35 protein-coding genes and 5 pseudogenes are annotated in these 44261 nt (G+C 60.0%); 28 read left to right on the top strand and 12 right to left on the bottom strand.

Going from position 1 to position 44261, the window contains the following annotated elements:
• Positions 1 to 1384, top strand: a pseudogene (locus FMZ75_RS16645) (hypothetical protein); the annotation flags it as partial.
• Between the two features lie 135 nt (positions 1385 to 1519).
• Here FMZ75_RS16645 and FMZ75_RS16640 read toward each other — a convergent pair.
• Genes FMZ75_RS16640 through FMZ75_RS16630 form a run of 3 tightly spaced genes read right to left on the bottom strand, consistent with a single transcriptional unit; the run spans position 1520 to position 3686 of the window.
• A complete protein-coding gene (locus FMZ75_RS16640) occupies positions 1520 to 1852 on the bottom strand; it encodes a DUF3325 domain-containing protein (RefSeq protein WP_142864283.1) in 333 nt (110 codons plus the stop codon).
• Positions 1849 to 3387: a PepSY domain-containing protein gene (locus tag FMZ75_RS16635; protein ID WP_166144330.1), complete on the bottom strand. Its 1539-nt coding sequence runs from the start codon at positions 3385 to 3387 to the stop codon at positions 1849 to 1851. The genes FMZ75_RS16640 and FMZ75_RS16635 overlap by 4 nt, the downstream gene beginning before the upstream one ends.
• Entirely contained in the window at positions 3384 to 3686 is a 303-nt protein-coding gene (locus tag FMZ75_RS16630; RefSeq protein WP_246729026.1) for a DUF3649 domain-containing protein, read from the bottom strand. Before FMZ75_RS16630 ends, FMZ75_RS16635 begins: the two co-directional genes overlap by 4 nt.
• Positions 3687 to 4010: 324 nt before the next feature.
• Here FMZ75_RS16630 and FMZ75_RS16625 point away from each other — a divergent pair, with 324 nt between their 5' ends.
• Complete coding sequence (locus tag FMZ75_RS16625) at positions 4011 to 6248, top strand: TonB-dependent siderophore receptor (RefSeq protein WP_166144324.1); 2238 nt, start codon at positions 4011 to 4013, stop codon at positions 6246 to 6248.
• A gap of 119 nt (positions 6249 to 6367) precedes the next feature.
• Here the strand turns inward: FMZ75_RS16625 and FMZ75_RS16620 are convergent, their stop codons facing one another.
• The 4 genes from FMZ75_RS16620 to FMZ75_RS16605 form a co-directional block, all read right to left on the bottom strand.
• Positions 6368 to 6862, bottom strand: coding sequence for a sensor histidine kinase (locus tag FMZ75_RS16620; RefSeq protein WP_370464734.1), 495 nt, complete (start codon positions 6860 to 6862; stop codon positions 6368 to 6370).
• A 90-nt stretch (positions 6863 to 6952) separates the two neighbouring features.
• Positions 6953 to 7057: a transposase gene (locus FMZ75_RS16615; protein ID WP_166144318.1), complete on the bottom strand. Its 105-nt coding sequence runs from the start codon at positions 7055 to 7057 to the stop codon at positions 6953 to 6955.
• 244 nt (positions 7058 to 7301) lie between these two features.
• Entirely contained in the window at positions 7302 to 8486 is a 1185-nt protein-coding gene (locus FMZ75_RS16610) for a glycosyltransferase (protein WP_166144316.1), read from the bottom strand.
• Positions 8487 to 9263, bottom strand: coding sequence for a PAS domain-containing protein (locus FMZ75_RS16605; protein WP_166144314.1), 777 nt, complete (start codon positions 9261 to 9263; stop codon positions 8487 to 8489). It abuts the gene before it with no gap.
• Positions 9264 to 9895: 632 nt separating this feature from the next.
• Here FMZ75_RS16605 and FMZ75_RS22225 point away from each other — a divergent pair.
• Both FMZ75_RS22225 and FMZ75_RS16600 read left to right on the top strand, forming a co-directional pair.
• Positions 9896 to 10012 (top strand): annotated as a pseudogene (locus FMZ75_RS22225) (hypothetical protein); the annotation flags it as partial.
• 148 nt (positions 10013 to 10160) lie between these two features.
• Positions 10161 to 10607, top strand: a pseudogene (locus tag FMZ75_RS16600) (IS630 family transposase); the annotation flags it as partial.
• 245 nt (positions 10608 to 10852) lie between these two features.
• On the opposite strand, the gene FMZ75_RS16595 reads toward FMZ75_RS16600, so the two are convergent.
• Entirely contained in the window at positions 10853 to 12481 is a 1629-nt protein-coding gene (locus tag FMZ75_RS16595; RefSeq protein WP_166144312.1) for an exopolysaccharide biosynthesis polyprenyl glycosylphosphotransferase, read from the bottom strand.
• Positions 12482 to 12702: 221 nt separating this feature from the next.
• Here FMZ75_RS16595 and FMZ75_RS16590 point away from each other — a divergent pair, with 221 nt between their 5' ends.
• Positions 12703 to 13080 carry a winged helix DNA-binding protein gene (locus FMZ75_RS16590; RefSeq protein WP_142864294.1) on the top strand — a complete coding sequence of 126 codons (378 nt, stop codon included), beginning with the start codon at positions 12703 to 12705 and terminating at the stop codon, positions 13078 to 13080.
• Between the two features lie 698 nt (positions 13081 to 13778).
• Here the strand turns inward: FMZ75_RS16590 and FMZ75_RS16585 are convergent.
• Complete coding sequence (locus tag FMZ75_RS16585; RefSeq protein WP_142864262.1) at positions 13779 to 14738, bottom strand: GDP-L-fucose synthase; 960 nt, start codon at positions 14736 to 14738, stop codon at positions 13779 to 13781.
• 460 nt (positions 14739 to 15198) lie between these two features.
• On the opposite strand from FMZ75_RS16585, the gene FMZ75_RS16580 reads away from it, so the two are divergent.
• The 22 genes from FMZ75_RS16580 to FMZ75_RS16475 all read left to right on the top strand — a co-directional run bounded on the left by FMZ75_RS16580 (position 15199) and on the right by FMZ75_RS16475 (position 40652).
• Positions 15199 to 16527, top strand: a complete 1329-nt coding sequence (locus tag FMZ75_RS16580; protein WP_166144300.1) for an outer membrane beta-barrel protein — start codon at positions 15199 to 15201, stop codon at positions 16525 to 16527.
• A 19-nt stretch (positions 16528 to 16546) separates the two neighbouring features.
• The gene (locus tag FMZ75_RS16575; protein WP_142864260.1) at positions 16547 to 17071 is read left to right on the top strand and encodes a hypothetical protein; all 525 of its coding nucleotides are present in this window, start codon (positions 16547 to 16549) and stop codon (positions 17069 to 17071) included.
• A 40-nt stretch (positions 17072 to 17111) separates the two neighbouring features.
• Complete coding sequence (locus tag FMZ75_RS16570; RefSeq protein ID WP_166144298.1) at positions 17112 to 18590, top strand: O-antigen ligase; 1479 nt, start codon at positions 17112 to 17114, stop codon at positions 18588 to 18590.
• Positions 18591 to 18698: 108 nt separating this feature from the next.
• Positions 18699 to 20924, top strand: a complete 2226-nt coding sequence (locus FMZ75_RS16565) for a polysaccharide biosynthesis tyrosine autokinase (RefSeq protein ID WP_166144296.1) — start codon at positions 18699 to 18701, stop codon at positions 20922 to 20924.
• Positions 20925 to 21043: 119 nt separating this feature from the next.
• Complete coding sequence (locus FMZ75_RS16560; RefSeq protein ID WP_166144295.1) at positions 21044 to 21613, top strand: hypothetical protein; 570 nt, start codon at positions 21044 to 21046, stop codon at positions 21611 to 21613.
• Between the two features lie 322 nt (positions 21614 to 21935).
• Positions 21936 to 22493, top strand: a complete 558-nt coding sequence (locus tag FMZ75_RS16555) for a transcription termination/antitermination protein NusG (protein WP_142864453.1) — start codon at positions 21936 to 21938, stop codon at positions 22491 to 22493.
• A 237-nt stretch (positions 22494 to 22730) separates the two neighbouring features.
• Entirely contained in the window at positions 22731 to 24038 is a 1308-nt protein-coding gene (locus tag FMZ75_RS16550; RefSeq protein ID WP_166144294.1) for a WcaI family glycosyltransferase, read from the top strand.
• Between the two features lie 86 nt (positions 24039 to 24124).
• The gene (locus tag FMZ75_RS16545) at positions 24125 to 24706 is read left to right on the top strand and encodes an SIS domain-containing protein (RefSeq protein ID WP_142864451.1); all 582 of its coding nucleotides are present in this window, start codon (positions 24125 to 24127) and stop codon (positions 24704 to 24706) included.
• 22 nt (positions 24707 to 24728) lie between these two features.
• Positions 24729 to 25277, top strand: coding sequence for an HAD-IIIA family hydrolase (locus FMZ75_RS16540; RefSeq protein WP_166144293.1), 549 nt, complete (start codon positions 24729 to 24731; stop codon positions 25275 to 25277).
• Positions 25278 to 25370: 93 nt separating this feature from the next.
• Entirely contained in the window at positions 25371 to 26858 is a 1488-nt protein-coding gene (gene rfaE1, locus FMZ75_RS16535; RefSeq protein ID WP_166144292.1) for a D-glycero-beta-D-manno-heptose-7-phosphate kinase, read from the top strand.
• Between the two features lie 143 nt (positions 26859 to 27001).
• Positions 27002 to 27937: a glycosyltransferase gene (locus tag FMZ75_RS22220; RefSeq protein WP_166144291.1), complete on the top strand. Its 936-nt coding sequence runs from the start codon at positions 27002 to 27004 to the stop codon at positions 27935 to 27937.
• A gap of 213 nt (positions 27938 to 28150) precedes the next feature.
• A complete protein-coding gene (locus FMZ75_RS16525; RefSeq protein ID WP_166144290.1) occupies positions 28151 to 28876 on the top strand; it encodes a class I SAM-dependent methyltransferase in 726 nt (241 codons plus the stop codon).
• A gap of 46 nt (positions 28877 to 28922) precedes the next feature.
• Positions 28923 to 29981 carry a glycosyltransferase family 9 protein gene (locus tag FMZ75_RS16520; protein WP_142864446.1) on the top strand — a complete coding sequence of 353 codons (1059 nt, stop codon included), beginning with the start codon at positions 28923 to 28925 and terminating at the stop codon, positions 29979 to 29981.
• Positions 29978 to 31507, top strand: a complete 1530-nt coding sequence (locus FMZ75_RS16515) for a hypothetical protein (RefSeq protein WP_166144289.1) — start codon at positions 29978 to 29980, stop codon at positions 31505 to 31507. Before FMZ75_RS16520 ends, FMZ75_RS16515 begins: the two co-directional genes overlap by 4 nt.
• A 79-nt stretch (positions 31508 to 31586) precedes the next feature.
• Positions 31587 to 32357 (top strand): bifunctional 2-polyprenyl-6-hydroxyphenol methylase/3-demethylubiquinol 3-O-methyltransferase UbiG, encoded by a 771-nt coding sequence (locus FMZ75_RS16510; protein ID WP_166144288.1) that lies wholly within the window; start codon positions 31587 to 31589, stop codon positions 32355 to 32357.
• Positions 32358 to 32610: 253 nt separating this feature from the next.
• Positions 32611 to 33294, top strand: coding sequence for an FkbM family methyltransferase (locus FMZ75_RS16505; protein WP_166144287.1), 684 nt, complete (start codon positions 32611 to 32613; stop codon positions 33292 to 33294).
• 82 nt (positions 33295 to 33376) lie between these two features.
• Entirely contained in the window at positions 33377 to 34801 is a 1425-nt protein-coding gene (locus FMZ75_RS16500) for a lipopolysaccharide biosynthesis protein (protein ID WP_166144286.1), read from the top strand.
• Positions 34802 to 34851: 50 nt separating this feature from the next.
• Complete coding sequence (locus tag FMZ75_RS16495; RefSeq protein ID WP_166144285.1) at positions 34852 to 35697, top strand: bifunctional 2-polyprenyl-6-hydroxyphenol methylase/3-demethylubiquinol 3-O-methyltransferase UbiG; 846 nt, start codon at positions 34852 to 34854, stop codon at positions 35695 to 35697.
• 1 nt (position 35698) lies between these two features.
• Entirely contained in the window at positions 35699 to 36298 is a 600-nt protein-coding gene (locus tag FMZ75_RS22215) for a putative colanic acid biosynthesis acetyltransferase (protein ID WP_166144284.1), read from the top strand.
• Complete coding sequence (locus tag FMZ75_RS16485; RefSeq protein ID WP_166144283.1) at positions 36299 to 37432, top strand: glycosyltransferase family 4 protein; 1134 nt, start codon at positions 36299 to 36301, stop codon at positions 37430 to 37432.
• Entirely contained in the window at positions 37429 to 38376 is a 948-nt protein-coding gene (locus tag FMZ75_RS16480; protein ID WP_370464733.1) for a glycosyltransferase family 2 protein, read from the top strand. The genes FMZ75_RS16485 and FMZ75_RS16480 overlap by 4 nt, the downstream gene beginning before the upstream one ends.
• Positions 38377 to 38975: 599 nt before the next feature.
• Positions 38976 to 40652, top strand: a complete 1677-nt coding sequence (locus tag FMZ75_RS16475; protein ID WP_207783480.1) for a glycosyl hydrolase family 28-related protein — start codon at positions 38976 to 38978, stop codon at positions 40650 to 40652.
• 93 nt (positions 40653 to 40745) lie between these two features.
• Here the strand turns inward: FMZ75_RS16475 and FMZ75_RS16470 are convergent.
• The 3 genes and pseudogenes from FMZ75_RS16470 to FMZ75_RS16460 all read right to left on the bottom strand — a co-directional run bounded on the left by FMZ75_RS16470 (position 40746) and on the right by FMZ75_RS16460 (position 43626).
• Positions 40746 to 41932 (bottom strand): IS3 family transposase gene (locus FMZ75_RS16470; protein WP_166144279.1). Its coding sequence is split into 2 segments (ribosomal slippage): positions 40746 to 41680 and positions 41680 to 41932, totalling 1188 coding nucleotides; the frame shifts between segments, so codons are not numbered across the junction.
• Positions 41933 to 42224: 292 nt separating this feature from the next.
• A pseudogene (locus FMZ75_RS22210) lies at positions 42225 to 42889 on the bottom strand (transposase).
• Between the two features lie 161 nt (positions 42890 to 43050).
• Positions 43051 to 43626, bottom strand: a complete 576-nt coding sequence (locus tag FMZ75_RS16460; RefSeq protein WP_166144277.1) for a polysaccharide biosynthesis/export family protein — start codon at positions 43624 to 43626, stop codon at positions 43051 to 43053.
• Between the two features lie 392 nt (positions 43627 to 44018).
• Here FMZ75_RS16460 and FMZ75_RS16455 point away from each other — a divergent pair.
• Positions 44019 to 44261 (top strand): annotated as a pseudogene (locus FMZ75_RS16455) (IS701 family transposase); the annotation flags it as partial.

Below are 44261 nucleotides of genomic sequence, written 5' to 3'. Positions count from 1 at the left end.
CGCGCTCGCCCAGGAGACGGTCTACCGGGCCTTCGCCGAGGCGAATTTTCAGTCGGAGCGCCGCCATGACGGCGTGCGAGTCGAGATCGAGAAGACCATCGCCGACATTCTGAAGGATCACGCCAAGGCGCCCCGCGACTCGGTCGATCACGCCGAGTCGAGGCTCGTCGTTGCGCCCCTCGCCTCATCCCCGATTGTCGTCCATCGAGAAGCGGCCGCGGAGACGGCCGAAGGTGCCCGAACCGAACATGCGGCGCCGTTGGCCGCCTCTGCGCCGCCGCCACCTGCCGACCCCGCGCCCGTGCCCACGCCGACGCCGAGTCCCGCCAAGGCGGCGAGAACGAAGCCGTTGACGCTCGACGAGCATCCATTCGTCGTGCTCGCCGAGGGGGTCATCAAGAAGAATACGGACGCCAAGGCTTGGGACACGAAAACCCAGCGTCAGGTGCGTCAGATTTCACGACTTTTCGGGAGGCTCCTCCTCGAGCAGGGCGTCGTCGAGTTCGAAGACATCCACCAGAAGCACCTGGGCGATCTCGACGACCTCTTCGGCGCCGTCGCCAAGAGCTACGGCCGCAGCCCGCGGGACAATTTCCGGACGCTCGACCAGCTTCGCGCGATCGGCGCGGCCAAGCCGCCATCGGAGCGCGGTCTGGTCGCCGGAACCGTCAATCGGCATTTTTCATTTCTGGGCCAGGTCCTCGCCCATATTCGAAGCCGCGGCCACAAGCTCGACCGAGACATCGACATGACGCTGATGCGTCGCAAGTCCACGGAACGCGGGCGCACGAAGCGTGGACTCCTGACCGAAGCCGACGCCGACGCCATCTTCCGCCTCGCCTTCTTTACCGGCTGCGCCGGTTGGAAAGACGACGAGCTCTTGATCTCAGGCCCGCACGTCTTCCACCGCGCGCTGTATTTCGCGACGCTCATGCTCCACTACACCGGAGCGCGGCGCGAGGAGATCTGCGGCCTCTCCGTCCGCGACGTGGCCTACGTCGACACGGTGATCGACGGCAAGTTACAACGCCTCCACTATATAAAGATCAGAACGAGCGAAATTCGGCGCATCAAAAATCTGTATTCCGAGCGCTCGGTCGTCCTGCACCCGGAGCTCATCCGCCTCGGCTTTCTCGACTATGTCGCGGCCATGAGAGCGCTCGGCTATGAGATGGTCTTCCCCGATCTCAAATCGCCGACATCCTCGTCACCTCTGGGCGATCGGCTCTATGACGAGCTGATCGACGGGCTGCACCAAGCCATTCCCGACGCCGAGGAGCGCAAGAAGGTCGGGGCGACATCATGGGGCATTCGGGCGCTAGGCCGAGCGAGGAAATCTACTGCGACGCGATCGCGCTCGCCAAAATGCTGCCGAGCATCATGAAGATTCCGATCGTGACGACGCATCTACAGCCTCACCCGATCCGCCTCCTGCCATGGGTGCAGGACAGGTTCGAGTAGGTAGGCGACCACGTCTGCGGTAGGGAAATCATCGTCGCACTCGACGATTGCATCGACCTCACGCTGTGTCGAAGATCATCTCGAGAATTGCGATCGGACCCGCCAACGAGGCGACGGCCGCCGCAAATCGGGGAGCGGAGGCGAGCAGAACGGCCGTCAGCAGCGCTCCGAGGGAGGCTGCGATGACGAATGCGACGACGCCGATCGAGGCGCTCCGCGACAATGTCGCCAAGGCGAAAGCACAGACGAAAAGCGCGCCGCTCACGCATCGCGCTGCCACCTTTTCTCTCGTGCAGGGCCGATGTCCGAAGACCTGCTGGTGGTGACGATCCATCGCCAGCGCCGCGGCGAAAGAGCCGCAATAGCCGAGAACGAAAACAATCGGAGTCATGGGACGAGTTCTCTCTCGGACGTCTGATCGATGATTTTCTCGTTCGTGCGTTCTTCACGCAGTTTTCTCGCTGTCGCCGCGAATGCGCATCCGATTGCCGCCATGGCGACGTCGAATCCCAGAAACACTCGATCATAGGATGCGATCTCGCCGTTGCGATAGGCCGCCGCATCGGCGAGCGGCAAAGCGGCGAAGGCTCCGGCGGCGACGAGCAGCGTCGGCGCCCAGGGCGGGCGGCGCCAAGGGAGAAGGGAGACGAGGAACACGGCGAGCCAGGTCGAGAAAAACATCATAGGCTCACCCAGCAGGCGACCGGGGGAGGCGGAAGGAAACAGCCTGTTCGCCCAGAAATACGCCGCCACTGCAATCGGCAATCCGACGATCACGCCGAGATTCAGCCTTTCGACCAGAAACATTCCGATGCGCGACGTGTCGCGTCGGCGCGCGCTGACCGACCACAGCACGAGACCTGTTCCGATCATCGCTGTCGCTGTCGACCCGCAAACGAACAGGCCCGCCCGCAGAGCCGCATCGGCGAAGCGACCGACATGCAGACCATACATCGTCATATGGGCAGCGACGACCGACGAAGGCGGCGACTGCGGAATCGATCTCCCATCCGGTCCGATGAAGCGCAGCTTGTCATAGCGATAGGCCAATGTTTCCGACGCGTCGCGTGTCAGCTCGATGAGCGTTCCGATCTCGCCCGGCCGATAGATATCGATCACTCCGGCGCGACCGTCCGCCCAACGCCGCCGCGCTTCCGCGAGCAGCGGCGCGACGGGCGCGAGAGGCGCAGGGTCCGAAACCGCCGGCGTCGGAGCGACGAGACCGGCTTCGGCGAGCAACGCCTGCGCGCGTCCCTGATAAGCGACATGGATTCCCCAGGGCATATAGAGGAACATCAAGGTGACCAATCCCGTATAGGTGATGACGAGATGGAAGGGCAAGGCCAGCACGCCGGCGATATTGTGGCCGTCCAGCCATGCCCGCTGACGCGTCGCGTCGGGCCGAAAGGTGAAGAAGTCGGCGAATATTCGCTTATGCGCGACGACGCCACTGACGAGCGCGACCAGCATCACGATCGCCGCGAAGCCGACGAGCAATCGTCCCCAGATCGACGGCATCTGAAGATCGAAGTGGAAATAATAGAGAAAGTCGCCGCCGAGCGTCGCGCGCGCCGGCGAGGGCGCGCCGCTCGCCGGATCGAGCCATTCGTGAACGAAGCTCGGCTCCTTTCCGGATTTGCGCCAGAGATGAATCTCCGTCGCCGGCTCGCGCGCATTCGGCAAGGTCACGCGCCATCGCTCGGCGTCGCCGCCGATCGCTCCAAGGCGGCGCAAGGCCGCGTCGGCGATTTGCGCATCATCCTTTGTATCGGCGGAAAATCCGAGCTCCGGCCGCATCCAATGCGAAATCTCGGAGCGGAAGTAGGTCGCGCTACCGGTGAGAAAAATCGCATAGAGAAGCCAGCCCGCCAGCAGGCCGGCCCAGCCGTGCAGCCACAGCATCGAACGAAAGAACGATCCGTTCAACACACGCTCCGCGACGCCGAGAGCGCCGCCGCGGCGAACGGAAGCGCGCAGAGCAGAAGCCCGAGCCATGCGCGAAGCGCGCTCGACGCCGCAAAACACCAGAGGAACGCGCCGACATAGACGGCGAAGCTCGTCATCATGCCTGTGAGCACGGCGTCGGCGCGGGCGTCTCGGAAGGAAATGGAGACAGCGACGACGAACAGCGAGGCGAACGCATAGCCGCCGACGATCGCCGCAACAGTTCGAGAAAAAATCTCGAACCGGCGCTTTGCCGCCACGCGATGAAGCAATCTCGACAAGACGCACTCACTCCTTCGATTCGTGCTTCGCCTTCTCGTGAACGAAGGCGACACGTTTTCGATAGTCGGGCGAAACACGAAGCGCGCGCTTGTGCGCTTCGCCATGATCGTGAGCCTAGCGCAGAAATCCAACGATTGCGCCACCGATGATCGCGCGAAGCAGCTTGTTTGGAAGAGTTCCGTAATAGGCCTTTCGATTCATAGCTTGGAAGCATTCCTCGATCGTGATCGTCATCGCTCGTGATAGAGCGTGATCTCCGCCATATCGGCGCCGTTCGCGCCTTCGCCTTCGACGCGCACGCAATCTCGGGGGAGTATTGCGCTATGTTCCTCATCAAAACGCCACGCCTCCGCGCAATCGGACGTCGACGCCGTCTCGGATCCATCGCGGTCAATTGTCTGCCGATCGGTCTTCTCTCCGTTACGCCGGTCCTTGCGGAGGAGCAGCCGATCGATCTGGGCTCGATCGATATCGGCGCCGCGCGAACGACGGGTGAGAAGCGCAAGACCGATGATAATTCCGCCGTTGTCGCAAGAGGCGGTTCCGCCGCCACCAAGACGAGCGCGCCGCTGCTCGAGACGCCGCAATCGGTGACGGTCGTCACGCGCCAGCAACTCGATCTTCAGGGCTCGCCGACGATCTACGACGCCTTGCGCTACACGACCGGAGTCGGCGGCGAGCGCGGCGTCAATCTCACCGACGATTCCTTCAATCTGCGCGGCTTCGCCGCCGGTCTCGCGAGCGCGCCTATGGCGATCTATCGCGACGGACTCAAGCAGCTCGGCGGCACTTACGCGGAGCCCTCCGAACCTTACGGATTGGAGCGCGTCGAGGTGATTCGTGGCCCGGCCTCGGTGCTCTATGGCCAGATCGCGCCCGGCGGGCTCATCAATCTCGTGACCAAGCGTCCGTCGACGGAGCCGCTCCGCGAGTTGGAAGTGCAGCTCGGCAGCTTCGATCGCAAGCAGATATCCGGCGACTTTCGCGGCGCGATCGACCCCGCAGGCGTCTGGTCTTATCGTCTGACCGGCCTCTTCCGCGACAGCGACACGATGGTGAGCCATGTTCCGGACGATCGCCGCTACATCGCGCCGGCTCTGCGATTCGAGCCCTCGTCCGACACGTCACTGACGCTTCTCGCGCGCTATCAGGACAGTCGCACCGCGTTCAATTGGGGCCTGCCGGCGGCCGGAAGCGTCGCGTACAACCTCAACGGCGTCTTGCCGCGGCACGGCTTCACGGGAGAGCCCAATTTCGACAAATACACGACCGAGGTCTATGCGGTCGGATATCAGTTCGAGCACCGCTTCAGCGACATGTTCACGGTACGACAGAACTTCAATCGTTGGGGATCGGCGCTCGAATGGGATTCGGCCTATGGCAGTTCGCTACAGGCGAACGGGCGCTATCTCAACCGCTTCGGCTACAGCCGCCGCGATACCTACGGCAGCTGGACCGTCGACAATCAGATCGAGGCGCGCTTCGACACGGGCCCGCTCGAGCACAAGGCGCTCGTCGGACTGGATTATCAAAACTATCGATGGAATTACAAGACCTGGCGCGGAACGGTCGCGGCGCTCGATCTGTTCAACCCCGTCTATGGCTCGCCGGTCGTCCTCAACTCGACGCCGAACATCGACAGTCTGATTCTGAATGATCAGCTCGGCGTCTATTTCCAGGATCAGATCAAGCTCGACGGGCATTGGCTCATCACCGGAGGCGGTCGTCAGGATTGGACGACGCAGACCACTTACGCCTATCGCGCCGGCACGGTCACGCCGAGCAATCAGGACGCCTTCACCGGTCGCGCAGCGCTCATGTATCTCTTCGACGAAGGCGTTTCGCCCTATGCGAGCTACTCCAGCTCTTTCGAGCCGCAGACGGCGATGGACTACACAGGCGCGCTGCTGAAGGCGAAGACGGGCGAGCAATATGAGCTCGGCTTCAAGCTCCAGCCGCCGGGCTCCGACTATATGCTGAGCTTCGCCGCCTATCAGCTGACGCAGCAGAATGTCCCGAGCGCCGACCCCGACGCTTCCCATCGTCTGATCAATCCGTCGGCGCAGATATCGATCGGCGAGGTGCGCTCGCGCGGCTTCGAGCTCGAAGGCAAGGCGACGGTCGATCGAAATCTCGATCTCATCGGCTCCTACACTTTCACCGAGAACAAGATCATGCAGAGCGCCACCGGCACGCAGGGGCAGTCCATGCCGGGCGTCGCCCGCAACGCTTTCGCGGTCTGGTTCAATTATCGGCCGGACTTCGCCGCGCTCGGCGCGCGAGAAGCCGAGCTGCTGCAAGGGCTGAGCCTCGGCGCCGGCTTGCGCTACAACGGCCCGAGCTTCTCGCCGCCACTCGCCGCCCCCGGCGTTGTCTACCGGGTCCCGGATTATGCGGTGCTCGACGCGATGATCGGATATGAGCGCGACAATTGGCGTCTCGCATTGAATGTCTCCAACCTTCTCGACAACGCTTATGTCGCCGCCTGCTATTACAGCGCGCCGGAGTGCTTCTATGGCGAGCGACGCAAGCTCGTCGCGACGTTGCGCTATCGCTGGTGAAGAGCCTGTGCGATATTTTTCACAATCCATCTTATTCTCGGCGCGCAGACCGTCTTCGGCCTGCTCTCGGCGCTGGTCGACGTCGCCGACAAAGCGCCCAGCTCAACGAACGAAATGGCCTATTTCAGGTCCGCCGCCGGAAAGGACAATTTGAATGTCGCGCCGCCGCCGGGCGTCGCCTCGAGGATGACGCGGCCGTCATGCGCCTCCATCAGTTCCTTGACGATCGCGAGACCGAGCCCGGCGCCGGGCTTGGCGTCGGTCTTGCGCCAGAACGGCTCGAAGATCAGCTCGCGATCGTCCGCGGCCACGCCTTCTCCATGATCGATCACGGTTACTGTAGCGTCGCAGTCGACGCGCACGAGCACTGTGCCTCCTTCCGGCTCGGCGCGCAGCGCATTGTCGATGAGATTGCAGATGATGCTTTCCAGCGCCTGCCGATCTCCGGCGACGACGACCGACGCCGGCGTCGTCTCCAATGCGAGATGGCGCCCGTTCTTGAGCGCCAGCAGCGCATAATCGTCGACGGCCGCCTGCGCGACTTCGGCGAGATCGACCGAGATCGCCGCCTCGGGTCGGCCCTGCAAGCGCGCAGAGGCTAGAAGCTGTTCCACTATCGAGCGGATCCGCCTTGCATCGCGTTTCATGTCGCCGATGAAGCCGGCCTCTTCGGGATGGTTCAGCCGTTCGCCGAACCGCCGACGTCAGGTGAAGAGCTGGTTGGTGTTGAGGTCGCGCCGCCGCGCGACCTCGGCGATCGAAGCTCCCTCCTCGAGGCTCTCATCGACGATCCGGCGCTTCTCATCCATAGCCCATGATCAACGCTTGCGCTCAAGCGCCGGGGGACCATCATCGTTGCGCGACATAGGCGATAGTGTCCGCTTGTAACTGAAGTGGACACGATCATCGCGCCACCCGTCAGGCAGCTATCTCAAAAACCGAGGTCACCGCCAGGCGGCCGCCCCCGAAGGGATACGATTCAACTTGTCCTCGGACCGACACTAAGACGAGAGGTTCGGATCGAAACGCGAGATTGGAATACGGCTGCGTGGTTCATGATCGGGACGTCATCCCGATCAGAAAATCGAGAAGATCCATTGCGTTGCGCTCCAGATCATAGCGCTTCTCGAAACTCGCGCGGGCTTTCGACGACATTTCGCCGCGCTCCTTTCGCGACATTGCGCACATTTTTTGCCAGCCGGCGCTTACTGCTTCGATGTCGTCACAGACCACCAATCCGGCGCCGTCGGCCTCGATCTCCCGCCAAATATTGACCTTGTTCGTGATGAGAACAGGAACTCCGAGCGCGAGCGCCTCAGCGACGACTATGCCGAAATTTTCTTGATGAGACGGTAGAATAAAGAACTCCGACGACCTGAACGCTCCCCATTTGGCGTCGCCGGAGAGCATTCCCGGCCAATGGATGCGGTCGGCGACCCCGAGTTCGGCAGCCAATTTTTGGAGGCTGCTCTTCCAGCCCGTTTGATCAGGTCCCGCGATCACGAGATCGATATCACAAAACTGAAGGGCGTGCCGCGCGAAGGCACGGATGAGTAGATCGACGCCTTTCTTGGGATGAATGCGGCTCAAAAACAGGATGAGCTTCCGGTCTTTGACGTCGGGAACCTTCGCCATGAAGGCGGCGCGCTGCTCTGCGGGATCGCCATCGACGTCACATGCGCCATAGCCGACGACGAATGGATTCGCCGAATAGGGCGAGAACGATCGCGGCGCAAGCTCACGCTCCTCTTCGGATGTGAAGAGAACGCCACGTGCGTCACGGAGGACTTTATGTTCGAACATCCTCCAGAAAATCGACTTGAAAAATGTCTTTATAGGATATGTCTTGTTGAACCACGGATCGAGCATGCCGTGCGTGAATACGAAGTAGGGTATCCCTGAGTCGCGTAGGGCCCTCCAGCTTCCAAATGACGAATAGTTCCACAGGCCATTGACGATCACGGCGTCATAGTTCCCGGCGTAAATCCTCAACCAGCGGCCGAGATTGGGCGTATAGCCATAGCGAAGCCACGGCAAAATCCGCCGTAGAGGACTGCCGCTGCCAACGGCAAATGTAGGTATCGGCGCCTCATGAGCACAAGATGCGCCTATTGGATCGAGACAGAGAATATGGCGCTCGTGCCCATACTTTGACCAAATGGCGGAACTGGAGAAGACTCCCTCGATCGGTCCTCCGCCTCGCCGGTCTACCGACGCAATGACATGCAGGACTTTCATTCATCGATCCTTGTTTCCCCCAGCGAACGGAGTCGCAAAAAGCGTATCGATTCCGACATCCGATGGAACGAACAGGCTCGACTTCGAGGCTGGCGTCTGGCTTCGATAATGCTTGCTCCGATCGAGTCGCACGAGGCTTTGGAGATCGGCGTCGCGGTCTTCTGGTGTCCTTGTAGCCTCTGCGATACGGCCCTCTCCTCCGCGATAGACGGTGAGGCATGGGCGTCGCGCCGACAGTTTTGTCGGAGAAGATCGACCTTGGAGTGGAAACGCGATGGTTCGCTCTTCATTGAGAATACGCAAAGATGACAATCTCAGCAGGCCGAGCGGCGCCTGACCAGGCCAGAACGCCCTATCGATCGGCGCGAGGGAGCCGAGCACGCGTGAATGCGTCTTGCCGAGATGTCTCAGCGGCAAGAGCAGGAGCTCAAAATCCGATGTTTCGTAACCGCTAGCGGTGGAGCCCCGGGCGCCAGCCACGACCGGAACTACACCGTCCATCAATGTCTGAAAAATCGCCTGGATGTCGATTCGTTCTGCCTGATCCCAGAGTTCAAGAAACGAGCGGCCTTTTTGGTCGGCAGACCAAAGGGCATTCACACGCGCTCCACAGAGTCTGATGGGAAAGCGCGATTGCTTATCAGCCTCGATAATGAAGGCGTCGGCGAGCACATGTCTAATTTGCGCGGGGTCTATCTCGGAGCGATCCGGCGCCGACCGTCCCCCTTTGATTTCCCTCCAGTAATTGTAGAGTTCCCGGCTGATGAATTGCTTCATTTCTTGCCCAGCCTCTCTCGGCGCGGCAGCCGCAGTTGATTTTCAGCCCGAGCAGACGAGAGCATTTCCATGCACATTTTTCGATTATCCCTTGTCGCTTTTTTTATCGACCTGATTTGAACAGAAGCGGATCGAGGATCTATTCGTCATTTCAGTCAGCTGCGAAGCCATGCCAGGAGCGTGTCGAAGGTTCATGAAATCGGCTCGCCTGAACGCTTTCGGCAATATGGACGGCGCCTCGCCCGAGGCGAAGCGCCGAGAGGACGCGCATCTTTCCGTGCGACCTTGAATTGGGGAGACCGTGTCGGCAACGAAATATATTTGCGATAAACTGTATTCTCTGTTTCTCTCAGAGTCTGTCCGTGAACTTCATGGTTTATTACAAAATCTTCTGAGCATGAGGCGGATGGAGGCGATGTCAGGGCTGTTCAACGCTCTGTGCTTCGGGCTGCACGAGGGCACAATTTTTCGCTTTTAAGTTTCAGACGTGTCTGAATCTATGGGGAGCAACCCGAATCGGAGGTTGACGACGATCGATCTTGCATCCTGCCTTGCCGCCATCCCCGATCGGCGGCGCGCCGAAGGAAAGATTTTACAACCAAGTCGGCGTCATCCTGTTCTCGATCCTCGCCATGCTGAGTGGCGCTCGGTCGTATCGGCAAATTCACGCTCTGATCCGCGCCAGGCTTTCCTTGCTCAACGCGGCGTGTCCGGACGCGGCGCTGCGTCGGGCGCCGGCCTACACCTCTGTGCACGGCATCCTGCGGCAGCTCGACCCGGACGAGCTCGAGAAGGCGTTCCGTCGTCATGCGGAAAGCCTCGACAGCTCCTGCGCGGGCGCGCCGTCCCGCTTCATCGCCTTCGACGGAAAGTCCCTGCGGCAGAGATTGACGCTTTCGCCGATCGAGACCGAGCGCGCCGCACGATCAGCGCACTGTCTCGACCTACATCTTCGGCGCCGTCTGTCCAAAGGACGGCAAGGGCGCGGCGCTGGTTCTACCAGCCTGCAACACCTATGCGATGAACCTGCTCCTCGCCGAAATCGCGAAAAATGTCGCGCCGGACGCCCACGCGGCTCTTATCGTCGACCGCGCCGGCTGGCACATGACCGACAAGCTGGTCGTTCCGCCCAACATCACGCTCGTTCCCTTGCCGGCGAAATGTCCAGAGCTGAACCCGGCCGAAAACGTTTGGCAGTTTCTGCGCGAAAACTGGCTCTCTAACCGCGTCTTCAAATCCTACGACGATATCGTCGATCACTGTTGCGCCGCTTGGAACAAGCTCATCGACCAGCCGTGGCGTATCATGTCCATCGGGTTGCGCGATTGGGCCCATGGGTTTTGATAAGTGAGGATTGGTATTACGCGTTGAGCCGCCCGAGGATGATAGAAGCGATTCCGACATGCGGCGATCACGATCGCTGGCGTCGAACTCATGCATCGCATAAAGAAGGGTCAATTCGCGCTGACCAGATTTAGAGCCGCCGGGACAACTGCGCCCGAAATCTGAAGTGCTGTGCTCGCTGTCTGATCCTAACGAACGGCTGGCTCCCATCGCGTAGCTATCGACAAAAATTGCACCGCAACCGTTCAGTAAGCATGGGGGTCGCGGACCACGAGCAGAGCCGTCCTGCAGATGATTTCAAAATCGAGCCAAATTGACCAGCGATCTATATATTCGATGTCGTAATCGACGCGCCGCCGCAATTTATCGACGCTATCGAGTTCACCACGCAGACCATGAACTTGGGCCCAGCCCGTTAGGCCGGGCTTCATGCGATGGCGGACGGCGTAATAATCCACCAGCTCTTCGAGGCTTTGGCCATGAGTCCTCGTCTGTAGAGCATGAGGCCTCGGTCCGACGACCGACATCTCGCCCTGCAGCACGTTGAAAAATTGCGGGAGCTCGTCGAGACTCGTGCGCCGAATGAAACGACCGACGCGAGTGACGCGGGGGTCCTGCTTCCGAGTCTGAATGGTCGCGTGATGGTCGGTCATGTCTCCATACATCGAACGAAACTTCCACAATTCGAAAACTCGGCCGTTGAAACCCGTTCGTCTTTGGCGAAAGAAAACCGGGCCGGGACTCTCGATGCGGATCGCCAATGCGATGAGCAGCATGATTGGCAAAGACGCCAAAATAATCGCTGACGCGATTAGTATGTCTTCCATTCGTTTGAGCCAGAGATTCCATCCATCGATCGGCTTTTCGACAGCGCGGATCGATAGGCTTTGTCCAAAGAGCGTGACATTCAACATGCTCGATCGAAGCCCATCGCAATAAGGAAGGACAAAAATCTGCGCGGAAATATGGCGCAGCAAATGGAGATTGCGCAATACGATGGGCGCATCTTCCCAATTCGTGGCGATGTAGACGATATCGATCTCGTCGCGAGCGATATGATCGGAAATTGTCGCGAGGTCGCTCAAGTCTCGTAGACGCAACGATTTCAAGGTGCGGGCCTCATAGGCGCTGTATTGGGCAATTTCCTCGGCGCAGAGCGGATCGTGAAAGACCCCGACCGACAAAGCGGTATAGACACAGCCGCCGCGATTCAGCGCCCGACGCAACTGTCCGACGACGAACCATCTTATCAACGAAACAGCCATGCATGCGGTAATTGCCCATGAAAAGAACCAAAGACGTGAATATGTTTCTGCTGTCTTGGTGGCGACCGCGATGACGACGAGTGTTGTGAACGTCGCTATGAAACAAATCACAAATCTGCGGGTAGCGAATAGCCGATCGAGAATCCCGCGTGTGGAGTAGAGCGCGAACGCGTAGGATAACAAGAGATAAAAGCCTGCGGCAAATATGCTGGCCGCAATTTGCCGGTCGGCAAGATAGTCGAGTCGGCTTTCGAAGCCCCCGAAAAGCCACTCGAAGAACACCCCGAATCCGATGATTGCCGAGACGTCGAGCAATAGCAATATTGCTGTATAATTTTCCAAGGAAATTCGGCGTCCATCGAATTCAGTCGAGACGACGTCGACCTCGCTATCTACGACCTGCGTGGCTCGCATGTGACGATCGACTCTCTCGAAGTACTCGCGTCTCGTTTGCCGCGGCGAATGAGAAGCGGGGTGTAACGGAAACGAAGGAACTTCGGCGAAGAAGCCTCGGGCCGCTTCGAAGTGCGGATGGTGTTCCGCCGCCTTGTCCGAAATCCCCGTTTGTCCGAGTTTACGAAGAACCTCAGGCTGATCGGGCGACACCATCAATCATCTCGATGAGGTCTTCGAGCATAGAACGGGCGACTACAATCACATATTTTAGCGAAAAATGTTTATAAATAAAAATATATCGATATTATTATGCACGCTCATTCGATATTATCGATATATTTTTGCGTTATAATTTGAGGTTAGGTCTATGCATTTTTCGATGTTTAATATTATAGTGCCAATTTAGTAGCAACAACCAATAAGTGTATAGCGCCATGATCACAGCCAGCGTCGCTCCAAATTTGGTTGACCTTGCGTTATTGCGGCTAACGCTGTCCCATATCGAGAGCAAACACTTTAAAGTCGCTCCACAAATTCCTCTCGAAGTGTTGCTCGTTCTTTCGGCAAATCAGGGCTCGTTACGTTTATCGGAGCTCTACAGGCGCGTTCGCGCGACTCAGGCCGCGGTTCGGCTTCATTTGCGTTCGCTCGAAATGTTGGAGTTGGTCGACGAAGGCATCGATCCCTCAGATCGCCGCGCCAGACGCATTTTTCTAACTCCAAAAGGCGTGGCCAATGTTCGGCGTTACGCCGAAGATTCCATGCGGGTGATGGCGCAACTCGGACCAGAAAAGGCCATGCATGACGCATAGCCGCCGGCAGAGATGATACAAAATTGCGGAGCACAAGTCTCGAATGCAAAGTAAGCCGTTAATGCCGGGCGAAATCGATCAGCGCTCGATTATACCGAGACGTCCTGACGATGCAGTTCCGGGATCATGACAATCTCCCCGAGTTCGATCACCGCGCCCTCCCTCCCGCCGAGGGGAGCGGCATCGGCGAATTACCGCGCCGCCGGGCTTTCCAGGCCATGCCTCGGAAAGCCCGGCGTCACGAAAACTGGGGGTACATTTCGGGAGTTTACGACCGGCGCTCACGCATCTCGCACGCGCTGCCGTGGTCTGTGTACGACAGTCGACCGCTTACCAAAGTGACCAACAATCGTGAGAGCCAGCGGCGCCGATACGCTTTGGTCGAGAGAGTGCGGAGTCTGGGATGGGACGACGTTCAGCTCACGTCGGCGCCGAAGATGTCGTCGATCGATTGCCGCGCGAGATTGAAGCGAAGACGGTCCAACGGACTATATCCCAAGTGATGCAAGACTGCCGGATTGTCTGCGATTGGGCGGACGCCCGTCGCGGCATCCCTAGCCCTAGTCGTCATGGTGAACCGGAGATCGTCGAGAAGGAGACCGAAATCGTTCGGCCTATCTTCTCCCCTCGTGAGCCCCAACGGCCGTCGTGCAAATTCGATCGTAGAACCGTCGCAACGCTGCGTGTTCGCTCTTGAACTAAGCGACATCGACGCCCAGCCTGCATGACAGCTCCGCGAGCTTGCTTTCCAAATACCAGCGATAAGACTCGGCAATGCCCTCTTCTAGCGAAATTTCCGGCTTCCAGCCCAACGCCGCGATACGGCTAGAATCCATCAATTTGCGCGGGGTTCCATCGGGCTTGGACTTGTCGAAGACGATCTTCCCGGAAAAAGCGACGGCGTCCGCGACGATCTCCGCAAGGCGGCGAATGGAAATCTCATAGCCGGCGCCACAATTGACGTGCTCATATTCGTCGTAATTGTCCAGGCAGAACACGACGCCTCTCGCCAGATCGTCGACATGCAGAAATTCCCGCAACGGCGAACCGGTTCCCCACACGACGACCTCTTGGCGCCCGGCCACTTTCGCTTCATGAAACTTACGAATGAGTGCCGGCAGCACATGACTGGTCGTCAGGTCGAAGTTGTCGTTCGGTCCATAAAGATTGCACGGCATCACGGAAATATAATGCCGACCATACTGCTTACGGTACGCCTGACACAGTTTGATGCCGGCGATCTTGGCGATCGCATACCATTCGTTGGTCGCCTCCAACGGCCCGGTGAGCAGAGCCTCCTCCTTGATCGGTTGAGGCGCGAATTTGGGATAGATGCAGGAGGAGCCAAGGAACACCAAGCGATCGACACCTGCCGCATGAGCGGAGTGAATGATGTTGGTTTCGATCGCCAGATTGTCGTAGATGAAGTCTGCGGGAAACGTGTCGTTGGCGTAGATCCCGCCGACTTTCGCGGCGGCGAACACGATGGCGTCGGGGCAGTTCTGTTTCAGCCAGACTTCGACGGCGATCTGATTGCGCAGATCGACGACGGAGCGGTCGGCTTTGACGACTTGATCGCCACGCTTCTCCAGGTGTCGGGCGATCGCAGACCCCACCATACCCTTGTGGCCCGCGACCCAAATACGTCTTCGGCCCATTTGAAAGTCTCCATACGAAACGATGGCGGGATAGAAGTGTCGCGCCCGGATGTCTACACAAAGACCTTCAGATCGTCGCCTCGTATCCGAGCGGAATATTATACTCAACAATATAGTTGAAACAAAATAACCTATAGGTGCAACTTTTATCGATAAATAATGTCATTGCGTAACCGCGCTCTTCGCGCCTTTTAGAAAAGGCGTAGCTTACGAGTTAGGACCCTTCGCGTAGATCGGGAAGCATCGTTTGATGACGAAAACGTACTTGAACGATCTTCCCGATTGCCGTCGGCTAATCGGTCGGCGCGTGAACAAGGCGAGCCAGCCCTATATCGCCGATGCTCTCCTGAGCCTCTTTCGCGTCCCCATGAGCGCCGCGACGTACGAACCGCATTTTGCGATCTGTGACGTATGGCGTCGGACGCACGATACGAAACGACGCGGCTGTAGAGCGAGCGCGATGGAAGTCGCGTTCTGGCTCGGAGTCGCGGGCGTCGGGCCGGCGTGTTGGGCCGAACTCGCCGAGGCGCAGGTCGTCGGCGCCCCCTCGAGCCGAGGCTATTTGGACGACGCGCCGAGCCTGCTGTCGCCCAAGCCGATGTCGCAGAGAAGCCTGCGGTCGAAGCCCTTGCGCGACTACACCGGCCTGCCTTTCGCGGATTGGTTGATCTATCCGAGCCTTTTCGTCGGCGCGGCGTTCGACGACAACGTCTTTCAAGCGACCAATTATCGAACGTCGGAACCCGGCGTGCGTCTGCGGCCGAATATCGTGGCGATGCGCGACGCCGGAATACACAAGACGACGGCGTTCGCTCATGGCGACATCCGCCTCTATCCCGCTCTCTCCACGGCCAACGCCGTCGATGCGCGGGTCGGATTTGCTCATCGATGGGAGGCGCGGCGCGATCTCTCGTTCCGCTTTCAGGGAGAATATGACCGCCGCACCGATATGTACAACAACGGCTATGTGACGACCTCGAATGGAGCGGCGACGGCCGCCATCGGCGCGAAAATCGCCAGTCCGCAACGTTACAATCAATTCGTCGGCTCGATCGCTGCACTGAAGTCGTTCGATCGCTTTTTTGTCGGGCTCGGCGGCAGCATCGTCGGAACCGATTATGACGCGCTCGACACGACAGCCGGGTCGATCTCGCAGTCTTATCGGAACAACGTCGTTTACGCGGCGACCGGGCGGCTCGGCTATTCGGCGACGCCGCTGCTCTATGCCTTCACCGAAGCGACCGGAAACTTCCGTAACTTCGACAACGCCATTTACAATTCCGACGGCTATCGGCTGGTCGGCGGCCTCGGCACGGATCGCATCAGCCTGTTTCGCGGCGAGGTCTACGCCGGTTATCAACGGCAGCTCTACGACAGCCCTTTGTTCGTTTCGCCATCCAGTCCCGTCATCGGCGGCAAGGTCTTCTGGTATCCGACGCGCGCGTGGACGGTGACGGCGTCCGCAGACGAGACCTTCCAAGACTCCGGGCTGACGGCCGTCGGCAATCCGACCGGCAGCGCCGCGCGCGTGACGTCGGCGTTGGGGACCGTCCATTACGCTCTGTCGAGATCATGGTCCGCTTCGGTTCGCGGCGGTCATGATGATCTCTTCTATATCAACGGCGGACGCCATGACCGCCGCTGGACCGCCGGCGGGCAGTTGCATTACGAACTCCTGCGCAATCTCAACGCAACGTTCGACTATTCTTTCGTCACGGTCGCGTCCACCGCCCTCGGAGCGAGTTTCAGCCGAAACATTTTCTCGATCGGCGCCACATACAAATACTGAACCGACAAAGGAGGGTCCGATGTTCAAGCAGATCATATTGGCGACGAGCGTCGCGCTGATGGCGGCGTCGACGACACCGGCGGCTGCGCGTTCCGGGCAGGCCGGCGCGCATTCGAGTCGCCCTTCCGAGACGCTGGTGGACGCGCGGGTCGCGTCGCTTTTCTCGCAATATCCGAATGGCGGCCCCGATCTCGTCGCGGCGCTCGAGGGTTTGCTGGAACAAAGCCCGGCGCTCGCCGCCGATGTGGCGGCGGCGGCCCGCCTCGGAAATCTCGATCAGGAGAACGCCGCCGGCCTGGCCCTCGCCGACGCCCAGGCCGCGTTGGCGGCGGCGGGAGACATCAAAGGCGCGGACGCGTTGCGCGAGGCGGCCGCGCGAGCAGATCCGCGGACGGCGGCGGCGTATCACGCCGCCTCGGGCGAAGTCGCGTTCGGAGAAAGCCGCGGCCCCGGCGGCCAATGGTATTTCGGCGGCGTCGGCTCTTTCGGCGGGGGCGGCGGCGGCTCGGTCGGCGCGCTCGGAAGCAGGGTCAGTCCCAATTGATCGCGTGGCGGCGCTTGCTTCCTGAACGTGGGAATGAAGGATGAGGCTTTCGGCGCAGCGCCTCGTCGTCGAACACGCCCGTGGCCCAGAGCCGCATGCCGCGCCGCGCGGCGATGAGCGCAGCTCGTCTGTCCTTTCGGCATATGCGGACGATCTTTCGTTTTACGCATTGCTGGCGGGGCTCGCCTGGGCGCCGTTTTGGTTCGGTTCCAATCGCGACGTCGCTTGGGGTGTCAACGCCGTCTATTTCGGCGCCCTGGCCATTCTGTTCGAAGCGTCGCGCCTCGTCTCGGGCCGGCGCCACGCGATCGGCATTCGATGGATATGGTTCCCCGCCCTCGCCTTCGCCTTCGTCGCCGCCTGGTCGCTCGTTCAGTCGAGCTCCTGGGTTCCGACCAGCTACCATCATCCGATTTGGCAAATGGCCGGAGAGACGCTCGGCCGGACGGCGCCCGGCTCGATCAGCGTCGATCGCGACAAGACCCTCCTCGCGCGCACGCGTCTGACGACCGCCGCCGCCGTATTTTGGATCGCATTGCAGACTTGTCGGTCGAGCAAGAGAGCGCGGCGTCTTGTCGGGGCGATCGCGTTCATCGGAGCGCTCTACGCCGTCTATGGACTCGTGGCGTTCTTTGTCTGGCCAGACAGGCTTCTATGGTTCGACAAGGTCCACTACAAAGATTCGTTGACGTCGACGTTCGTCAATCGAAACTCCTACGCGACCTATGCGGCTCTCGGCTTGATCAATGCGCTCGCGATCGCGTTCTCGCACTATCTCCGCAGCGCCGCGCCGCGGACGGCGTCTTTCGCACGCCGGCTGGCGGAGTTCGTCGCCTCCACCACGGGTCGAGGCGGCGGCTGGATCGCTTGCGCCTTCATAATCGGAATCGCATTGGCGTTGACGGGATCACGCGGCGGAGCGGCGGCTGCAGTCGCGGGCCTGTCGGCCTTCCTGTTTCTCGTCGGCTTTCGCGGCCGGCGGAACGCCGGCCCGACCGGATCGGCGATATTGCTCGCCGGCATGGCGGTCGCCGCGGCGTTCTTCGCGTACGGCGACTTTCTCGCCGACCGTCTGTTGCAAGGCTTCGCCTCGAATGATCGATTGTCAGTCTATGGCCTCACATGGCTGTCCATTGCCGATATGCCCCTGCTCGGCTTTGGCGACGGGACTTTCGAGGAAGCATTTCGCATGTATCGCGACGGCAGCGTCGGTCCGTTCGGAGCCTGGGACAAGGCGCACAACACCTATCTCGAAATGTTTCAAGGACTGGGCGCTCCGGCGGCGGCGCTTCTTCTTCTGGGTCTCGCCTTTCTTGGCGGTCGATGCGTTTACGCCGCATTGACCAGAAGCCGCGACGCTGTCGCACCGCTGGCGGCGAGCGCCGCCACGATCGTCGTCGCCCTCCATGCGCTCGTCGACTTCAGCGTGCAAATGCAGGCGGTCGCTCTCACCTGGGCGGCGCTGCTCGGGGCAGGCGTCGCTCAATCCTGGAGCGCCACGATCGCAACAGAGGAATAGAGGGGCCCGGCGCCCAGACGATTGGACCCAAGCCGCGAACGACGTCCACCACATGGTCTGAACGCGTCGAACGCACGATGAAAAGACATGAGCCGTAGAGGTTTTGACATGCACGGGAAATTTTCGCTGCCTTTGACCCAGCAGATGGAAGGCGCCCCGGAGCAGGATGGAATCGATCTTCGCCAATTGCAGGATTTCTTTTGGCGACGCTGGAAAACGATCGTCGCGACGGCGATCACCGTCATGGTTCTCGTCTTCTTCGTCTTGCTGACTGTGGCTCCGCGCTATACCGGCACGGCGCAGGTGCTGTTGGAGCCGCGCAAGGAGAAAATTTTCGGCGCCGACAACATTTTGCCCGAACTCAATCTCGAGACCTCCAATGTCGACAGTCAGGTGTCGGTCATTCAATCGATCAATCTGCTGCGCCGGGTGGTCGAAAAGGAAAAGCTCACGGGAGACATCGAGTTCGGCCAGCCGCCGCGCGCCGGATTGCTGAACTTCATCCTCGGATCGTTCAGATCCGACGACGCCGATCGAAAGGCCGTTGAGAAGACCGCCGACGGGACGATCCCACCAGATGTTCTGCGCTCGATCGGACGTCTGCGCAACGCGCTCGAGGTCCAGCGCATCAACCGGACCTATGTGCTGTCGATCTCCGTCACCTCGGAAGATCCTGTCAAGGCCGCGCGCCTCGCCAACGCGGTCGCCGACATGTTCGTCGTCGACCAATTGGATGCGCGTTACGACGCCGCCAAGCGGGCGTCGATCTGGCTCGCCGAACGAATGGAGGGCCTGCGCGAGCAGGTGCGCCAGTCGGAAGAAGCGGTGGCCCAGTTCCGCCGAGAGCATAATCTCGTGGCGACCAGCAGCGAAGCCAAGGTGACGATCTCGGAGCAGCAGCTCTCGGAATTGAACGGGAAGCTGATCGCGGCGCGCGCCGATTTGGCCGAAAAGCGCGCCAAATATGAACAGGTCGCGCAAATCGGCGGGCAAGGTGGCAATCTTCAGGCGATTCCCGACGTCGTGCGCTCGTCCGTGATCTCGTCCTTGCGCTCGCAGCAGGCGGAGGTCGCGCGCAAGGAAGCCGATCTGCTCGCACGATACAGCGAGCAGCATCCGCAGGTCGTCAATGCGCGGGCCGAACGCCGCGACATCGAACGCTCGATCGCTGCCGAGGTTCAACGCATTCTGACTAATCTCAAGAACGACTACGATGTGGCGAGGGCGCGAGAAGAGTCGCTGCAGGCGAGTCTCGCCAAGATCAGCGGCGAAACTGGCCTCGACAACAGCGTCGGCGTGCGCCTGCGCGAACTCGAGCGGCTCAATGTCGGCAATAAGACCTTGTTCGACAATTTTCTGTCACGCGCCAAAATCACCCAGGAGCAATCGACGTTCGAGGAGCGCGAGGCGCGCGTCATTTCTCCGGCGACTAGACCCGGCGCGCCATCTTTTCCCAAGACCGGTCTCATCGAGGCGCTGGCGGGCGCGCTCGGTCTCTTGCTCGGCGTCGGCGGCGCCGTGGCGCTCGATATGCTCAACGCCGGCTTCCTGACCCCACGTGAGATCGAGATGAAATTGGGTCTTCCGGTTCTCGCGACGGTTCCGATTCTGTTAGAAGGCGATCGAAAGGTCGATGGCAAGGTCGTGGATCCGCCGCGTTATCTCGCCTCGAAACCCTTGTCACGCTATGCCGAAGCGGTGCGCGCCCTTCGCGTCGGCGTGCAGATGGCCGACGTCGACAATCCAGCGAAAATCGTTCTCGTGACATCGGCGATTCCCAATGAAGGCAAGTCGACGCTGGCGGTGAGCTTGGCTCTTTCGGCGGAAATGGCCGGGCAACGGGTGTTGCTCGTCGACGGCGACCTGCGTCATCCGACCATGTCGAAATATTTCGATTTGCATTCGGCGGACGGCCTCGTCGATTTCCTGACCGGCAAAGTTTCGCTCGAGGCCGCGCTCATCGAGCGAGGCGGACTGACGATTTTACCGGTGGGAGCGAAATCGCAAAATCCACCGGATATGCTCGGGTCGGAGCGAATGAAGTTTCTCATCGACAGCTTGCGTCGGGAGTTCGACTACATCGTCATCGATTCTCCGCCGCTCGGACCTGTCATCGACGCCAAGGTCCTGACCGCTCTCATCGACAAGGTGGTGTTTGTCGTACGCTGGCGTACCACCACCCGGGAAACCGTTGCGCAACATCTGGAATCGTTCGCGCAGAATCGTAAGATCGCAGGAATTGCGTTCAATATGGTCGACGAGACCAAGACCCCTCGATACGGGCCCTACTCTCATTACTCCGGCTATTACTACAAAAAATATTATCAGAATTGATCGGCGCGGCGAAGATGAGGCCGGCCTCTGTTGTGACGTCGCTTCTGGTGATCGTCGGCGCGACAGCGCTCGTCGGCGCCGGCGTCGCTCTGCTGTATTTTGTAAATCTCGAGGCGACAGTGATCGATCTGCTCGAGCGGCGCCTTCCCGCCGAGCCGGCGGCACGTCACGAACACGCATGTCGCGTGCATGCGACCGGGGGCCTTTTCCAGCCGCTGCGAGCGGCGATCGGCGTCGCCGGCCGAACGCCGAGGCTCGAGCACGCGCTCGCGGCGGCATGCGGCGATCCTGCCGCGATCGAGGCGAGCATCGAAAATATGCTGGCGACGACACCCACTTCGGGGCGCGGCTGGCTCGCCTTGGCGAGGATGCGTTGGCGGCGAGGCGCTTCCATCGCGCAAGTCGTCGATGTTGTCCAAATGTCGAACCTGACCGCGCCGCGTGAAGCCGAGATCATGATTCTCCGTGCTCGGTTCCTGGTCGCGATTTGGGAACTGCTGCCCGAGGCCGAGCAGAAGAGGGCGCTGGGCCAACTCGCCGAAGTGGGCCCGGCTCTCGACCCCAGTCAGATCGCCGAATTCAAGGCCATCTTTGCGGCCAAACCGGCGGAAACGCGCGACGTCATCAAAGGCAGCCTCGAAGGCCGCGCTGCAATGGATTCGGTATGGCTGCGGGCGATGGGGCTATAGCGGCCCGACGTCATCGACGGCTCCTTCACTGTTGCCGGAGAGATGCATTACGGCTCGCCATTTGATGGAAGAGCCGTCTCGACAGATGGACGCGTTCTCAATTCCTCGGGAATGATCCGCGCACGACTTATAGAGACGAATATTAGCGATAAAACATTGCGTTGTGAAAAGCCTTCCGACGCTTCATTTAAACAAAACGCACCATGGATCGCCCGAGAATTCGGAAAGACCACAACAAGATGAGCAGCATGGACGATCAATTCTCCGAACGCTATCGCCATTGTGGCTCGCTGCGGTTCTCGGCAATGATCGGGGCGACCGCATGACGAGCGACGCCGGATATCCTGCCATCGGGCAGGCGTGCGATCTAACGCTGCAAGGCGACGAGCGTTGGTACGTCGCGCACACTTTGCCGCGGCGAGAAATAAGTGCGCAACTGCATCTCGGCGCGCAAGGTTTTCGTCATTTTCTGCCGACGCGGCTGACGACGGTTCGTCACGCCCGCAAATTACGCGCAGTCTATGCCCCGCTCTTTCCCCGCTATTTGTTCATCATCCTCGATCTCGGGCGCGATCGCTGGCGCAGCATCAATGGCACGAGCGGCGTCGCGGGACTGGTGATGGCGCAGGACCGGCCGCTCGCCGCGCCCTGCGGATTGGTCGAAGCGCTCACCTCGTTCTCGGACGCGGCGAGCGCTTCGTCTTCACTCGAGGATCTGCGGCCCGGACAGAAGGTTCGGCTAATCGCCGGGCCATTCGCGGACGCGCTCGGCGTGCTCGATAGATTGGATGACGCGGGCCGGGTCGGCGTGTTGCTGGACATCATGGGTGGCGGCATTCGCGTCAAGCTCGCCCGAACGTGGATTGAACCAGCGGCGTGACGCCGCTGCATCGCGAGGACGGCTCGAACGGGCGGCTCGGAGAGGAGTCACCCGAATGGCGGTAGCGTGGTCGAGCTCTATGCGCCGCAAAATCCTTCTCGTCGAAACGAGCCCTCCGCTTCCCGAGGATTCTCGCGGCGCCATCGCTTCAATCGCGATCGAACATTCGGACTCCTCGCCATGGCGTTTTCATTTCTCCCAGCCACATCTGTCGCTTCTCCCCGGGACGAGACGCTCTTGCTCGAGCCGACCGCCAGCGCCTATCGTCCCGCGAGAATTCTGATCCATGCGATCAATTTCGCGCCAGAACTCATCGGCTGCGGAAAATATACGACCGAACTCGCCGAATTTCTCGCGCGCCGCGGCCATCGCGTCGACGTCGTCACGGCGCCGCCGCACTATCCCGGCTGGCGTGTGCGCGCGCCTTATCGCGCCTTCGCCTATGTCGACGAGAAGCGCGGCGCCATCACGGTCACGCGGTGCCCGATGCTGATGAAGGCCAATGGCGGCGGTGTGTGGCGATTGTTGGCGCCACTGAGCTTTGCTCTCACAGCCGCGCCGATGGTGATCTGGCGTATCTTATGGTTTCGGCCCGATGTCGTCATGTGCGTCGAACCGACCTTGTTCTCCGCGCCGGCGGCGCTCCTTGCGGCCAAACTCGTCGGGGCGCGATCGATCCTGCATGTCCAGGACCTGGAGGTCGACGCAGCCTTTGCCGTCGGTCATCTTGCCGGGACAGGCGTGCGCCAATTCGCCAATGCGTTGGAGCGCTCCCTGCTCGGCGCCTTCGATCGGGTGGTGACCATTTCTCGAAAAATGCGCGCCGCTCTGATCGCCAAGGGAGTGACGGCGTCGCAGGTCGAGGTCTTGCGCAATTGGGTCGATCTCGAAGCGATCAAGCCTCAAGGCAGGTGCGACGTCAACGCCTTTCGCGCGGAGCTCGGCATACCGGACGATCGCTTCGTGGTGCTCTATGCCGGCCATGTCGGCGTCAAGCAGGCGCTTCCCGTCCTGCTCGACGCGGCGCGGCGGCTCGACGGCGATTCCCGGATATATTTCGTCATCGCCGGCGACGGCCCCAAGAAGGCGGAGTTGCAACAAAGATACGCCGGCCTCGCCAACGTCCTCTATCTGCCGCTGCAGCCGGCAGAACGACTCGCCGATCTTTTGAACATGGCCGACCTGCATGTGCTGCCGCAGCACAAAGGCGCAGCCGATCTGGTCATGCCGTCCAAGCTCGGCGGCATGTTGGCGAGCGGGCGCGCGGTGGTCGCGGCGGCGGAGCCGGGAACGGAACTGTTCGACATCTTGCAGGACGTCGCCTTGCTCGTTCCAACAGGCGACGACGCGGCGATGGCGGACGCGATCTCACGGGCGGCAGTTCGTGAAGACCCGATTCGGATCGAAAACGGCTTGAGGCTCGCGGCCTCGTTGAGCTCCAGACGCCTGCTCCCGCGCTTCGAAGCTCTGTTGCTCGACGACCGCTTCTCCGCGAAGGATGTCTTCGACGCGCGAGCATGTGATCCGCTCGATGAGCGCGCCTGACGCCAAGTCCATTTTCCGTCCTTCACGCGACTTCGGCGTAGCATGCGTCCGATCGTCGTCGGACCGAATATATCAAGGAGTCATCTGTGAGACCGAGGGACATTCTCGAAACGGCGATCGCCGAACATGCCGCGCTGATCGAAGCCTCGTTCGAGGCGCTGGCCCAGCCGTTCGAACGCGTCGTCGAACTGTCCAGAGGGGCGATCGAGGCAGGCGGAAAATTGATCTTTTTCGGAAACGGAGGAAGCGCGGCGGACGCGCAGCATATCGCCGCGGAGTTGGCGGTGAGATTTTTGGGCGATAGACCGCCCATTCCCGCCCTCGCGCTGACCACCGACACGTCGGTGCTGACCGCTTGCGGGAACGACCTCGGCTTCGAATATATTTTTTCTCGACAAATCGAAGCGATCGCGCGCGATGTCGATATCGTCTTCGGCATCAGCACATCCGGCCGCAGCCGAAATGTTCTTCTCGGCGTCGAGGCCGCTCGGCGAATTGGCGCGAGCGCGGTCGGGCTGACCGGCGCCGACGGCGGCAGTTTCGCACAGATCTGTGACGCGACTTTAGAGGTTCCCTCGAGGACAGTGGCGAGGATTCAAGAAATCCACATCCTCATCGGCCATAGCCTATGCGCCGCGCTCGAGGCCGAACTGGGCTTTGCGTCCTGACATGGCGCAAGACACGAAAATCATGAAGCGAGCGGTATTTCTCGATCGCGACGGCACTCTCATCCGGGAGCGCCATTATTTGTACGACCCTGCGCTCGTCGAGCTGGAAGACCGCGTCACGGAAGCCCTGGCTTTCTTCCAGAGCCACGGGCTCCTGCTGTTCGGCGTGACGAACCAATCCGGCGTGGCGAAGGGCTTATTTCCGATCGAAGCGGTTCATGAGGTCAATCGACGCGTCGAATTTCTCCTCGCAGAAGGTCGAGCATCTATATCGGGCTGGCTCGTGTGTCCGCATGATCCGACGGATCGTTGCGACTGCAGAAAGCCGGCGCCGCGCCTCGTCAGAGAGGCCGCCAGAACGTTCGACATCGACTGTTCTCACTCGTTCGTCATCGGCGACAAGCGCTCGGACGTCGAGCTGGCCTGCGCGATCGGCGCCGTAGGGATTCTTGTTCTCAGCGGTCACGGCAGAGAATATCTCGATTGGGCGCGCACGCACGGGCGGCTGATCGCGGAGAATATGGCCGACGCCGCGCAAATCGTCAGAAACCTGCTCGTCGCGCAGGGCTGAGCAGTCGACACGACTGTCGCGAAGCAAAATGTTTTTTGTAACGCAGTTCGACACGTCGGCGGTCACGAGACATAAGAGTGGGATCGAACGGCAATGACTATAGATCGTTCCGAAGACGTCGTTTCGAATTTCGGCTCTCGACGCATCATGTGCGTGGGGGACCTGATGGTCGACCGTTTCATCTCCGGCTCGATTGAGCGCATTTCCCCTGAAGGACCAGTTCCGGTCCTAGCGAAGAGCTCGGTGGAGTCGTTCGCCGGCGGGGCTGCGAACGTCGCTCGGAACATTGCTCGGCTCGGAGGGCGCTGCAGTCTCGTCGGCGTTGTCGGAGTGGATCCGGCCGGCGTCGAGCTGAAGGACATCCTTCTCTCGGAGCGCATCGTCAACGCCTGTTGCATCGGCGATCCAGAACGACCGACGACCCAGAAAAATCGTTTCATCTCCGGCGGCCAGCAGGTGCTCAGAGTCGACGAGGAGCTGGTCACTCCGGTTTCCGATCGCATATTCGAGGCGCTGTTGAAAGAATGCCGCAAATGGATATCGGAATGCGAGGCCATCGTGATCTCCGACTACGCCAAAGGTTGCGTTTCCTCGGCGCTGGTGAGCGAGATCTGCGATCTGGCTCGACCGAGGAACATTCCCATCATCGTCGATCCGAAGTCAGATTGCTTTGCGAAATATCATGGGGCGACCTTCATCACTCCGAACCTCAAGGAAACTTTCGCTGCGACAGGCGTCGCCGTCGCAGACGATAGAGCGGCGGAATGCGCGGGGCGCGCCATTCTCGCCATGTCGTCGTTCGAAGGCGTGCTGATCACCCGAGAGAGTCGCGGAATGTCGTTTGTTCCCCGCGACGGCGAAGCCTTTCATTCGCGCGCCACCGCGCGCGAGGTGTTCGATGTGGTGGGCGCCGGCGATACCGCTGTCGCGACATTCGCTCTCAGCCTCGCCGCGGGGGCCAAAGTCAATTCGGCAGTGACATTCGCCAATCGCGCGGCGGGCATCGTCGTCGGCAAACGCGGAACGGCGACGGTCACGAAGCAGGAGCTGCTCGCTGAAATGTCTTGTGGGGACGATTATCGGATAGATGGCAGCCTGCAAAAAATCCGGTCGTTCGAATCGGCGGTCACGCGAGCAGAAGGATGGCGCAGAGCCAATCTACGGATTGGATTCACAAACGGCTGTTACGACATTATTCACGCCGGTCACATTCGTTCGTTGCAATATGCACGCGCAAATTGCGATCGGCTGATCGTCGGACTAAACAGCGACGCGTCGGTCGCGCGGCTCAAGGGAATTGGACGGCCGATCAACAAGCAATACGACCGCGCCGCGATCCTGGCCGCGCTCGACGCCGTCGACATGGTGGTGGTCTTCGACGGGGATACGCCTTTGCGCCTCATCGAGATCGTCGCGCCCGATCTTCTGGTGAAGGGCGCCGACTATGACGCGAGCGCCGTGGTCGGCGCGGATTATGTCCTTTCCCGCGGCGGACGCGTTTTGACACATTCGCTTCTCGACGGAAGAAGCACGACCAATATCCTCCAGAAGATGAGCGCGGACTCGACGAGGGCAATTTGAGCGATAGCCAAAATCTCCGAAGCGCAGACCTCGTTCGCATGAAAGATAAGAATTCGCCTGATAGCTTGCGTGTTCTGTTCGTTGGACCGACAGCCGGCACATCGGGGCATCGACTAGCCGCTTTTCGCCGCCTCGGCCACCTCGTGACAGCAGTTAATCCCTATGAAGCATTCAGGGGCAATTCGGTATTGCACGCCTGGGCGTTCAAGACCGGCGCATTAGGCTTCTCCGGGCTGGTCGCGCGGCTGGTCGGCGCCGCGATCGCGAGCGAGCGCTTCGACCTCGCCTGGGTTGAATCCGGCGATATTATCTCCGCCGCTTGCGTGGAAACAATGCGTCGCTCCTGCGGAGTCGTCATCCTCTACCACATCGATAATTGCTTCGCGCCACGGGACGGAAGGCGCTGGCGTCTGCTGTTCGCCGCTTTGACGCATTACGATTTGTTCGTCGCTCCCCGCGATCGATGCGTGGACGAGGCTTTGCGCTCAGGCGCCCGCCGGGCGTTGCGGGTCAACATGAGCGCCGATGAGGTAGTTCATCGGCGTCCCGAGCTGTCGGACGAGGATTTGCGCATCTACGGCTCGGAGGTAGCCTTCGTCGGCACCTGGATGCCCGAACGCGGTCCGTTTCTTCTCGAGCTTGTCCGGCGGGGCGTGCCGTTGAAAATATTCGGTCCGCGTTGGCGGCGCGCCCAAGAATTCGAGGCTCTGGGCGATCGTGTCGTCGAAGAGCGGCTCGCCGACGCGGAATATGTGAAGGCGATCAGCGCCACAAAAGTCGGTCTCGTTCTTCTGTCGAAGGGAAACCTCGACCTCCATACGACGCGGTCGTTCGAAATCCCGGCGGTCGGAACGCTGCTCTGCGCCGAGCGCAGCATCGATCATGAGCGACTGTACCGCGAAAATGAGGAGGCGGTGTTCTGGTCAAATGCGCTAGAATGCGCTGATCTGTGCTTCGCGTTGCTCGCGGACGAAAGACGTCGGTCGCGTGTCGCGGAGGCGGGCCGACGTCGCGTCGTCGCCAATCGTTCCTTCAACGAGGCGAGCATCTTCTATGTGCTTTCCTATCTCGGCTTCTAGCGGTCTCTGATCTACTGCGCAGCTCGTATTGACGCGAAGCTCGGCGACCCTTGCCGAGACTGACAGGAAGCGAGTCAGGCTCGCCGCGAAGTGAGCGAAACGATCTGCCGTCGTGGGCAGTCGACAATGAGCAGCCGGCAGCTACTGCCGGCTGCCATTGAACGAAACGGCGCATCTATAATTCGCGGCTTCGCCACAAGGAGAATGAGCGGCGTGTCCAAGCGACAAAATGCCTATCTTTCGACTTACGCCTCCACCCATCCGGTCTATTCGCATCGGGGCGCCGATGAATCGCCTGGCCGAAAGGCGCAGATTCGACACCTGCTATCCCGCCATCTGACGATCGGCAGGCGTCTACGCCTTCTCGATCTTGGATGCGGCGACGGCGCATTGCTGCGCGTCGCGCGAGACCTCGGCGTCGAAAATCTCGAAGGCGTCGATCTGTCGCCAGAAATGGTCGCAAAAGCCAGAGCAGTCGGGTTTTCCGTTGAGCTCGAGGACGCATTGACGTTCCTCGCCGCGCAGCCGGACGACAGTTTCGACGTCGTCTGCGCTTTCGATGTGCTCGAGCATCTCGATCATGAGAAGCTTTGGGACGTGTGCGAGAATGTTCTGCGCATCCTGAAGAGCGGCGGGAAATTCTTGATCCACGTCCCCAACGGCGCGTCGCCATATGCCGGAAGGATGCGCTATGGCGACATCACGCATGAACGCGCCTTTACGCGCGAGTCGATGCGACAGGTGTTGGGGACGATCGGCTTCGATAACGTCGAAGCGGAAGAGGACGAACCCGTGGCGCGCGGAATCGTCAGCTTCATGCGCCTCCGCCTGTGGCGCATGATACGACTCGCGGCTATGTTTCGGCTGGCCGTCGAAACCGGCGCGCTAGGCGGCTATCTGCTGACTCTCAACATATTCGTCATCGCCCACAAGAGCTAGACGAACGCCTTCGGTCGCCGGGCGGCGACGACGCCAAAGCAGAAACATGTCTAAGACATTGCTGATTTATCGGTTGGGCAGCATCGGCGACACGGTGGTCGCTCTGCCGTGCTTTCACGCGATTGCGCGCGCCTTTCCGCGGGATCGTCGGATCGCGTTGACGAATATTCCAGTGTCGGGCGCGACGAGCTCTCTCGCCGAGGTCCTGGGCGGGTCCGGTCTCATTCACGGAGAACTCGCCTATCCGGTCGGCACGCGCTCTCCGATGGCGTTGCTACGTCTGCGCCGCGAGATTCTCGCGACCGGCGCCGACCGGATGGTTTATCTGATGCCCGAGCGCTCGCCGTTGGCGTTGCGTCGCGATCTGCTGTTCCTCAAAACCTGCGGCATCGACGATGCGATCGGCGTCTCCCAGGAGACGCTGCGTCTGCGGCGATTGAACGAGCGCACGGGCGAAGTCGAACGAGAATGTGCGCGTCTCGCACGCTCTTTGACGAAGCTCGGCCCAATCGATCTCGGCGCTCCCGCAAGCTGGGACTTGATGCTCACGCCGAACGAACGGGAGATCGCCCGAAAGCATTTGCCGGAGGGCCCTTTCCTGGCGATCAACATGGGCGGAAAGCTCGCTAGCAACGATTGGGGTGCGGACAAATGGACAGCGTTGCTTCAGATGCTGTCGCGGCGTCATCCAGCCCTCGGCCTCGTTATTGTCGGTGGAGCGGACGATCGCGAGAGAGCCGAATGCGCTCGACTCGCCTGGAGCGGGTCAACGCTGAATCTGTGCGGCAAACTGTCGGTGCGTGCAACCGCCGCGTCGCTCGAACGCGCCGCCTTGTTTATCGGTCACGATAGCGGCCCGATGCATTTGGCGGCGGCAGTCCGGGTGCCGCTCGTCGCGCTTTTCGGCGATAATAATCCGCCAAAAAAATGGCACCCCATCGGCGCACGCCAAATTTGCCTGCACGACATGTGCGGCGTACGCCGAATCGCGATCGACGAGGTTCTCGCCTCTGTCGAGAAACTTCTGCTCGAGACGGTAGGGTCTCATTGCCGAGTTTCGCGTGAGCTTTGCGACTTGGCCGCGGAAAGAAGCGAACATCGATGAGCAATCTGCTGCAAATGAGCGCGCTAACGCCATCTATATCGCTCGGAGGGCGGGCGCCCCGGAATTTCGAATGCGACGCCTCTCTCGCAGCTCGGTTCGATAGGCGCCTCTCGAAATTCTTCGCGCTTCTCCTCTGCGGCTATGCGATTCTTCTGGTCGTTTACGCGCCTCTCGCGGAACTGACCTTTACCATCATTCACGCTTTCATGTTCTTGATCACAGTTTGCCTATTCGTGGCGATCAAGGACCGCTTCTTGTTTTTTCTCGTCTCTAACACTGCGTGGTTCTGGTCGTTTTCGACCTATCTATACGCCGCGACGCATCTAAAGCCGATCGAAGACGGCCTTTTTTCACCGATTCACGCTTCGTCCCTCGGATTGCTGTTGCTGATCGCCTCCGCTCTGGCCGCGGGCTTCGTTCATTTTTTCAGGATTGGATCGCCCGCCGCGTTCCTGCGCTCGGAAGCGGCTATGAGAGTGCTGTCGCGGTTCAGAGGTCTAATCGTGGCGGTGGGACTTGTCTCCTTGTCCGTCACTGCGATCTTTCCTAATCCGACCGTATCGTCGGTCGCCGGCGCCATCAGCTTCATGACATGGCTCGGGCTGGCGCTGGAGTTGAGAGCTGTCCGCGGCCGCTTCACGGAAAGCGGCCTGTTGTGGATTTCCTTTGGCTTCGCCGCGGTTGTCGCTCTCGCGCTCAACGGACGAAGTGTTCTCTTTTCATTCGGCCTATTCCTCATATTCGCCTATCTGATTTTTGCGCCCCGTGTCTGGAATGCAGGGATATTGATTGTCGCCTATGTCGCATTCGGTGCCTTCACAGCATTCTCCGATGCGCAAATCAATGTCCGCAGCACCGGCATTCTGGGAACCGGACGAAGCGCCTTATGGCCGACAGTCGAAAAATTCGCGTCTATCGATACGTTGCAGACGATTCTATTTCCGTTCGGTGAATCGGCGATAAGGCAGGAAACAACCGACAGACTCCGGCTTTCCTTGCTCGAAGGATCGTTCGGCACTCGCTATTTCGGCCTCGACTCCGGATTCATAACTAGATTGGTCAATCTGCCATACGCCGATTCCGTATGCGGACTTTCGGGCGCCATCGACCGCATTCGATGGGATCGATTGGCAGACATCCTCGTCAATGCGATGCCCTATGTCGGCATAGAAAAAACGGAAGGCTACGCGGATATCATAACTTGGGACATGGGACTGCGCGACGTCGGCAATATCGGGTTTCCCATGATCACCTCGGTCTGTGAACTCTACACGATGGGCGGATGGACGTTTGCCTTCGTCGCGTCGTTTTTCTTCATGGCGCTGATCGTCTTTTGGTATCGCGTTTTTTTGGACGCGCTCGGTAGCCGCGTTTTTCTTATTCTTATATTTAGCCAGTTCGCAATTAGCCTAACGTTCACGACAGCGATCATAACGATGCTCGTTCCGGTCGTCCGCGGGTTTCCTACGACATTATTGGCGTTGTTTCTTTTGAAAGGCGTCGGCTTCGCGATGAAGGCGCGTTAGGCGGGCCGATTGCGATCTCGTCGCCGTCGACGCGCGGCTCGCGCGATCGAAGGACACCTCGAGCGGGAAAGATGTTCAGATGCAATGTCCGATTTGTGCCGCCGACGCCGACATTTCGAGCTACGTCAAGGCGACGCCGATCCTGCGGTGCCGCAACGAAACCTGCGGCTTCCGCTTCTTTGATCTCGCGAAATGGTCTTCTCCATACGACGACGGCGACTATTATGCACATTGGCGCCCTTGCGACGTCGTCGTGAACCCATGGAACAAAGCGCGTGTCGATATGGTCGGGCGCTTCAAGTCCAAAGGTCGCGTCGCCGAACTCGGCTGCGGCATCGGAGAGACGGCGCTCGCATTTCGAAACGCAGGCTATGACGTCGTCGCCGTCGAAGAATCCCGGCGAGCGATCGATTTCCTAAAAGGGCGCTACCCGGACATCGATTGGCGGGAGAGCAGCATATTTCCGTTCCTCGAGGAAAATCGGCGCAGCTTCGACGTACTTTCGCTGTTCCACGTGCTCGAGCATATTCCCGAGCCGCGGCGCGTCGTCGCGCGTCTCGATTTCTCCCTGCGTGACGGCGGTGTGATCGTCATCGAAGTTCCGGACGCCAGCGGCGGTGTCGCGCGTCTCGCTGGAGACGACTGGGACTATTATCTCGACCACCACGTCAACTATTTCGACGTTCGTTCGCTGACAAAATTATTTGGCGCGTTTGGCTATCGCCGGGTTCATCTCCAGAGAACGTTCCATTTTGCGTATCCGCAGGGACACGGCCCAAAAGATGCCGTCAAGGGCGCGCTGGCCTGGCTCGGATTGAACTCAATTGTTCGAACCGTCTGGCGCAAGTAACCAGGCTCCGTCGCATGGACTCGCGCATGGAGCGTGTTGCGCGGGCGTCAGCGCTCGAATGCGATACGAACCCGGCTCTTTAACAATATCTCGAAGCGGCATGCGATCCGTGCGATTCCCGTCGGCGCCTAGCAAATCCAACGAAATAGGTAGCAATATGAGACGTGCCGCCAAACTTGTAAAAATGTACCTGGAGGGTTGCAATGGCTTGCGGATGAGGCCGAGCACACGTAACACATGGATGATATTCGATATGAATGGCAAAAGATACGATATTGCGTTGCGTGCGAACTCGACCGACTTCAAGGTTTTTTCTCATGTATTTATTCATGGCGCATATAATCTAGAAAATATGTATTTCTGGCCACGCCTAAAACAACGCCATGATAGTATCATTCGTGAAGGATTAACCCCATTGATTATTGATTGCGGCGCGAACATCGGAGCTTCTCCCTTGTTTTTCTCTTTGAAGTTTCCCGATGCCAGAGTTGTGGCCGTGGAGCCGGAGGCAAGTAATTTTGCGCTTCTTTCTAGAAACGTCGGTCCGAGTCGCGTCGAGACCATTCAGAAGGCGATCCACTCACGTGTTTCGCGAGTCTCCATCGACGACCCACGCATGGGTGCATGGGCGTTTCAAACTCGCGAGACGACGGATTCCGCAGGCGTCGGCACGGTTACGATCCCGCAACTCATTCGCGAAAATGAGAGGGCGTTCGTGATCAAGATCGATATCGAGGGGTTCGAATCGGAATTGTTCGAGGAAAATATCGAATGGGTCGCAAAGGCGCCCCTAATTATTTTGGAGCTCCATGACAATTTACGGCCATTTACTGGAAACTCCACAAACTTTCTGAGAGCGATGTTGCGCTACGGCGCGCGCGATTTTCAAATTCGCGGGGAAAACATATTCAGCTTTTCAAATGATATCTGCCCTTGACCAAACGCCGCTCGTGTTCACGACCCGACGAGCGCTCGAAAACCCGTAATTGCCGCCGGCCTCACATCTACGAGCAATAATAATGCCGTCGAAGGAACACGATCGCGCGTTCGTACGTCGCTTGCTGGCCGGCATGTCGGGTCAGATCTTCATAAGATTGATCGCAGCCTGCTCGATGGTCATATCGGTCCCTCTGATGTTGAGAGGATGGGGCGCAACGGGCTATGGCGAGTGGATCGCTCTCACTTCGCTGACGTCCTATCTGAGCTATTCGAATTTCGGCATCCTGACGCCATCGGTGAACGAAATCATCATGGCTGTCGGCGCCCGCGATCTAGATCGGGCCCAGAGGCAGCTCGGAATGACGCTGTCATTCTGCCTATCCGTGGTCGCGCCTCTGCTATTGATCGGAGCACTCGGCCTGTCGGCGGTGGATTTTCACGTCGGCTTGAATTTTGTCTACATCGCGAATGCTGAATGCGTGGCGATCGTCGTAGCGATGGTCTGCAGCATATTGGCTCAAACGCTGCGCGGAGCGGCGGTCGGCGCCCTATATGCGGAAGGAGCTTACGGCCTCGTCTATTTCGCGTCTGGTACGGTTCGCTTGACTGAATTGGTTTCCGTGTCGATCCTTCTATCGGTTTGGCAGGTCCGACCCTCCACGATCGCCTGGGCAATGGCCGGACTGAGCATCCTCGAGCTTTTGGTCGTGACCTTTCTGGCCAAACGGCAGGCGTCATGGGTCTCGTTCAAATTGCACGGTCTCGAAAGACGATGGGTTCTGGAGCAGTTGCGTCCGGCATCCGGATTTTTGATTTCGAATTTTTCTACCCAAGCGGTCTTGTTGCTCGGTCCGAGAGTCGTGCTCAGTCTCGTGAGCGGCGGCGCCGCAGTGTCGATCTATGCCTTGTACGGAACGGCCATGCGCTTGGTCGATCAAATCGTAATGGTGTTTCTCTCGCCGCTAGAAATCGAATTCGCCAGAAATGCAGGAAAAGGCAATCTGCCGGAGATCGCCCGCCTCGTTCGCACGGGCACACATGGGGCTTGGGTCGTCTTCATGGCGATTTCGCTCGCGGCGGCTCTGGTCGGTCCGTTCATTTTCGCTTTTTGGACGCAAGGTCAAATTATCTTCCAATATCATCTGCTTTTTCTCACCTGTCTGATGTTCGCCGCCAATCATTTCGGACGCGTTTGCGCTCAGGCCCTCAATGCGACGAACAGGATGTTCGGCCTATCGTTCTGGATGCTCGTGGCAAGCGTCGGGGCGCTGGGATGCGGGGCGCTTCTATCGCTCCGCTACGGCGTCGAAGGCATGTTGGTCGGGGGCATTCTCGGCGAACTCGGCGTATCGCTGATCGTCACGAGCGCTGTCGCATACTGGCTCGAATTGCCAGTATCGGCGCTTTTGTTCGATTTCTCTTCCTTTCAGTCACCCCTCACTTTCGTCCGGCAGCGCTTGACGACGAGAGCTCGCGGAACTGTCCAAGACATATCGCGCCGATAAGCCGGGACTCTCGGCGTTCACACTCGAAGGCGTCAAGGGAAGAACAACAAATGCCGAATGCAGCGCATGCCGTCCCGTTGATCGTGGAGTCCAACAATCCGGCCGTCGCGGACGCGATCGGCGCATTGGAAGCGAATCTGCTGACCTTCTATGAAAGCAATGCGTCCTACTACGATTGCGCGGCGTCCGCGGACAAGTCGCTATTCTTCGAACCCATCGCGGCAATGGCCCATTCGATCGTAGCCTCAAGATCAAGTATACGAATACTAGAAGTCGGCGCCGGCAAGAGCGACCTTCCAGACTATCTTCGTCGTACCTTGTCCGTCGGAGAACTCGATTTCGTCGCCCACGACATCAACCCGACCAACGCGACATTCTATCGGGAGAGGCAAATTCCTCTCATGGTCGGCGCTCTGACGGAACTGAAACTCGATGAACCGTTCGATATCGTCGTCTCGTTTTTCGCCTATGAGCATATGACGCGCCCTGCGGAGTGCCTCGACATCATGCGTTCCATGCTACGCGCCGACGGGCGGCTCATCATCGTTTGTCCGAAATATACATCCCCACTCTATATTCCGCCCGCCATTCGCCACTTGAGCCGCCTGCGGCAGTTGATCGTGAATTTTGCTCTCGTCTGCTCCGCCTTGGTCACGCGCCTGACAGGCCGTCCAAAATTCCACGTCGTCGTCGACCCTGCGGTGTTCCATGCCGCGTGGCGACGCGACTTCGACGCGGTGCATATGGTTTCGGGAGCCGACCTAGAGGCATATCTCGGACGCGCATGGCGCGTCGACAAATTGCCGATAAAATACCCTTCGCGCAAATACGCGTTCATCGCTTCGCTGATCTTGCTGGGCATCGTCGCGCGGCGCCGCGACACGAAGGCTGCCTGACGTGAAAGCGACAATTCTTCGAGCCGACGATTCGGCGAATTTCGGCCGCGGCGCGAGCTTTTCATTATCGAATCGCTTGCTGCGACTGCTGTGGATCATCGTATGGACGCTGTTCGCGCGTTGGACGCCGGGCGTGATGAGCCCTTGGCGCGTGTTTCTGCTCAACCTCTTCGGCGCCCGAGTTTCTCCTGAGGCCGCCGTCGCGGCGTCCGCGCGCATCTGGCTTCCCGCCCATCTCGAACTGGGTCCCTGGTCGACGCTCGGACCGGACGTCGACTGCTATAATATGGCGCCGATCACCATAGGCGCCCGCACGGTCGTGTCGCAGCGGGCCTTTCTCTGCGCCGGCGCACACGACTTCCGGGACCGCCATTTTCAACTCGTCGCACGACCGATTGTCATCGGCGACGATGTTTGGATCGCAGCGGAAGCTTTCGTCGGACCCAACGTCACGATCGCCGATGGCTGCGTGCTCGGCGCCCGCGCCTGCGCCTTCACGGATACGAAGACTTGGACCGTCTATCGCGGCAATCCCGCAGCGCCGATCAAGCCACGTATCTGGCGACCCTCTCCGTCCACGACAGCGTCGGAGACGCTTTGAATGCGGATATCCTGCGTGATCGGTCCTTATCTGCCCGTTCCGCCTCTCCGGGGCGGCGCGGTCGAACGGATCTGGCAGAATTTATGCGTCGCATTCGCCCGAAAAGGCCATGACGTAACCTTGATCTCACGCCAGTTCGGCGAGCTGCCCCGCGAGGAGACGCGCGACGGCGTCCGTTATTTGCGCGTGCCATCGATTGACGCGCCGAGATCAAGGCTCCTCTATCGCCTGTTCGACGTCGCTTACGCCGCATGGGTCTGCGCCGTATTGCCGGCGTCCGACGTGACCATCACCAACAGCGTCTCTCTTCCGCTTATCATTCCGCGTGGTCGCGCGGGCAAGATTTACGTCAGCGTCGCGCGCTTTCCAAAAGGCCAAATGCGGTTCTACAGGCGGGCGGACCGCTTGCAGGCGGTGTCTCGCGCAGTCGCGGATGCGATGCTGCGCCAATCGCCGATAATTGCCGAGCGGGTCGAGGTCATTCCTAACGCGCTGTCTGCGACCTTCACGCAATTGCGCGAGCCGTCGCGTGGGTCGCGGCGGAAAGAGATTCTCTATGCAGGCAGGATCGCTCGCGAAAAGGGGCTGGATCTGCTGATCCGCGCGTTCTCGAAGATTCGCGACCATGGAGATTGGCGATTGACGCTATTGGGGCCGAGCGCTGTCGCGGAGGGCGGCGATGGAGCCGGATTTCTCGCCGAACTCGAAACGCTCGGTCGCCGCGCGGGAGGACGAGTCACTTTCGAGCCGGCGATTTTCGATGAAGCCGCACTCGCCTCGAGGCTGCGCGCCGCGGACATCTTCGTCTATCCGTCCGTCGCCGAGCAAGGCGAATCGTTCGGCATGGCGCCGCTCGAGGCGATGGCGTGCGGCTGCGCGGTCGTGGTTTCCGCTCTCGCCTGCTTTGACGACTTCGCGGCGAATGGCGACAACGCATTCGTATTCGATCACCGGAGCAATGGTGAAACGGCCCTGGCTCAGGCGCTCGAATTGCTCATGAAATCTCCCGAGCTGCGTGACGCTCTCGGCGCCGCGGCCATCCATACGTCGCAGAACTTCGACGCCGACCGAGTCGCGGATTTGTTCATGGCCGATTTCGTCGAACTCGCAAAATATCGTGGAGCGCGCTCGTGACCGCATCGTCGAAACCCGCTTTGGATACGCCGAGTCTCGCGACGATCGTGCTGACCTATAATGAGGAGATTCATATCGCTCGCTGTCTGGAGTCGATCCGAACATTTTGCGGCGAGATCTTCGTGATCGATTCGTTTTCGACCGACGATACCGTCGAAATCGCGCGTCGCCACGGCGCGACAGTGCTGCAGAACCCGTTTGTCAACCAGGCGATCCAGTTCCAATGGGCGCTCGATCATATCGCGACCGATGCGACGTGGCTGCTGCGAATCGACGCCGACGAGGTCGTCGAGGACGATCTGGCCCGCGAAATTCGCGAAGACCTTCCGAAGCTGGCGAAAGACATTGTCGGCGTTCACCTCAACCGCAAGCACATTTTTCTCGGTCGCTGGATCGCGCACGGCGGACGGTATCCGCTCCACCTGCTGCGTCTCTGGCGGAGCGGGTTCGGGCGAGTCGAACAGAGCTGGATGGATGAACACATTGTCGTTTGGGGCGGCCGAACAGTGAATTTCGTGGGCGGATTCCGCGATCACAATTTGCAAGACATTTCGTTCTTCATCGACAAGCACAATCATTATGCGACCCGCGAAGCAACCAAGGCGTTCGCGCGCCGCCGCAGCCTAGCTGGATTCGACGACGACGCGAGCGACGGCCTCGCGGGGCAAGCGGGACGCAAACGCATCGTAAAGCGAGCATTCTACGACAATCTGCCTTTCCCGATCGGACCGACGCTGTATTTTTTATATCGATACACAGCGCAGCTCGGCTTCCTCGACGGCGTCGAGGGCCTCGTCTATCATTTCTTGCAAGGATTCTGGTATCGTTTTGTGGTCGGCGTGAAATTGATCGAACTCGAGCGTCAGATTCCGCGCGATCTCGATCCGCACATTGCTCGCAAAGAATTGGCCCGCCTTACCCGTTTGGCGGTTCTAGCGGAATAGATCACGCTCGCTGTTTTTCCCGATGCGAATCGAATTGGCCGCGCGTCGTCGGACGTCGGGACAAGGAGCTCACGATGCATATCGGTGACGCCATTGCCGGCTCGATTTCGGCATTGCTCGGATGGGTGGGGCTCGTGGGCGTCTGCGCCGCGGCGCCGAGCATATTTTATGCGAGCGACCCCGTTGGTCCAGACGAAACGGTCCTCGTCACCGGCGCCGGTCTCGAAGAGATCGACAGCATTTTCGTGCAGCGGGTTCGAGACGACACGGATGCGTTGCCGCCGCCGATCCGCGTCGATCCGGTGCAGCCATCGTCGACATCGGTGAAATTCACCGTTCCGACTCATGTCGGGAGCGGAGTGTATCGATACACGCTCGCGACGCGCGACGGCTCGGTGAGCGGCGTTTTGAACGCGCCAGCGGTGTTCTGGAGTCACGGCGATCGGGGGTCGTGCGCGACGCCGGGCGGCGTCTTGCGCATATTGGGCCGCAACATCGCTCGAAATGAAAACGTGACGCTTTCGCTATCGACCTCCGACGGCGCGATCGTCGCCGCTCTGCATCCGCAGCGTCATACGATGTGGGACGCCTCATTCCCCTTGCCGACCTCGCTCGGCGTCGGCCTATATCGACTGCGACTACAAAATGGGCAGGGCGGCGCCTTCGGCGCGGTCGACGCCGGGACGTTCGAGATATGTAGATCGCCGACGCGCCCCGCCGTGTCGATCGACGCCAAATCCTTCGGCGCGCAGGGCGATGGACTCGTCGACGACACCGCTGCGATCACGCATGCGCTCAGTGAAGCCGGCAAGAGCGGCGGCGAGGTGCGTCTGCCGCGCGGCCGCTACCGATTGTCCAATGCGCTGCACATTCCCGCCGGCGTCATCCTGCGCGGCGAACGCCGCGACCTGGTCGCCTTGATATGGACGGATTTCGCGGCGCCGCCTCCAGCGCTCGTCGAAGGCGGTGGCGACTTCGGCCTCGAGGACGTGACGCTCTACGCCTCGAACCATCGCCACGTCGTCGACGGCGGATGCGCGCCCCAGCCGAAAAACGGCGGCAGGGTGCGGCTGCATCGCGTGACCATTCGCGCTTCGGCTTATCGGGGACATATTTCGGCGGCCGACGCAAATCGACTGCAGCAGTCGCTCTACCAGGCGACCGGCACGGGAGCCGATACATTGCGGTTGTGCGGCGCGGACATCGAGGTCACGGACTCGGACCTCTACGGCTCGTCACGGGCTTTCGAATTGCTCGCGCCGCGTAACGCATATATCGCCCGCAACAAATTCTATAATGGCCGCGGCGGCTGGTACGCGGTCCATGGCGGAGATGGCGTCATCTTCGAGGGCAATGTCATCTCCGGAGTCGACGTCACCGCCAGCGGCGGCGGCGTCTCTCCGATTCGAACGTCTTTAGCGTCGAGCAATGTTCTATTTTATGCGAATACATTCGAACGAATGTATGGTTGGGATCGGGAGGCGGTCACCACCGACGGTCCCGGTGGATTCTATTACGGGGCCGTCGCGCCGATCGGTGATGGAGCGATTGCGATCGCGTCACCGTCGACCGCCGCTGCGATTCCCGGGTCGATTTCCTTTGCCGACTCCCCGAGTTGGACCGGCGCAACGCTTTTTGTGCTCGGTGGACGCGGCGCGGGCCAGTTCGCGACAGTGGAAGCCCGCGATGGAGAACGGATTACGCTCGACAAACCGCTGCAGATTGAGCCGGACGTCAGCTCCATCGTCACGATCGTCCCGGCTCGCACCCATCACCTCTATGTCGACAATTATTTTTCCGACGTCGGCATAGCGGTGCAGCTATATGGAACCGCGCTCGAAAGCTATGTGGTCGGAAACGTTTCCGAGCGCTCGGGTGGGTTTGTCGATTGGGCTCTCTGGTACCATCATGTGCAAGCGAGCTGGGGCACTCAGTTTCTCGATAACCGAATACTGGACGGCAATGTGTACCGCGGCGGTTCCAATGCGGCGACGGAAGCCGGCGATTCGATCCTCGGCGCATTCGTGGCGCCGTGGCGGCACAATCGAACTCCTTTGATAAGAGGCGTGATCATTCGAGGCAATCGCCTGGAAGGAAACGCCCATATCGAAATCAACGGTCGTTCGACCGATTTCGCAAGCGTGAAGGACGTCATCGTGGAGGCCAATTCGATCGAACATGCGGACGTTGGGATTGTCCGGCAGGGACTGCTGGATGGCGTCTATCGACGGAAAAATGCGTTCGTGGACGTTCAACGTTCCGAAGTATCGCGTTGAGAGTCCCCCGCTTTTGCAAGGTGATTTTCTCGGCGACTACTCGGGCTCGGCGCTTCTATCGGTCGTGTGTCAGGTTGACGTGCCCCCGAAGTTTCATCCAGCGGCGAGTTGAGTCCCGGCGGTTGATACGCCCGCGGGCGTGGGGTGAGCAACAGGCGATCGGCGGAGCTGGTCAGGGTTGCGCAGCCGATCGCCTGTTGCGGTGAGCGCGGCCGCATAGTCCGCCGGCGTCGCATAGCCGAGGGAAGAGTGCGGGCGCCGGTGGTTATAATCGTGGACCCAAGAGCGAACTTTCTCTCTCGCGTGGTCGAGCCCGAAGAACAGCGTCTCGTTGAGCAGCTCGTCCCGCATGCGGCCGTTGAAGCTCTCACAGAAACCGTTCTGCATCGGCTTGCCGGGCGCGATGAAATGCCATTCGATTTTGTTCGCCTCCGACCAGGACAGGACGGCGTTCGAGGTGAATTCCGTCCCATTGTCGGAAACGATCATGCTGGGCTTGCCGCGCCTTTCGATCAGCGCCGACAGCTCGCGCGCAACCCGCTTGCCGGAGATCGACGTGTCCGGGATCGCCGCCAGGCATTCACGCGTCACGTCGTCGACGATGTTCAGGATGCGGAATCGTCGGCCGCTGGCGAGCTGGTCGTGCACGAAATCGAGAGACCATCGGGCATTCGGCTTCGCCTCGACGACAATCGGCGCCCGTGTTCCCACGGCGCGGCGGCGCGCGCGGCGTTTTTTGACCGTCAGCCCTTCCTCGCGGTAGAGCCGATAGATGCGGTTCTTGCCCGAGCGCTCGCCCCGCTGACGAAGCAAGACGAACAGCCGCCGGTAGCCGAAGCGCCGACGCGCATTGGCGAGATCGCGCAGCTCGGCGCGAAGCTCGGCGTCGGCCGGGCGCTTCGACGTGTAGCGCGCCGTCTTGCGATCGATCGCGACGATCCGGCAGGCCCGACGTTCCGACAGGCCCATCACGGCCCGAAGGTGCGCGACGGCGTCGCGCTTGACGGCGGGCCCTACCATTTTTTTGCCAGGAGTTCGCGAAGCGCCGCCGCATCGAGCATCTGATCGGCCAAGAGCTTCTTCAGACGCGCGTTTTCCTCCTCCAGCGCCTTCAGCCGCTTGGCCTCGGAAACGTCCATGCCGCCGAATTTGGCCTTCCAATTGTAGAGCGTCGTCTCCGAAACCGCATATTTGCGCGCGAGGTCCGCCGCCTTCGCGCCGGCTTCCTGCTCCCGCAAAATCCCGATGATCTGCTCTTCCGTGAACCGTTTCTTCTTCATCGTGTCCGTCCTGCAATCGGCCGGACTCTAATCGATGCTGGGGGGATTTTTCAGGGGCACGTCAAGGTCTCTTGTCGTGGCCTGAAGTGCGCCACGTGCCGGCATGCAGTTCGAAGAACAGGGTCCACATCGGTTCAGAGAGCTTGGTTTGCTCGAGCGCCGGGACTGGCTTTCCCCATTCTGAACATTGAAGTCCTTGCCGCATATGTCGTCGGTCGATCTCCTCGCCGAGCCGGCTCCGAGCCGGCCCTTTCAGCGCTTCTCCGCCTTGCTCTTCTCGGAAGCGAACGGATCACGCCATCCGATAATTCTGTTCGCGCATCATCATGGCCCAGATGATACGGGCCATCTTGTTCGCCAATGCGACGGCCGCGACCATGCGCGGCTTGCGCCCGAGAATGCGGCCCAGCCAATTGTCGGGCAGCACGCCCTTGCGGACGATCCAGCGGATTCGGCTCATGGCGCCGGTCGATCTACAGTTGCATCGTCCATCATTTCCACGAGGCTCTTCAGGTTCGCTGGTCCCTTGGCGACGACGATCCCGAACTCCGCCAGATGGCCGCGCAGCGAATTGATCAATTGCGTTCGCGGTCTGACGAAACATTGATGCGTCCGAAAAGCGACCGCCCGCGCCTGATGTTCAGCGCTCTTGACCGCCACGCAATGCATATTCGGTCGCAGAGCGGCCTCGGCGATGGCCGCGGCATCCACGGCGTCGTTCTTCTGGCGCTTGACGAAGGGCTTCACGTAAATTGGAGGAATGAGGCGGGAACCTCATGGCCGAAGCCTTGCGCTACGTGACCCCGATCAATGGCTCGTGGCGCAGGCTTCCATCGCGGCGATGCAGGGCGTCTGCCCGCGCAAGAGCTTCTCGAGCTTCGAACGCGAAACTGTGCGATCGAATAGAACTGCCCCGCCGCGAGCCGTTCCGCAGACCTGAAAGCTGCGCTTTGCCAAATCGACAAGACATGGACTTCCGCCATAATGACCTCCTTCGTCGCGCCCCCCTTCCGGGCGCCCTCCGACATCATACGACGCCGGCCGAAGGGGGCATCCACCCCATCAGTTCAGGCTTCCATTGGGCCGGAGATATGACGCCTCTCGGCGAAGTCGAATTTTTAAAAATACCGTTCCGGCACACGCACGAGGTCGCCTGGATGAATCGGGATCGTCGGCGTCAGCGGATATTCTTGAAAATCTCGACCGCCGGCTCTTTGGATGAGTATTCGAGATTGACTGGCGCGGTAGGTGCTGCCCCCCGCGACCGCGATGGCGCTGACGACGTTGAGACCACTCTTATATGGATATTCGCCCGGCTTCTCGACCTCGCCGAGGACATAGAACGGCCGAAAGGTCGCTATATCGACCGTCACCTTGGGGTCGCGGAGATATTCGCCACGAAACTTCTTTGCGAGCGACAGCTCGAGTTCCGATTTGGTGAGACCGCCGGCCTGAATTGTTCCGGCCAAAGGCAGGGAAACAAAGCCGCCGGGGTCGATATCATACTCGCCCGAAAGCTTATCCTCGCCGAAAACCGTGATCTTGATCTTGTCGCCGGGCTGCAGTCTGGGAGTCCCTGCGAGATTGGCGAGGCGCGCCTCGTTTCCGACGCTCGGTCCTGGCAAGGGCACGATATCGCAACCTGTCAAGATCAACGCCATCGCCAGAAGGAGGAAGAACGATTGTCTCGTCATAAGCACTTTCACTCGACACATGCCTCGGATTCCATTGTCACGAACTGTTCCCAATGCGATGGACGCGAGAAAGAGTCGAACTGAAAAAATGCCCCGGCGAGGAGCTTTGATATCTTCGCTACGTTACGAACGGCCACTGATCGTGGAGTGGGTCCCTCGCTTCATTCGATGCCGGATATCCGTCGTCCAAGGACAGTCTCCATCTTGCTTCGGCCCTCTGAATGCCCCGCCTTCGGGATCATCTACAACAGAGTATATTATCGCTATTTGATATCGCTAAGAGCCTGTCCGTGAACTTCATGCTTGGTTACAAAGCCTCCTAACATTACAGTTGCGTATTTTAACGGTTTCTGACTCACTGAGCCACCATGATTCGTCTCGGGGGTCATGGGATGTCGGGAGCTTCGATCGAGACGACGCTGGAGTTGTGGGCGTCGTCGCTGCGTGATGTGAAACGTCGGATGCATCCGTTGTTCACACAAGACCGCGTGGCGCGATCGGCAGAAGCTTTCCTCGACGGCCTACTCGGAGAAGAGCGGCGCAAGACCGGCTGGATGCGGGCGGAAGCCGCCGGCGATCCGGGGCCATGGCGACAACAGGCCGTTCTGGGCCGCGGACGGTGGGACGCCGATGCG

Source organism: Methylosinus sp. RM1, assembly GCF_011378635.1.
In the GTDB taxonomy this organism is placed as follows: Bacteria; Pseudomonadota; Alphaproteobacteria; order Rhizobiales; family Beijerinckiaceae; genus Methylosinus; species Methylosinus sporium.
This window is presented reverse-complemented; position numbering and strand designations above follow the sequence as displayed.

Excerpts from the sequence above, each read along its gene's own strand:
- FMZ75_RS16610 (WP_166144316.1), bottom strand. The coding sequence starts at position 8,486 with ATGAAAGTCCTGCATGTCATTGCGTCGGTAGACCGGCGAGGCGGAGGA.
- FMZ75_RS16495 (WP_166144285.1), top strand. The coding sequence starts at position 34,852 with ATGCCGAATGCAGCGCATGCCGTCCCGTTGATCGTGGAGTCCAACAAT.
- FMZ75_RS16570 (WP_166144298.1), top strand. The coding sequence starts at position 17,112 with ATGAGGCTTTCGGCGCAGCGCCTCGTCGTCGAACACGCCCGTGGCCCA.
- FMZ75_RS16595 (WP_166144312.1), bottom strand. The coding sequence starts at position 12,481 with ATGGTGTCGCCCGATCAGCCTGAGGTTCTTCGTAAACTCGGACAAACG.
- FMZ75_RS16640 (WP_142864283.1), bottom strand. The coding sequence starts at position 1,852 with ATGACTCCGATTGTTTTCGTTCTCGGCTATTGCGGCTCTTTCGCCGCG.
- FMZ75_RS16485 (WP_166144283.1), top strand. The coding sequence starts at position 36,299 with ATGCGGATATCCTGCGTGATCGGTCCTTATCTGCCCGTTCCGCCTCTC.
- FMZ75_RS16575 (WP_142864260.1), top strand. The coding sequence starts at position 16,547 with ATGTTCAAGCAGATCATATTGGCGACGAGCGTCGCGCTGATGGCGGCG.
- rfaE1 (WP_166144292.1), top strand. The coding sequence starts at position 25,371 with ATGACTATAGATCGTTCCGAAGACGTCGTTTCGAATTTCGGCTCTCGA.
- FMZ75_RS16515 (WP_166144289.1), top strand. The coding sequence starts at position 29,978 with ATGAGCAATCTGCTGCAAATGAGCGCGCTAACGCCATCTATATCGCTC.
- FMZ75_RS16460 (WP_166144277.1), bottom strand. The coding sequence starts at position 43,626 with ATGACGAGACAATCGTTCTTCCTCCTTCTGGCGATGGCGTTGATCTTG.
- FMZ75_RS16580 (WP_166144300.1), top strand. The coding sequence starts at position 15,199 with ATGGAAGTCGCGTTCTGGCTCGGAGTCGCGGGCGTCGGGCCGGCGTGT.
- FMZ75_RS16510 (WP_166144288.1), top strand. The coding sequence starts at position 31,587 with ATGCAATGTCCGATTTGTGCCGCCGACGCCGACATTTCGAGCTACGTC.
- FMZ75_RS16500 (WP_166144286.1), top strand. The coding sequence starts at position 33,377 with ATGCCGTCGAAGGAACACGATCGCGCGTTCGTACGTCGCTTGCTGGCC.
- FMZ75_RS16555 (WP_142864453.1), top strand. The coding sequence starts at position 21,936 with ATGACGAGCGACGCCGGATATCCTGCCATCGGGCAGGCGTGCGATCTA.
- FMZ75_RS16520 (WP_142864446.1), top strand. The coding sequence starts at position 28,923 with ATGTCTAAGACATTGCTGATTTATCGGTTGGGCAGCATCGGCGACACG.
- FMZ75_RS16615 (WP_166144318.1), bottom strand. The coding sequence starts at position 7,057 with ATGGATGAGAAGCGCCGGATCGTCGATGAGAGCCTCGAGGAGGGAGCT.
- FMZ75_RS16505 (WP_166144287.1), top strand. The coding sequence starts at position 32,611 with ATGAATGGCAAAAGATACGATATTGCGTTGCGTGCGAACTCGACCGAC.
- FMZ75_RS16590 (WP_142864294.1), top strand. The coding sequence starts at position 12,703 with ATGATCACAGCCAGCGTCGCTCCAAATTTGGTTGACCTTGCGTTATTG.
- FMZ75_RS16625 (WP_166144324.1), top strand. The coding sequence starts at position 4,011 with ATGTTCCTCATCAAAACGCCACGCCTCCGCGCAATCGGACGTCGACGC.
- FMZ75_RS16605 (WP_166144314.1), bottom strand. The coding sequence starts at position 9,263 with ATGAAGCAATTCATCAGCCGGGAACTCTACAATTACTGGAGGGAAATC.
- FMZ75_RS16540 (WP_166144293.1), top strand. The coding sequence starts at position 24,729 with ATGAAGCGAGCGGTATTTCTCGATCGCGACGGCACTCTCATCCGGGAG.
- FMZ75_RS16585 (WP_142864262.1), bottom strand. The coding sequence starts at position 14,738 with ATGGGCCGAAGACGTATTTGGGTCGCGGGCCACAAGGGTATGGTGGGG.
- FMZ75_RS16565 (WP_166144296.1), top strand. The coding sequence starts at position 18,699 with ATGCACGGGAAATTTTCGCTGCCTTTGACCCAGCAGATGGAAGGCGCC.